Raw genomic sequence first — 55,633 nt, 5'->3', positions numbered from 1 at the left:
GCGAAAACCCTGTCGCCGGTGGAAGCCGCCGACGCCTGCCTGGCCCGGATTCACGCCCTGAACCCGGCGGTCCACGCCTATTGCCAGATCAACGACGAGATCACCCGGGCCGAGGCCCGGGCGGCGGAAAAGCGCTATCAGGACGGCACCGCTCACGGGCTGGTCGACGGCGTGCCGGTGGCGGTCAAGGACATCTTCATGGCCGAGGGCTGGCCCAATCTCAAGGGCTCCAAGCTGATCGACCGGCACCGCCCGGCCGACCAGGACGCCCCCGCCGTAGCTGCCCTGCGCCGTCACGGCATGGTGACCAGCGGCCGGACCACCACGCCCGAATTCGGCTGGAAGGGGGTCACCGACTGCCCGATGGAGGGCCCCACCGGCAATCCCTGGGCACCGGATCAGACCGCGGGCGGCTCGTCCGGCGGCAGCGCGGCGGCGGCGGTGCTGGGCATGTCGCCGCTCACACTGGGCACCGATGCCGGCGGCTCCATCCGCATGCCGGCCGGCTTTTCCGGCTGTTTCGGCCACAAGCCCACCCACGGGCTGTGCCCGATGTGGCCACCCAGCGCCTTCTATCCGCTGGCCCATGTCGGCCCCATGACCTGGACCGTGGACGACGCCGCCCTGCTGATGAATGTGCTGGCCGAGCCCGATCCGCGTGACCCCACGCTTCCGGCCAATCGCGTCGACTTTCGTGACGGCCTCGATAACGGGGTCAGGGGCCTGCGCATCGCGTTTTCAGCTGACTTCGGGTACGCGAACGTGGACCCGGAAATTGCCGAGGCGGTGGCCCGCACCGTCGCCCTGCTGGAGCGGGAAGGGGCGGCAGTGGAATCCGCCGATCCCGGCTTCGAGGATCCCATCGACGCGTTCAACCTGCTGTTCTACGGCGGCGCGGCCAACGCCATGCGCGATATCGACGCCGAGGCCCGCAAGCAGATGGACCCCGGGCTGGTGGAAGTGGCCGAATGGGCCGCGCAGTTCTCGCTGCTGGATTACATGGGTGCCGCCAATGTGCGCGCCAGCCTGGTGGAACAGACCAGCCTGTTCCACCAGCGTTTCGACCTGCTGGTATCGCCGGTGTTGCCGATTCCGGCCTTCCCCAAGGGCCAGGAAGTGCCCGACGGCTGGCATTCGCCGCGCTGGCCCTCCTGGACCCCGTTCACCTACCCCTTCAATCTGACCGGCCAGCCGGCGGCCTCCGTGCCCTGCGGCTTCAACCGCGACGGCCTGCCGATCGGCTTGCAGATCGTGGGTGCCCGGCATCAGGATGCAGTAGTGCTGCGCGCCGCGAAAACCCTGGAGAACCTTGCACCCTGGACCGGCCGCCGGCCGGACTGGCGACAGACCGAGACAACATCATGATCGACTCCCCCATGCTCAAGCACCTGTCCGGTTACATCGGCGGTCAGTGGTGCGACGCGGACAACGGCGAGACCTTTGCCGTGCTCAACCCCGCCAACGGCAAGGAACTGGCCCGGGTGCCCGCCATGGGCGAGGCGGAAACAGAGCGCGCCATCGCCGCCGCCCGCGGCGCGGTGTCGATGGACTACGACCTGGATCAGCGCCGCGAATGGCTCACCGATATCCGTGACGCGCTCAATGACGAGGCCGAGGAGATCGGCCGCATCCTGTGTCTGGAACACGGCAAGCCCTGGAAGGAAGCCCAGGGCGAGGTCGCCTACGCGGCGGGGTTCTTCGACTACTGCGCGCAGCATCTGGACGAGCTGGCGCCGCGCAAGCTCAGCCAACGGCCCAAGGACTGCGACTGGACCGTGCATTTCCGCCCGATCGGGGTGGCCGGACTGATCACCCCCTGGAACTTCCCCATCGGCATGATCGCCAAGAAGCTGTCCGCGGCCCTGGCCGCCGGCTGCCCCACGGTGATCAAGCCCGCCAGCGAAACCCCGCTGACCATGATCGCGCTGTTCACCCTGCTGCATAAGCGCCTGGACCTGCCCGACGGCATGGTCAATCTGGTGATGGGGTCGGCCCGGGCGATCGGCGACACCCTGTGCCGTCACCCGGACGTGCCCATGATCAGCTTCACCGGCTCCACCGGCGTGGGCCAGCATCTGATCAGCGCCACCGCCGATCAGGTCAAGAAGCTGGCGCTGGAACTCGGTGGCAATGCCCCGTTCATCGTGTTCGACGATGCGAATCTGGACGACGCGGTCACGCAGCTGATCGGCAACAAGTTCCGCGGCGGCGGCCAGACCTGCGTATGCGCCAACCGCGTGCTGGTCGAGCGCGGCGTGGCCGATGCCTTCACCGAGAAGCTGGTGGACAAGGTGCGGGCCCTGCGGGTGGGCGACGGCATGGATGACGACATCGACATCGGCCCGCTGATCAACGTCGCCGGCTTCGACAAGGTGCATCGCCATCTGAAGAACGCCATCGACAAGGGGGCGGAACAGGTGGCCGGCAAGGCCCCCGACGAGCTGGACAGCGGCAAGGGCCTGTTCTTCCCGCCGGCGGTGGTACGCGGTGTCACCCGCGACATGGACTGCTGCCGGGAGGAAACCTTCGGGCCGCTGGTGCCGCTGGTGGAGTTCGACGGCGACGACCAGGCGATTGCCATCGGTAACGACACCGAATTCGGCCTGGCCGCCTACGTGTTCACCGCCGACGCCGACCGCGCCGCCCACGTGATCGCGCAACTGCGTTTCGGCCACGTGGGCCACAACACCGGCACCGGCCCCACGCCGGAGGCCCCGTTCGGGGGCATGAAGCTCTCCGGCTTCGGCCGCGAGGGCGGTGAAGAGGGTCTGTTCGAGTACGTCGAGCCACAGACGGTACCGCGCGGCGCCTGATCGCGGATCATCGACCGCCGCGCAGCGCCGCGGCGGCCAGCGCGGTCGTGACCACGAGATAGACCAGCATGGTGGCGGTTATCGGGGGCCAGCCTGACCCCTGGTCGAGCAACGCCCCGATCAGAGCGGGGCCATGGCCGTCGCCAGCACCATCGCCGCCTGGGCCACGGCGCGGATGGCGCCGAGGTGGCGCACCCCGTACAGCCGCGGCCAGATCGCGCCGAACAGGGTCGCGGCACCGCGCCGACCGTCAGACCCGCCAGACCCAGATAGACGGGGGCCAGCCAGCCGCCCTCGAACACGCTCAGCAATCCCACGGCCAGCGCCATGGGCCCCAGCATGACCGGCAACAGCAGCGCCGAGCGGAACCGATCCACCAGCGGGCCCGCCGCAATCAGCGCAAGCACGTGGCCGCCGGCATAGAACACGAAGCTCTGCGCCAGATGGCTCAGGGTCCATCCCTTGGCGGCCGCCAGGGACGCCTGATGGATGAACAGGCCGGTGACGATGAACGGCGGGGCCAGCAAAGCGGCCAGAACGGCATAGAAACGGGGATCTCGCAGTACCTCCCGCCGGTGCCAGGACACTGCCGGATCGCGTGCCTGGTCCGACGGTGGCGAGACGGCGCCGGACCCGGCTGACGCCGGTCGGCGGATCAGCGCTAGCAGCAACGGGAGTGACGCGAGCAGGACGGCCGCGATCGTCAGCCAGGTCATGCGCCAGCCCAGCAGCGTAATGCCGGCTACAACCAGCAGCGGGAAAACCGCCTCCCCCAGCGGCAGACCCAGCGCCGCCAGACCCAGCGCCTTGCCGCGGCCGGCCTCGAAGTACCGCGCCATGCTGGTCTGGGCCAGATGGGTCATCAGGCCCTGGCCGCATAACCGCAGAAGGAACAGGGCCAGCCCCGCCACCCACCAGACCGGGCTGGCAGCCAGCAGTAACGCCCCGACGGCGGCACCGCCGATCACCAGCGTGGTGAACCTGGCCAGAGGCATGCGGTCGATCAGCGCCCCGGCCCAGAGCAGCAGCAACCCGCTGGCCAGCGTCGCCGTGGAGTAGAGACCGCCGAAGGCGGCATTGCCTAGGTCGAACTCGGCCCGCAGCGCCGGGCCGAACAGGGCGACCAGATAGGTCTGGCCGCTGCCGGACAATCCGCACAGCAGCACCCCGAACGTCAGCAGACGCCGGTTGTCGTACAGGAACCGGGCATAGCCCGTCATGCCGGCACCCCTACCGGTCCGTGTAGAATGCCGCGATCAACTGGTTCCATCCGCTTTGTCATGACTCGCAACACGCTCATCGCCGCCGTCGGCGTCCTCCTGGTGGTCATTCTGATGCAGGCCATCGCCCTTTGGATGACCCCGACCGGTCTGCCCGACGCCGCCGGTGACGGCGCCGCCACCGCCGAGCGCGCCGAACCCGAAGTGGTACGCGAAAAGCTGACCGCACTGGGCGAGGTCGGCGAGCTGGCATTCGAGGACGATGCGGGACTCTACCGTGCGCATATCGGCAGCCAGATTCTCTACGTCACCCCGGACGGCCGGTTCGCCATCAACGGCGATCTCTACGATCTGGAATCCCGCACCAACGTCACCGAGCAGGCCCGTAGCGATTCCCGCGCCAGCGCGATGGCCGAGCTGGATGCGGATGACGCCATCGTGTTCAGCCCCGAGGGCGAAACCAAGCACGTGGTGTGGATATTCACCGACCCCGAATGCCCCTACTGCCAGCGGCTGCACAACCACATGGCGGCAATCAACGAGCGCGGCATCGAGGTACGCTACCTGGCCTTCCCGCGCGGCGGCCCCGGTTCCGCCAACTGGCGGCTTACCGAAGCCGTCTGGTGCGCCGATGATCCGCGCGCCGCGATCACGGCGGTCAAGAACAACGACTCGCTGGATACGTCCGGCGAGGCCTGTGCCGACTCGCCGGTGAACGCGCAGTACCAGCTCGGACGCGAGGTCGGCCTGACCGGCACGCCCATGATCATCGACGAGACCGGCAAGGTGCTGGGCGGTTACCTCAAGCCCGAGGCGCTGGCCACCCGCTTGGCCGGCAACAGCCGGGGCTGATCGGCAGGACTGCGCCCGCCGGCCGGCAGAACCGGCGCGACGGGCGCAACCGTCTCAGGCAGTCTCGTCCAGGGCTTCGGTGAAGATGTCCACCGCCTGGTCGATCTGTTCACGATTGACGATCAGCGGCGGCAGCCAGCGCACGATGTTCTTGTGCGCCCCGCAGCGAAGCATCAGCAGTCCGCGTGATTCGCAGGCGGTGAGCAGGCGACCGGTGCGGTCGCCGTCCGGCTGGCACTGGTCGTCGAACATCTCCACGCCCAGCATCAGCCCCTTGCCACGCACGTCGCCCATCGCCGGGTAGCGCGTCTGCAGGTCATTCAGCCGCTGGCGCAGGTGGTCACCCATGTCGCGGGCGTTGTCCACCAGGTTCTCCTGCTCGATCACGTCCAGGGTGGCCAGGGCGGCGGCACAGGCCACCGCGTTGCCACCGTAGGTGCCGCCCTGGGAACCGGGCCAGCCCTTCTCCATCAGGTGATGCGGCGCGGCGAAGGCGGACAGCGGAAAGCCGCTGGCCAGGCCCTTCGCGGTCATGATAATGTCGGGCTGCACGTCGAAATGCGCGTGCGACCAGAACTTGCCGGTACGCCCGTAGCCGGCCTGAACTTCGTCCATGGCCAGGATCATGCCGTGGTGATCACAGCGCTCGCGCAGCCCCTGCAGGAACCGCGCATTGGCCGGCACATAGCCGCCCTCGCCCTGCACCGGCTCGATCATCATCGCCGCGGTCTCGGCCGGGGCGCTGTAGGTGGCCAGGATGTAGTCGAGTTCACGCAGGCAGAAGTCGGTGGCGGTGTCCTCGTCCCAGCCGTAGCGGAAGGCGTGCGGGAACGGTGCCACCACCACGCCGCCCATCATCGGCTGCAGGCCGGCTCGCAGGCCGACGCTGGAGGTGGTCATCGACAGCGACCCCATGGTGCGGCCGTGGAAGCCACCGTGAAAGACGATGACGTTGGGGCGGCCGGTGGCCTGGCGCGCCAGACGCAACGCGCCTTCGGCGACCTCGGTGCCGGCGCTGGCGAAGAAGATCGCGTCGATATCACCGGGCATGCGCTCGCCCAGACGCTCCGAGAGCTTGAGCAACGGCTCGTGCATGATCGTCGTGTACTGCCCGTGGATCAGCTTGCCCACCTGTTCCTGGGCGGCCTGCACCACATGCGGATGGCAGTGACCGGTGCCGGTCACGCCGATGCCGGAGGTGAAATCCAGATAGCGGCGGTCCGCATCATCGATCAGATAGCAGCCTTCCCCACGCACCGCGCGCACGCGCGTCGCCTGTTGCAGCAGCGGCGAGAGATGGCCGGGGTGGTTATGGGTCATCGTGGCGGACTCCTGTCGTGATGAGGTAGGCAGACCCGGCGAGGGTACTGCGCCGATGCGGCGGGTTCAATCGAAGCCGGCGCCGTCTGCGAGTCGATACGACGCCGGCTGTCAGGCGCCGGCTGGTTCGTCTCGTAGCCGCGCCAGCACCGCCTCGCCCACCGCCGTGGTGCCCCGGTCGTCACCGCCGTGCGCGGCCAGATCGGCCGATACCACGGTACGCAGGCGACCGGCGGCGCGGCGGGCGGCCGGGTCCTCCTCGCCCATCCAGTCCAGCATCATGGCGGCGGTCAACAGCATGGCGGTAGGGCCGGCGATATCCTGCCCGGCGATGTCGGGCGCACTACCGTGTGTGGGCTCGAACATCGGCGGGCAATGACGATCGGCAGGATTGAGGTTGCAGGACGGGGCCACGCCCATGCCGCCGTTCAGCACCGCAGCCAGATCGGTGAGGATGTCGCCGTGGAGGTTGGAGGCCACCACCACGTCGAAATCCCAGGGCCGGGTGACGAACTTCATGCAGGCGGCATCCACCAGTTCGTGATGGGTAGCCACATCCGGGTAATCGGCGCTTACCTCGGCGAAGACCTCGGTATACATCTCGCCCCAGAATTTCAGCGCGTTGCGCTTGGTGACCAGGCATACCTGCGATTCACAGCCATCGAAATGGCGCGCCCGCGAGTCGCGTCGGCGCTGTTCGGCCCGCAGCCGGGCCTGTTCGAAGGCGTGCCGGATGATGCGCGCCGTACCGCGGCGGGTGAACACGCCCGTCTGGGTGACGATCTCCCGCTCGGTGCCGGGCGCCAGCCGTCCGCCCTGCCCGACGTACTCACCCTCGCTGTTCTCGCGGATGACCAGCATGTCGATATCCGCGGCACGCGCATCGGCCAGATAGCACGGCGCGCCCGGCAGCGGCCGGCATGGCCGCTCGCAGGCCCACTGATCGAAATGCTTGCGAATGTCTAGCAAGGGCGCCAGGGAGTCGGCGTCGGACAGCAGATAGCGGTCCGGGTTGCTGGTCGGTCCCGGGTCGCCCAGGGCGCCGAGCAGGATGGCGTCGAAGCCGGCCAGCGTCTGCAGGTAATCCGCGGGGGCGATCTCGCCGTGCTGCTGATGCCAGGCGTGGGACGGCCAGCCGAAGCGGGTCGCAGTCAGGTCCAGGCCTTCGCGGTCTGCCAGGGCCGACAGCACCCGTTCGGTCTGCGCCATCACCTCGGGGCCGATGCCGTCACCCGGCAACACGGCCACTCGCCATTGCTGTCTCGCCTGCATGGGATTCTCCCGAGCGGACGGCGGCACGCAACCGCCGCCCGTCCCGATCCTTCGCTAGAGGGCGTACCCGAAGGCGTCCTGGAACCTGGCAGCGAACTCGTCCGGGGTGAAATGGTGATTCTGGGTGCCGGTATGGGCGATCTTGATCGACCCCATCAGCGAGGCGATACGCCCGCTGGTTTCCCAGTCCATGTTCTTGGCCAGGCCATACAACAGGCCCGCCCGGTAGGCGTCGCCGCAGCCGGTGGGGTCCTTGATCGCCGCCGGTTTGACCGAGGGAATCTCGAGCTTCTTGCCATCGGTGTAGATGTGCGAGCCCTCGCCACCACGGGTGACGATCACCGCCCGCACGCGCTCGGCCATTTCCTCCATGGTCCAGCCGGTGCGATCCATCATCAGCTGCGACTCGTAGTCGTTGACCGCCACGTAGCCGGCCTGCTCGATGAAGCGCTTGAGATCGTCGCCGTCGAACATCGGCAGACCCTGGCCGGGATCGAAGATGAACGGAATGCCGCGCTCGGCGAACTGCTCGGCGTGCTGGATCATGCCGTCGCGGCCATCCGGCGAGATCAGGCCGACGCTGATGTCGAGATCGTCCGGCAGCGCCTGGCTGTGAGCCTCGTTCATGGCGCCGGGATGAAAGGCGGTGATCTGGTTGTCGTCCAGATCGGTGGTGATGTAGGCCTGCGCCGTGAACGACTCGGGGATGTCCCTGAGGTACTTGCGCGAGATACCCAGCCGGTCCATGCGCTCGGCATAGGGCTTGAAGTCAGCGCCCACGGTGCCCATGGCGTAGCCATCCCCGCCCAGCAGATGCAGGTTGTAGGCGATGTTGCCGGCAGTGCCGCCGAATTCACGGCGCAGTTCCGGCACCAGGAAGGCCACATTCAGCATGTGCACCTTGTCCGGCAGGATGTGGTTCGAGAACCGATCCGGAAACACCATGATGTTGTCGTAGGCAAAGGATCCGCAGATGAGCGCAGACATTGGTCTCCCTTCTTAATTCAAACCGATCAGGCCCCACACGACGGGTACCTGGATAAGCGACAGGTGGACCGCAGCCGAAGCCACGTCCTTGGCCGCACCGGACAGTTGATGGTGTTCGGTGCCGATACGGTCAATGGCCGCCTCGATGCCGGTGTTGAGCAGTTCGGTGATCATCACCAGGAACAGCGACATGACACAGACGGCCTGTTCGAGCCCGTTGTCACCCCACCAATAGGCGGCCGGCAACAGCGCCACGAACAGCACGGCCTCGATGCGAAACGCCTCTTCGTTGCGCCACGCCCAGCCGAGCCCCCGGTAGGATACGCGTGTTGCGCGCCATAACCGAGGCCAGCCGGACAGGCCGCGACTCATGTCAGCCGGTCCTCAGCCTGCCGCGGCTTCCGCGGGCGCCTGCCATTTGAGGTCGAGTTCCTTGGCCGCCCGGACCTCGTCCAGCCGCCGAACCGGGCAGGTGTACGGGGCCTGATGGAGAATATCCGCGTCGGACTTCGCTTCCTCGCGGATGGCGATCATGGCGTCCACGAAGGCATCCAGGGTTTCCTTTGACTCGGTCTCCGTGGGCTCGATCAGCAGGCATTCGGGTACCAGCTGCGGAAAATAGACCGTGGGCGCATGGAAACCGTAGTCGAGCAGGCGCTTGGCGAAGTCGCCGGCGCCGACGCCGTATTCCTGCTTTTCGCGCTTGAGGGTAATGGTGAACTCGTGGCAGGCCCGCCGCGCCGGATAACTCAGCTCGAACCCGGCATCGGCCAGCCGCCTGGCCAGGTAATTGGCGTTGAGGGTGGCGAACTCGGCCACCCGGGTCATCCCCTCGCGCCCGAGCATGCGGGCATAGACGTACGCACGCAGGATCACGCCGGCGTTGCCCATGAAGGCGGACAGCCGGCCGATGCTGTGGGGCCGGTCGCTGTCCTCGACCCAGCAGTACTGGTCGCCGTCGTGCATCACGTAGGGCACCGGGGCGTAGCGACGCAGCCGCTTGCTCACGCCGATGGCGCCCGACCCCGGACCGCCGCCGCCGTGCGGGGTGGAAAAGGTCTTGTGCAGGTTCATGTGAATGACGTCGAAGCCCATGTCGCCGGGCCGGATCTTGCCCAGGATGGCGTTGAGATTGGCGCCGTCGTAGTACAGCAACCCGCCGGCATCGTGGACGGTTTCCGCCATCTCCAGAATGTCGCGCTCGAACACCCCCAGGGTGGACGGGTTGGTAAGCATGATGCCCACGGTTTTCGGCCCCACCGCTTCCTTGAGCGCGGCCAGGTTCACGTCGCCGTCGGCGTCGGTGGGAATCTCGCGCACGGTGCAGCCGCACATGGTGGCGGTGGCCGGATTGGTGCCGTGGGCGGCGTCCGGCACCAGCACTTCGGTGCGCTCGGTGTCGCCGTTGGCGTCATGATAGGCCTTCATCATGGCCACGCCGGCGAATTCACCCTGGGCCCCGGCCATCGGCGCCAGCGACACCACGTCCATGCCCGTCACCTCACCCAGCATCACCTGTAGTTCGTAAGCGATGCTCAGGAAGCCCTGGCTGTATTCCATCGGCGCCAGCGGATGGCGGCCGGTGAACCCGGGCAGCATGGCCAGCGAATTACAGGCCCGCGGGTTGTACTTCATGGTGCACGAACCCAACGGATAGAAGTGGGTGTCGATGGAGAAGTTCATCTGCGACAGCCGGGTGAAGTGGCGCACAGTGTCCAGCTCCGAGACCTCCGGCAACCCGAGGGCGGATTCCCGCCGGTGGGCACCGGGGATCAGGTCCGGGTCAATTCCGGCAACCGGCGCCTGGCCGGCCGCACGGCGCCCGGAACGGCTGTGCTCGAAAATCAGCTTTTCGGTCATGACTTCACCATTGCAGGTAGAACTTGCGTCGCCGGGCCTCAGCCCAGCGCCTTGATCGCGGCCTCGTAATCGGGTTCCTGGCCGATCTCGGGCACCAGCTCGCTGTGGATGACCTGGTCGTTTTCGTCGACCACCACGACCGCGCGGGCGGACAGCCCCGCCAGCGGGCCCTCGGTAATCAGCGTGCCGTAGTCCTGCGCGAAGGACTTGTCGCGCAGCATCGACAGCGAGGTGACGTTGTCCAGCCCGTTACTGCTGCAGAAACGACCCTGGGCGAACGGCAGATCGGCCGAGATCTGCAGCATCGCCACACCCGGGTGCGAACCAGCGCGTTCGTTGAATTCGCGCACCGACTTGGCACACACGTCGGTGTCCACACTGGGGAAGATATTGAGCACCTTCTTCTTGCCGGCGAAGTCGGCCAGCGACTTGTCGGACATGTCGCCCGCGGTCAACCGGAAGTCGGGCGCCCTGGCGCCGGCGGCCGGCAGGTCCCCGGCGGTGTTGATCGGATTACCCTGAAACGTGACTTGTGCCATCGAAGAAACTCCTTGGTATTGAACGACTGCGGCCGCGGCGGATCGTTCTTTCCGCCGCGGTCCACGGGCTTGCCCAGTGTACGTGAGCCGACCCTGCGCCCTGCGCGCTCCGGATCGGGCGGGATGCCGGCCGCCACGGATCGGCACACATGGGCTCAGGCCACCGCCGATTTCTTGCCGTAGCCCTGGAGGATATCGGCCAGCGCATTGGCGTAGGCGTCGAGGTCAGCCTCGGTCTTGGTCTCGGTGACGCAGACCAGCAGGCAATCCGACAGCTCGGGAAAGTCACGCCCCAGCGCATACCCGCCGAGGATGCCGCGCGCGGTCAGCGCCTCCAGCACCTTGTTCACCGGCTGATCCACCCGCAGCACGGCCTCGTGGAACCCGGGCGCCGTGAAGGCCTCTTCCACGTCCGGCAGCGCGGTCAACCGCTCCACCAGCCCGCGGGTATTGGCCACGCAGGCGCCGGCCGCGCGCTGCAGACCGGTGGGGCCGAGCAGGCTCATGTGGATGGTCGCCGCGGTGACCAGCAGCCCCTGGTTGGTGCAGATATTGGAGGTCGCCTTGGACCGCCGGATATGCTGCTCGCGCGGCTGCAGGGTCAGCGTGTAGCCCTCGCGGCCTTCAAGGTCCCGGGTTCGGCCGACGATGCGACCGGGCATCTGCCGCGCCAGCTTCTGGCGGCAGCACATCAGGCCGAAATACGGCCCGCCCGAGGACAGCGGCGCGCCCAGGGGCTGGCCCTCGCCGCAGACGATGTCGGCACCCTGCTCGCCCCACTCGCCCGGCGGCCGGATCAGCGCCAGGGCCAGCGGGTTGACCACCGCGATCACCAGCGCACCCTGTTCATGGGCCCAGTCGGTGATGGCGTCGACGTCCTCGAGCTTGCCGAAGAAGTTCGGCTGCGGAATCACCACCGCGGTCACGTTCGGGCCGTCGTACTGGCGCAGCGCATTCATGTTCGTGGTGCCGGTCTTGCGGTCGTACGGCAATTCCTCGAAGCGCACATCCTGATTGCCGCAGATAGCGCGGGCGGTCTTCAGATAGGCCGGATGCACCGTGGCCGGCACCAGTATCCGTGCCGACTTCGTCTTGCGGCTGGCCCGCACCGACATCAGCGCGGCCTCGGCCATGGCCGAGGCGCCGTCGTAGAGCGAGGCGTTGGCCACGTCCATGCCCGTCAGGCCCGCCATCATGGTCTGGTATTCGTAGATCAGCTGCAGCGTGCCCTGGCTGGCCTCGGCCTGATACGGCGTATAGGCGCTGTAGTACTCGCCGCGGGTGGTGATCTCCCACACCGCGGCCGGTACGTGATGCTCGTAGGCCCCGGCGCCGATGAAGCACAGCGCACCGGCGTCACGCGCCGCGCGTTCATTCATCAGCCGGGAGATCGCCATCTCGGTCATGCCTTCCGGCACGCTGTCGATATGGTCACCCCGCAGTTCGCGCGGGATCTCGTCGAACAGGTCCTCGATGCTGTCGGCACCGATGGTGTCGAGCATGGACCGGATGTCGTCGTCGGTGTGCGGGATGAACGGCATGGATCACGCCTCCGCCATTGTCACTGAGAAATTGCCACTGAAAACCGGTTCAACCTTCCTCGTCGGCCACAACCTGTTCGTAGGCGTCCGGGTCGAGCAGATCGTCCAGTCCGGATTCGTCGGCGATGGACATCTTCAGCAGCCAGCCCTCGCCATAGGGGTCGTCGTTGATCAGTTCCGGGGCATCCGCCAGCTGCGGATTGACCTCGATCACCTCGCCGGACAGCGGCGCATAGACGTCCGACGCGGCCTTCACCGATTCCACCACCGCCACGGTGTCGCCCGCGGTCAGTGTTTCGCCGGCTTCCGGCAGCTCCACGAACACCAGGTCGCCCAGCGCCCCCTGGGCGTAGTCGCTGATGCCGACCGTGGCCCGGCCATCCTCGTCCAGCCGGACCCATTCATGCGACTTGGCATACTTCAGGTCAGCGGGTATTTCACTCATCGCACTTCTCCCTTCCCTTTCAGATATGAATGCGCGCCTCGCCGTTGCGCACGAATGGATATTTCACGATGCGGGCGCCACACCAGCGTCCGCGCCGCTCGACTTCGATGCTGTCGCCCTCGGCCCAATCATGCGGCACACGGGCGAGGCCGATGGAGCACTTCAGAGTGGGCGAGTAGGTGCCACTGGTGAGCAGGCCTTCGCCCCCCGCATCGCCATGACGCACGGTCTGGCCGTGGCGGAGTACGCCCCGGTCGGTCAGCAGCACGCCCACCAGCCTGAACTGCGGGTCGGTGGCCAGGCCGGTCAGCGCGGCGCGGCCGACGAAATCGCGATCGGCCGGCTCCCACGCCACGGCCCAGCCCAGCCCCGATTCCAGCGGATGGGTGTCTTCGTCCATGTCCTGGCCGTACAGATTCAGGCCCGCTTCCAGGCGCAGCGTGTCGCGTGCGCCCAGGCCGCAGGGTTCCACCCCGGCCGCCGCCAGCGCCTCCCAGAACGGCGGCAGATCGGCGGCTGGCAGGATGCACTCGAAGCCGTCCTCGCCGGTGTAGCCGGTGCGGCCCACCAGCCGGTCGTCGGCGAAGGCGGCGAAGAAGGGCTTGAGGGACGCGGCGGCCTCGCGCAGATCGGAGGGCAGGCAGTCCAGGGCCAGCTCGCGCGCCTGCGGGCCCTGCACCGCGACGATGCCCAGATCCGGCCGGCGCTCGACCGTGACATCGAAGCCGCCGGTCCGGGCCTGCATCCAGGCCATATCCTTGTCGGCAGTGCCGGCGTTGACCACGGTGCGATAGTGACCGTCGGCGACGTGATAGACGATCAGGTCATCGACCACCCCGCCCTGCTCGTTGAGCATGCAGGTGTAAAGGGCCTTGCCGGGGGTATCGGCCCGGGCCACGTCATTGGCCCACAGATGCCGCAGGTACGCGCGAGCATCGACGCCGCGGACGTCGACCGCGGCCATGTGAGAGACGTCGAACATGCCGGCGCGGGCGCGCACGGCCAGGTGTTCGTCGATCTGGGAGCCGTAGTTGACGGGCATGTCCCAGCCGGCGAAGTCGACCATCTTGGCGCCGGCGGCAATGTGCGCGTCAAACAGGGGCGTACGCTTTCCCATGAATATCCCTTTCTCGAGTGGCTCGACCGGGCCGCCTTCCGCGACCCTGCCGCCCCTCTGTCCGGGAACCTGAGAGATTAGCCGTTGCCGGCCTCGCCCCGTCGGTGACCCGCCGCGGCGGGTACTCTCCAGAGTCGATCGGAAGCCGAATCGGCTTCGCGTCGCGTGGTCCATGGGCCTGAGCGTTTCCGGGCGGATTTGCGCCTTCGGCGTCTCCGGCCGGTTCGTGCCGGGGCGGAGACTCTCCCACGCGTTTATCAATCGAATCATAGATTGTACCAATGCATCCCGCCCGATCCAAGCCGGGTGCGATAATCTCCGCCCCTGCCGACCACACGGGACCACTGCTTGTACTCGCTCCGACAACGTCTTGCCGACTGGGTTCTGCGCCACCGAAAGGCTGCCCTGGTGGCGTTCGCGCTGATCACGATCGGCTTCGCCGCCGGCCTGCCGCGGGTGCAGATCGAGACGGTGTTTTCGGACCTGCTGCCCACCGATGACCCGTTCGTTCAGGTATTCAAGGACCACCCCAACTTCGGCAATCCGCTGACCATGGTGATCATGGTCCAGCGCAAGGACGCTACGCTCTATCACGCGGACACCCTGCAGAAGGTCTGGGACCTGACCCGCGACATCGACCTGGCCCCGGCGGTGGACCACGATCAGGTGCTGTCGATCACCACGACCAAGGCCCGCTACGCCGAAGCCACGCCCTACGGCATCGACATGCAGCCGCTGATGGGAGACGCCCCGCCGGTCAGCCCGAAGGCCATCGCCGATTTCCGCAACCGGGTGGATCGCGCCCCCAACATCCGCAATTTCCTGGTCTCGGAGGATGATTCGGCCACCCTGATCATGGCCACCTTCATCGAGCACCGGATCGATTACGGCGAAACCTTCGAGTACGTCCAGGGGCTGGTCGAGAACGCACGCGACGCCAACCACAATGTCTATCTGACCGGCCAGCCGGCGCTGATCGGCTGGGTCTATCGCTACGAATGGCAGATGGCCGGCATCTTTGCGCTGACCCTGCTGGCGCTATTCGGGGCGCTGGTGTTCTACATGCGCAACCTGGTGGGCGTGGTCACGCCGCTGATCACCAGCGCGACCGCCGCCATCTGGGCCTTCGGTTTCGTGGGCTGGCTGAACATCTCGGTGGAGCCGCTCCTGATGGTGGTGCCGCTGCTGCTCACGGCTCGCTCGTTCTCCCACAGCGTGCAGTTCACCGAGCGCTTCCACGAGATCCACGCCGAAGTGGGCGACCGGCTGGAAGCCGCACGGCGCACCATGCGGGTGATGGCCGCCCCCTCGGTGCTGAGCATTCTTACCGACGTCCTGGGCATCGCGGTGGTGATTGCCGCGCCGATTCCGGCGATGGTCAAGCACGCCATCTTCTGCGGCATGTGGGCGGTATGGCTGATTCCCACCGGCGTGGTACTGATCTCCCTGTTGCTGGCCACCCTGCCCGCGCCGCGGCGCCCGGCGCCCGCAACCGGTGACCGGACCGACCACACCGGCCAAAGCAGCCTGGTCCGCCTGTTGAGCGGTATTGCCGGCCTGACCACCGGCCGGCGCGCGGCGATCACTGCAGCGATGGTCATCGTCGGCGGCGGCGCGGCGGTCTTTACCGCACTACAGATCCGCATCGGCAACCCGGTGGAGGGAAGCCACCTGTTCTGGCACGACTCCGAGTTCAATACCGCGGTGCGCCAGATCAACGATCATTTCCCCGGCACCAACACGCTGGAAATCGTGCTGGAGGCGAAGGATCCGAAGGACCCGAGCTGGACCGCCCAGCAGCTGGACACCGTCCGCACCATGCTGCAATTGCAGGATTATCTGGAGACCAGCGACTTCCCGCCGGCCGCCACCCTGTCATTCGCCGATTACCTGCGCGAGGGCAACCGTCTGTACAACGGCGGCGATCCGCGCTGGATGCCGCTGGACGAACGCCAGCGGGCGGTCAGTGCCGCGGCCACCGCCGCCATGCTCGGCTCCAGCGCCAAGGCCTTCAATCACGTGATTTCCTTCGATGCCCAGCATTCGACCGTGTCGCTGTGGTACCCGGACAACAAGCAGGAAACGGTGGACCGGGCCCTGGCCTCGGCGCGCGCCGCGGTGGAACACGTCGGCGTGGACCACGAGGGCTTCACCGTGCGCCTGGGCACCGGCATCATCGCCCTGCAGGAGGCCATCAACCGGGTGGTCGAACGCTACCACCACCTGATTGTTCTGCTGCTCAACCTGTTCATCTTCCTGATGTTCTCGCTGGCCTACCGCTCGGCGGTGGCCGGCGTGCTGCTGCTGATTCCGGTCAACCTGTCGCATTTCACCATGGTGGCGGCCATGCACCTGCTGGGCGTGGGGCTGGACGTGAATTCCATGATCGTGGCCGCCATCGGTCTGGGCGTGGGCATCGACTACGGCATCTATCTGCTGTCGCGCATCTGCGAGGAATTCCAGCGACTTGAGGGCGAGTGGGAAGCAGCCATCCGCGCCGCGCTGGTAACCACCGGCAAGGCCATCCTGTTCACCGCCACCATCATGGCGGTGGGCATTTTGCCGCTCTATCTGCTGTCCGGACTGAAATTCGTGGCCGACATGGGCCTGCTGATCATGGTGATCATGGGTATCAACATGGCCATGTCGCTGATCGTGCTGCCGCTGCTGGTGAACCTGTTGCGCCCCCGCTTCGTGCGCCGTCCGCAGCCACTCTTGGGCGAGCGGATCGACTGGAATCAGGAGCCTGTCCGGTAGGCTATCTGAGCAAGGGTGGCAGATCGCCGCCCAGACCCACGGCCTGGCGCATCATCAGCTGCTTGAGCGGGGCCAGGTCCTGGACCGCCGCAATGCCGCGGTCACGCAGGCGGGACAGCGCCGGGTCCTCGATCCCGAACACTCGCTTGATGCCGTCGGTAACCGCCATCATGGCCAGGTTGTCCACCTTGCGGCGCCGCTGGTAACGGCGCAGGCGGCGCTCATAGCCCGGATCGCGGCCGGCCGCGCGGGCCTGTTCGAGCACCTCGACCAGGGCAGCCACATCCATGAAGCCGAGATTGGCGCCCTGCCCCGCCATCGGATGCAGCACGTGCGCGGCATCGCCGGCCAGCACGATCCGGGGCCGGACGTAATCGGTCGCATGCATCAGGCGCAGCGGAAAGGCCGCCCGGCTGTCGATGCGGGTGACGCGGCCGAGCACGCCGCCCGAGGCCGCGGTCAGCCGCTCGGCAAAGGCGGCATCGTCTAGCTCGCGCAGTTCATCGGCCAGCCGATCGTCGGCATGCCAGGCCAGCGAACAGCGGCCATCCGCCATCGGCAGAAACGCCACCGGTCCGGTGGGGGTATAGCGCTGCCAGGCGATGGACCGGTGCGGTCGTTCGGTGGCTACCGTGCCCACCGTGCAGCGCTGGCGATAGGGCCAACCCACCGTGTCGATGCCGGCGAACTGCCGGACCGGCGAGCCAGCGCCTTCCGCGCCCACCACCAGCCGGGCCTGCAGCTCACGGCCATCGGCCAGGGTGAGGGTGGCCGCATCCGCCGCCACGGAAAGGTCTTTCAGCTCGGCCGGGCAGAAGCGGGTGACGTCGCGCAGTGCCTGCCATGCCGCATCGACGATCAGCCGATTCTCGATGATGTGGCCCAGCTCCGGCAGCCCCAGCGCGGTGTGTTCGAATTCCAGCTGTGCGCGCCCGCCGCCTTCCCATACCCGCATGCCGTGATAGACGGCGACCCGGTCGTGAGCGAGGTCCGGCCAGAGATCGAGGTTTTCCAGCAGCCGGCGCGAGGCCGGGGAAACCGCCGACACCCGCAGGTCGTAATCGTCGTCCGGCCCCAGCGGCACCGGCTCGCGCGCCTCGATCAGCGCGACCCGGAACCCGGCCCGTTCCAGCGCCACGGCCAGCACCGCCCCGACCATGCCGCCGCCGACCACGGCGATGTCGAACACGTCAGCCATCGGCGGCGAACGCCAGGCCCATGCTGCGCCGGGCCATGTCGTGCTTGATGCCGGGCAGCAGCTCCAGTCCGGTCAGGCCCAGCCCGCGCGCCAGCCCCAGCCCCGGTAGCCGGTTGGAAAACAGCCGCACGATGCCGTCGGTGAAGCCGCTCACCCGCTGCTGATCCGCCCGACGCGCCTCGCGCCAGGTTTCCAGCAGGGCGGCATCGCCGGGATCGTCGGCCAATTGCATCAGGCCGGCCAGCACCGTGACGTCACGCAGCGCCAGGTTGAAGCCCTGGGCAGCGGCCGGGTGCAGATGATGCCCGGCGCTACCCACCAGCAACGCCCGCTCGGCGATCGGCCGCGGGCAGATCACCCGCTTCAGGGGATAGGCGCCGCGCGGCCCCAGCTGGTCGAAATGCCCCAGACGCTGGCCGAATGCAGCCTGCAGGGCGGCCAGAAAGGCTTCCTCATCGTCGGCGCAGCGCTGCGCCGCCTCGTCCGTGGGCAGGGTCCAGACCAGCGCCGCCGTTTCCGGTGACCGCGGCAGAATCGCGATCGGCCCGGCCGGCGTGAACCGCTCGTAGGCCGTATCACCCGGCGGGCGGCTGGCGCGGATCGAGGCCACCACCGCCTGCTGGCCGTAGTCCCGGATATCCGCCCCGATGCCCAGCGCCGAGCGCACCGCCGAGCCGGCCCCATCGGCCCCCACCACCAGCCGGGTGGTCAGGGTTCTCGGGCGGCCATCCTCGCTGATGGTGAGCGTGACCTGCTCCTCACCCGGTTCCAGATGCTCGAAACGGGCCGGGGCGATTACCGACACCGCCTCGTCCTCGCCCAGACGCTGATACAGCGCACCGGCAAGCGCGTGGTTGGGTAGCACGTAGCCCAGGGCCTCGACCCCGTAGTCGGCGTGATCGACCCGGGTTACCCCGAAGCGGCCCTGTTGCGACACGTGCAGATGCCGGATCGGCGCCGCCTCCCCGGCGATGGCCGACCACAGGCCCCAGCGCTCGAACAGCGCCCGGCTGCCCCAGGCCAGCGCCGTAGTGCGCTCGACCTCACCCGGCGACGGTTCGGTGCTCGGCAGTAACGCTTCCACCAGCCCGATACGGCGGCCGGACCCGGCCATGGCGCAGGCGAAACTGGCCCCGACCAGTCCCCCGCCGATGACCAGGACGTCGAAATGGTCAGCCATCGGCCATCAGGGCCTCGATCTCGTCGGCCCGCTTGGGCACGCCGGCCGTCAGAACCTCCGGCGCGCCGTCGGTCACCCGCACGTCATCCTCGATGCGGATGCCGGTGTTCCAGAACCGTTCGTCCACGCCCTCGCTGCCGGCGGGCACGTACAGACCCGGCTCCACCGTGACCACCATGTCCGGTTCCAGAAGACGCCACTTTCCCTCGACCTTGTAATCGCCCACGTCGTGCACGTCCATGCCCAGCCAGTGGCCGGTGCCGTGCATGTAGAAGCGCTTGTAGTCCTGCTGTTCGATCACCGTCTCCAGGTCACCCGAGAGCAGCCCCAGATCGAGCATGCCCCGGCAGAGTTCGCGCACCGCGGCGCGGTTGAAGGCGTCGTAATCATTGCCGGCCCGCACGGCATCGACCGCGGCTTCCTGGGCAGCCAGCACCACCGCGTAGAGGTCGCGCTGCGGGCCGGAGAAGCGTCCGCTGACCGGAAACGTGCGGGTGATGTCCGCGGCGTAGCCCGCGTTTTCGGCGCCGGCATCAATCAGCACCAGGTCACCATCGGCCAGCGTCGCGCTGTTCTCGATGTAGTGCAGGATGCAGGCATTCGCGCCCCCGCCGACGATCGAGGGATAGGCCCAGTGCATGCCGGCAGCCTCGAACTCGTGATGCAGTTCGGCCGCCAGCGCGTATTCCGCCATGCCCGGCCGGCAGACCCGCATGGCCCGGCAGTGGGCGGCGGCCGAGACCGCCGCGGCGTGGCGCATGCGGTCGAGTTCGGCGGGCTCCTTGCGCAGGCGCATGTCGTGCAGCACCGCCGGCAGCAGGCCGATCTGGGTGGGCGTCTGCCAGCCCCGGCGCCCCATCGCGCGGATCCGGTCGAGCGCGGCGGTCAGCTGACGATCGGCCCAGTCGTCGGCGCCCAGGCTGTGGTGGATAGTGTCCCGGTCGGCGAGCAGTTCCGGCAGACGCTGAGCCAGTTCCTGGATGGGGAAGGCCTGATCGGCGCCGAAATCCCGGCATGCGCCCTCGGGCCCGGCACGACGGCCGTCCCAGACCTCCCGTTCGGGATCCCGGTCGCGGCAGAACAGGATGAATTCACCGTCGGGCCGGCCGGGCACCAGCACCGCCACCGCTTCCGGTTCGGTGAAACCGGTCAGGTAGCGCATGTCGCTGTCGGCCCGGTAGGGATAGTGCACGTCGCGGTTGCGAATGCGCTCCGGGGTGGCGGCCAGCATTGCAACCGCCCGGTCGCCGATGCGCTCGGCCAGGCGCGCCCGGCGTCGGGCGTGATCAATGGGCTGGGTCATGAGTCGATTCGTGGTCTAGTGAAGCCGCGCGTCGGGCTCGTCCTGCCGCTCGGCGGTGCGCATCTCCAGGAAGATCAACTGGACGCCGACACGGACGTACTCCACCAGTTCGGCGTAGTCGGCCTCGCCCTGCTCTTCTCCAGACTCCTCATCGGTGAGGCTTGCCCGGGACAGCTCGGTGAGATCACGAACCACTTCCTGCACCTCGTCCGTGCAATGGGTGAGCTCGAATTCGCCGTGGCTGGCAATGCCGAAAACGAACCCGCTGCACCAGTTCGCCAGGGCCTTGACCCGCCGTGGCAGCGGCGCCTGATCGTCCGGCAGCAGCGGCTGGAAGCCCGAGTCCGAGTCGTACAACCCTTCCAGGCTGAATTCCCGCAACGCCTGCAGCAGCGGCTGCAGCGCCTCGCCGTCGGCGCCCTCGACCAGATCCACGGTCGGCAGCTGGTCGTGCAGACACAGGGCCCCGCACAGCGACCCGTGCACTTCTGCCGGATCCTGGGTGGCGCCGGCCTCGTTCAGGCGCCGGGCGAGTCCGTCATAGCGGCTTTCGGATGTCTCGTTCATGCGTCAAGGCTAACAAAACTGCGCCTCTGCCATGCGTCAGGCCGGCAGCAACAGGACAAAAAAGCAGGCGTTGTAGAACCCGTGCAGCAGCATCGGCGCCGCCAGCCCGCCGGTGGCATCGCGGAAATAGCCGAACACCAGCGACGGCAGGAACACCGCCAGCGCCCAGCCGGGCGGGTGAAACAGCAGGTGCAGCGCGGTGAACAGCGCGCTGGTGACCAGATTGGCGGCACTCAGCGGCCCGAGAGCCCAGGCCAGTTTCCGGGCGATCCAGGGCTGCAACTCGCCGCGGAACAGCCATTCCTCGACTACCGGGTAGACCAGAATCACTATGATCAGCGACACCGGTGCGATGGTGGCGCCGACCGACCATCGGGCGAATCCCGCCCCGGCCAGCCCCAGACAGGCCAGCGGCCCCGCCGCCAGCGCCAGCCACAGCCGCGGGTCGCGAAGGATACTCAGACGGCCGACCGCCTCAGACGCCAAGCCGCCGCCAGCAACAGCAATAGCCAGATCGGGTCGGGGGCGCCGCGGCCGAGGCTGCAGCCGCCTCCGCCCTCATCGCCGTCGCCTCCGCTCATGAAATCACCGGCATCCGTATTGCCACTGCCATCCGCCGAGCCACCCGGCGCCGGAATACCGGCACCGTTGTCGTCGGGGCAGCCCACGCCGCCGTTCAGCGTCCAGCCGACATCCGCCAGCACGCAGGCAGCCAGGCCGATGCCGTTGCGGACATCGACATCGCCGCGGGCATCCACGAACGGCTCCATCAGGGCATTCGGAGTCAGGGCATCGTCCCAGTGCGAGATCGAGGAACCGGGCTCCACCGGGCTGGGAGCATACAGCTGGAGATCGCTGCCGACCCTGCCGCCGCTGAACCGGTTGCTGATCTGCGGGGTGATGCTGGGTCCGTCCCAGATCACATTGCCGTCATTGGCCGCCGACGCGGCCCGCTGATTGCTGTTCAGATTCGGCCAGGTAGTGCCAAAGCTGAGATCGCGGATGAAGACCTCGTAAATGCTGGGCAGATTCATGAAGAACTCGCCACTCTGCAGATCCACGAAGCTGGAGAATCCCAGCCCGTGGATCAGCTCATGCGTGGCGGTGCTCACGAAGTTGAGATCGTCGCCCGGCGGATTGTTGTCCAGCCCGTAATACCAGTCGGCCCCGCCGAGGCAATTGTCCTGGGCGTCGAGCGCGGCATTGAACTCGGCGCTGATATCCGGTGCCGACTCGATACGCCCACCGCTGATGGCGTTGGCCAGCGCCAGCGCATAGAAGACGCCGGGCCGGGACCCGGGGAAATCCGACACCAGGCGATCCGGCCCCGCCGCCGCCAGATCCGCATTGGTACTGCGGCAACGCAGATTGCTGAAAGTCACCTCGACCACAATCGGCACGTCGCTGACGATGCGGCTGCCTAGCAGATCGGCGACATAACCGATTGCATTCAGCCGCTGCGCGCCGACGGTCTCTCCCGGATTGCCGGATACCGGCGCACGCGGGGTGGGATCGTTCAGGCCTTCACCCGAGTTGTCGCCGTTGATGATGACGATATCCGCGGCCTGCACCGCACCCGCGGTCAGGACGAGACACGCCGCCACGCAGCCCCGCCGCAGGGAATCAGTGATCATCACCCACCCCGTGACCGACATGAATCTCGCCATCGGCGTCTCGCCTTGCCTGCAGCCGGGAATGGCGCAATTTCGGCACCGTAACGATGGTCATGCCGTCCCGCACGGTGACTTCGGGCGTTTCCGCCGCCGGGGGGCTGGCCCGCTGCGCCGCGAACACCTGCGGTTCGGCCGGACCGATGAAGGCGCGGCGGGCGGCCGGCTCCGTCGTGTCCGAGTCGACCGGCTGCCCAGGCAGAAACGCCAGCATCGCCAGCGGCAGCCAGGCCAGGAATCGTGTGATTGCAGTCATGAAGGGGCGGGCTCCTCGATTGTCCGGCAACGCTAGCGCGCCAACCGTTAAACTGTCCATCGCGCGGGCATTACCCGTGCTCAACCGGCAACCGGAGTCGCCCCGACATGGCTGGACGCATCCCCGATTTTTCCGAGCTGCTGGCTTCGCTGGTCGGCACACCCTCGATCAGCTGCGCCGACCCGGCCATCGACATGGGCAACCGGGCCGCCGCCGAGTGCCTGGCCGGCTGGCTGGAAGACCTCGGCTTCGACTGCCGCTGCCTGCCAGTGGGCGAGCGCGACGACAAGGTCAACCTGATTGCGACGCTGGGCGACCCGGAGGCCGGCGACGGACTGGCCCTGGCCGGGCATCTGGATACCGTGCCCTACGACGATAACGGCTGGGACAGCGACCCCTTTACCCTGGACATACGCGACGGCCGCTACTATGGACTCGGCACGTCCGACATGAAGGGCTTTCTCGCCCTGGCCGCGGATGTGGCCCGGGACTATCGCGCGGGTCAGCTCGCGCGGCCGCTGGTGATTCTGGCCAGCGCCGACGAGGAATGCGGCATGGACGGCGCCCGGGCGCTGCGCGATGCCGGGCATCGGCCGGCCCGGCACGCGGTGATCGGCGAACCCACCGGCCTGGTGCCGATCCGCCGGCACAAGGGCATTCTGATGGAGGCCATCCGGGTGACCGGGCATGCCGGCCATTCCAGCAACCCCGCCTTCGGCATCAATGCCATCGACGGCATGCGCCGGGTGCTGACCGCGGTCTGCCGGTTTCGCGATGACCTGGTCACTCGCGCCCCGGCGCCGGGTTTTCCGGTGGACCACGCCACCCTCAACCCGGGCGTGATCCGCGGCGGCGACAGCCCCAATCGTATTCCCGCGCGCTGTGAACTGCAGGTGGACCTGCGCTTTCCGCCGGGCTTCGACATCGCCCCGCTGCGCGATGAACTGCGGGCGGTCGCGCGGGATGCTCTGACCGGCAGCGACTGCGGCATCGAGTTCGAGGAGCTGTTCACCGGCACCCCGGCGATGGAAACCGCGGCCGAGGCCGAGATCGTGCGCGCGGCCGAACAACTCACCGGCCAGGCGGCGGCAGCGGTGGACTTCGGCACCGAAGGCTCGTTCTACAATGCGCTGGGCATGGAGACGGTGATTCTGGGCCCCGGCGATATCGACCAGGCCCATCAGCCCAACGAGTTTCTGGGCATGGATCGCATCGACCCGATGCGAGACATCCTGCACGGGCTGATCCGTCAGTTCTGTCTTCGGTAACGTCAACGGGCCCTGATCTGGTCTAATACACGGTTTCGCGGCGGGCAGCGGCATGAATCCGGACAACGACACAACCCAATCAGGCCAGGAGATGGTGACGGCGCTGCGGGCCAGCGCCCCCTATATCCATGCGCATCACGGCCGCACGTTCGTGATCATGTTCGGGGGTGAAGCCGCCGCCGACCCCGGCTTCGCCGACCTGATCTACGACATTGCCCTGCTCAAGAGCCTGGGCGTGCGCGTCGTGCTGGTGCACGGCGCCCGGCCGCAGATCGACGCCGCCCTGGCGGCCGCCGGGGTGGAAAGCGTGCTGTCTGGCGGCGTGCGGGTGACCGACTCGCCGGCCCTGGCCTGCGTCAAGCAGGCGGTGGGCACCTTGCGCATGGACATCGAGGCGCTGCTGTCCACCGGCCTGGCCAGCACCCCGATGGGCGGCGCGCGCCTGCGGGTGGCCGGTGGCAATCTGGTGACCGCCAAGCCCCTGGGTGTGGTCAACGGGGTGGATCACCGCCACACCGGCGAGGTGCGGCGGGTGGATGTGGACGCCATCCGGGCCCATCTCGACCGCGACCACATCGTGCTGCTCTCCCCCATCGGCTATTCCCCCACCGGGGAAACCTTCAACCTGTGGGCGGAGGAAGTGGCCACCGCCACCGCCGCGGCGTTGCAGGCCGACAAGCTGATCATGCTGCATGCCGGCCCGGAAATGCATGAGCACGCGGCGCACCCGCCGGCCCAGCTTTCACCTACCGAGGCCCAGACGCTGCTGGAGTCCGGTGATGGCCTGAACGACGAGGAGAAGGCCCGCCTGCAGTGTGCCGTGCAGGCCTGCCGCCAGGGGGTGACGCGGGCCCATCTGGTGCGCTTCGAGGCCGACGGGGCGCTGCTGCGTGAGCTCTACAGCCGCGACGGCGCGGGCACGCTGGTGGCCGCGGACACCTACGACATCATCCGCCAGGCCACGGTGGAGGACGCGGGCGGCCTGCTGAACCTGATCGCCCCGCTGGAGGCAGCGGGCATTCTCGTGCCCCGCTCGCGGGAACAGCTCGAGCTGGAAATCGACAGCTACAGCGTGATGGTGCGCGACGGGCTGATCACCGCCTGCTGCGCGCTGATTGCCTACCCCGAGGAACGGATCGGCGAGCTGGCCTCGGTGGCGGTCCACGCGGACTACCGCAAGCAGGGCCGCGCCGAGCGCCTGCTGCAGGCGGTGGAACGGCGCGCCCGCACGATGGAGCTGTCGCGGCTGTTTGTGCTGACCACCCGCACGCCGCACTGGTTCGTGGAGCGCGGTTTCCGCACGGCCGATATTGCCGACCTGCCGCTGACCCGGCAGCAGCTCTATAACTACCAACGCAACTCCACCGTCCTGATCAAGACGCTGTAACCCGATTCCGACGGTGACCGACGCCCGCCGCAAGCACGTCCCCCGGCTCCATGTGGACCGGACGCTGACCATTGGTGACACCGTGGCCCTGGGCGCCGAACAGGCGCATCACCTGGGCGCGGTCCTGCGCCTGCGCAGCGGCGCCGATCTGGTGCTTTTCAACGGGCACGGTGGCGAGTACCCGGCGCGGCTGTCGACACTGAACCGCAAGTCCGCGCAGGCCCTGGTCCTGGAACACCGTCAGCCGCGGCGCGAATCGCCGCTGGCGGTGACGCTGGCCCAGGCGGTGGCGCGCGGCGACCGCATGGATTTTGCCGTGGCCAAGGCGGTGGAACTGGGCGTAGCCGCCATCCAGCCGCTGTTCACCGAGCGTGGCCAGATAAAGTTGACCGGCGAACGTCTCGACCGCAAGCAGCGCCACTGGCAGGCGGTGGCGCGCTCGGCCGCGGAGCAGTCCGGACGGGAAATACTGCCGGTGGTGCATGCCCCCTGCCGGCTGGATGACTGGCTGGCCGACGCCGCCGGCGAACGACGCCTGATGCTCGACCCCCGCGCACCGGGCGGGCCGGTCGAGGGTGCCACCACCCCGACCTCGGTCAGCCTCCTGATCGGTCCGGAATCCGGGTTTTCCGATCAGGAACTGGTGGCGGCCAGGGCCAGCGGCTTTGAAGGGGTGCGTCTGGGACCGCGCATTCTGCGCACGGAGACCGCCGGGCCGGCGGCACTGGCGGCGTTGCAGACCCGCTGGGGGGACTTCGGCTAGACCCCGCCCGGCTGCCAGTCGGTAGCGGCAAGCTGCTGATCCTCGACCCCGGCCACCGCTTCGGCCAGCCGCCGTTCGATCGCCTCCAGATCGGGAATCACCGCGTCGGTGTTGGCCAGCCGCGTGCGCGCAAGAATCACCTCGCTGTCATCCTCACGCGCCGGCGCCGGCCGCAGCGCCACGGGATTGAGCAACGTCAACTGCGGCTTGCCCTGCAACACGATCATGAACAACCCGGCATCCAGATGCGTGCCCAGGCTGTTGATCACCGCCACCCGCGTCCGGCGGGTACGCGTGGGCATCGGCTCGCCCCACAGGGCTTCCAGGGACAGGACCGGCAGCCGCTGATCCCGCCACTCGCCGAAGCCGAGCAGCCAGGCCGGCCCCTCGGTTTCCAGCGCCACCGATTCCATGCCCAGCACCTCCGCCAGCCCAGCCTTGGGCAGCAACAGCCATCCCGATGCCAGCGGCATCAGCTGGCCGTAGAGCACGCGATCGGACTCAGCCATGGTCGTCCGCCTCGACCTCCCGGCCCAGCACGGAGCGAATCTCGGCCAACAGCTGCTCCTCCTGGTAGGGCTTGGTGAGGAACCGGTCCACGCCGATCTGCTCGGCCCGGCGCCGGTGCTTGTCGCCACTGCGCGAGGTGATCATCACGATCGGCGTATGCCGGAGCGTCTGACTGTTGCGCATGTAGGTGGCCAGTTCGAAGCCGTCGATGCGGGGCATCTCGATATCCAGCAGCACGGCATCGGGGGGATTCGCCTGCAACTGCGCCAGTGCGTCCATGCCGTCCTTGGCCAGCCCCACGCGAAAGCCCTGCCGGGTGAGGAAACGCTCGGATACCCGGCGGATGGTGATGGAGTCGTCCACCACCAGCACCAGCGGCCGAACATCGGCAGCGGCCGTCGCCACCGTCGGCGGGCGCGGCACGGCTCGTGTCTGGGTCTGGACCAGCGCGGCCAGGTCCAGGATCACCATCACGGCGCCATCGGCAAGCACGGTGGCCCCGGCAATGCCCGGCACCGTGGCCACCTGGGGTCCCACCGGTTTGACCACGATTTCGCGGCTGCCAATCATGCTGTGCGCCACGAAGGCGGCGCGCTGCTCCCCCGCCCGGGCCAGTATCACCGGCAGGTTGACCGGGGCGTCCTCGCCCGGCGCCGAGTCGGGTACGCCCAGCACCTCGGCCAGTTCCACCAGCCGATAGCGCTGTCCGGCATACTCGAGGGTGGGCTCGCCCTCGGCTTGCGCGGCCGTCCTGAGTTCGTCGCGCGACAATCGGGTCACGCCCTCGATGCTGCCCATGGGTACCGCGTAACGCTCCTCGCCGACACCCACGAACAGCGCCTGGCTGATCGCCAGACTCAGGGGCAGGCGAATGGCGAACCGGGTGCCGGCCGATGCTCCCGCCGCCACCGTCAGGCCGCCACCAAGCTCGCGGATTTCGGCTGCCACCACGTCCAGTCCCACGCCGCGGCCGGCGGACTGGGTGAGCGTATCGGCGGTGGAAACCCCCGGCTGGAAGATCAGCCGTGCGGCCGCGTCCTCGGGCACGTCGGCATCCTCGGCCACCAGGCCGAGACTGCGGGCCCGGGTCACGATGGTATCCAGATCCAGGCCACCCCCGTCGTCACCGACCTCGATCACCAGCTGGGTGCCCTCGCGAAACAGGGTGATCTCGATGCGCCCGGCCGCCGGCTTGCCCGCCGACCGGCGCTGGTCCGCCGGTTCGATGCCATGCACCACGGCGTTGCGCAGCAGATGTTCGATGGGGGCGGTCATGCGCTCGAGCACGCTGCGGTCGAGTTCCTCGTCACCGCCCCGGATGAACAATTCCACCGGCCGCTCGGTCTCGCCGGACACCTGACGCACCAGCCGCTGCAGACGCTGTTCCTGGCGCGCGAACGGCACCATCAGCGTGCGCATCAGGCCCTGCTGCAGGCTGGTGTTCACCCGCGCCTGCTGCCCCAGCAGAACCTCGTCCTGCTCCACCAGGTCGGTCAGCGACCCATGCAGGCTCATCAGGTCGGCCGCGCTCTCGGACAGGCTCCGGGAGTATTCGTGCAGGGCCGAGTATCGATCCATTTCCAGCGGATCGAACTCGGCGTCGTAGCGGTCGCCGTCCTCGGCATGACGCGCCACGATCTGGGATTCGGTTTCCAGGTCGAGTTTGCGCAGTTGATCCCGCAACCGGCGGGTGGTCTGGGCCATTTCCCGCAACTGGGCCTGGAGTTCGGTATTGCGCTGCTCGAGGCGCGCGCGATAGATGCTGATCTCGCCGGCCTGGTTGAGCATGCCGTCGAGATCGACCACCGGAATGCGCGCGGTGTCCGGCAGGCTGCTGTCTTCGGCCGGCGCCGTTTCAGGCGCCCAGAACAGCCGGTCCTCGAAGTCGGTGGCGGGTACCGGCACTGCCGATTCGGCCGACTTGATCGGCGCCGGGTCCGGGGTCGCCTCGGAGTCGCCGGTCTCGCGCAGCCGTGCCAGCACGGGCTCGGCATCCGGCACCGACTCGCCGCGCCGGACGCTGTCCAGTATCTGTCGCAGCGATTCCAGCGCGGTCTGCAGCGGCGGGATGGCCGATGGCGCCTGGCGAGTACGACCCAGCCGGTCTTCCAGCTCGTGGCTGATATCACCAACCGCGGTGACATGCGCCATCCGGGCACTGCCCTTGAGGGTGTGCAGCAGGCGCATGATCTCCGCCGGCGCACGATGGCTGTCCGGCTGTACCTGCCAGCGGTCGATCTGATAGGCCAGCCCCTCCAGCAGTTCATCGGCTTCGCCCAGGAAGATGCCCGTCAGCTCAGATTCGGACAACTGTTCCAGCGGTTCCGGCTCGGCCGGCTCCACCACCGGGGTTTCGTCCGGTGCCGCCGGGTCTTCCCCGGCCGGCCCGCTGTCGGCCAGGGCCGCGAGAACCCGCTCGGGTGCCTGTTCGGTTCGGTCGTCTTCGCCGCTGGCGCCAGTCGAATCCGGATGCGGTGTGTCGGACTCGAATCCGGCCGGCGCAGCCATGTGCTCGGCATCATCGGTACTCGCGGCGTCAGTCGCGCTTCCGGATTCAGGCACCAGTGAGGCCAGGACCTCCAGCAGGGGTTGCGGATCGGCGGAACGATCCCCGTGGCGGAAGCGGTCCAGCATGGCGTAGAGCCCGTCGGCCACGCTGTCGAGCACATCCAGCGCCGGGGCGTCCGGCGCCGGCAGCTCGCCGCGTGCATATCGCCGCATGAGCTGCTCGAATTCCTGGGCCACCTGCCCCATGCTCCCGGCATCGGCGGTCCGCGCACTGCCCTTCAGGGTATGGGCGCGCCCGCGCAGACTCCTCGGGTAATGCAGATCGCCCGGGGACTCGCGCCAGTCGCGGAGGTCGGCCTCGATGGCATCGACCAGATCGCAGGCCTCGTCGGTGAACACGATCATCAGCTCGCGCCAATCCGAGGCGTCCACCGCCTCGACCGGCAACGCCCGGCGTTGCTCACCGAGCCGCGCCAGCCAGCCATCGATATCGGTGTCGGCGATCTCGTCCCGATCACCGGCCACGAGTGATTCGATCAGTGTTACCGCATCACCCAGCACGGCCAGCGCCGATGCATCCAGCGGCGACTCAGCGGCGCGGGCGGCATCCGCGAACTGCTCCAGTGGCGCCGCGATGCGTACGATCGCACTCTCGCCGACGGCCTCGGCGCTGCCCTTGAGCGTGTGCAGGGACCGGACCAGTTCATCGGGTACCCGCACCGGCGGTACGGTCGCGGCGATCCCGCTCAGAGTCTGCAGATGCCGCTTCGCATCGGCCCGGAAGATGCGCAACAGTTCGGATTCGCCGCTGGCCTCGCCGTCCGGCGCGTTGCCATCGCCGGTAATGGCCTGTGCCGCGCCGATGATCGGTGCCGCCGCGGTCGGCGGGCGGCCCGCCTTGAAATCCTCGATCAGGGCGGGCAGCGCGGCCACCGCATCGTCCACCACCCGGCGCACCCGGGCGTCCACCGGCACCGCACCCTCCAGGCAACGATTCAGCAGATGTTCGACCGCCCAGCCGAATTCGCCGATCTCGTCGGCCTGCACCATGCGACCGCTGCCCTTGAGGGTATGAAACGCTCGCCGGATTTCCGCCAGCCGTTCGCTGTCGCCGAGATCGCCCGCCCACACCGGCACATCCCGCTGCAGGTTCGCCAGCACTTCGCCGGCCTCTTCCAGAAAGATATCGCGGATTTCCGGGTCGACGACATCCGGCTCGGCGGGTTCGGCCTGCTCGAAACCGGACGTATCGCTGACCAGGGCCTCGGCCTGGTCGGGCGGGACGGTCAACTGCGACAGATAGCCCCGCGCCTGCTCGTAGAGCTGCGGCAGGCGCCCGGGCTGTCCGGCGAGGCCTTCCAGATAGTATTCGAGCGCCACGATGGCATCGGCCAGCGAGCGCACCCGGGCCGGATCGTCGCGCACGCCAAGCATGGCCTGGCTGCCCATGAAGGCGTTCAGGCGGCCGGCCAGGTCGACCCCGTCTTCCTCCGACAGGATGTGCAGACCGGCCTCGATTTCCCGCAGCAGCCGCGCCGCCTCGGCGGCCAGTTCGATATCTCCGCTTTCCACGAACACCGGGACCAGGTCGCGGATGCGGGCAATGTTGACCCGGGCTTCCCGATGAATCGCGGACATGCCGCGGCTGACATCCTGCTGCGGTGCCGGCTGGGCGGCCGGTGACGGTTCCTGGCCGCGGTAGAGGTGCTGGAACAGCGCGCTGTCCAGGCTCTGCTCGACATTGAGCAGCGCCAGGGCCACGTCCATCCAGGCTGCGTGCTCCCGTTCGCCGCGCTCGTGCAGGTCGGTGACCGCATCCGCCTGGTTGCGGACCACGCGCATGAGCATGTCCAGGCCAAGCATGGCCAGGGTGTCGGCAACCCGCCGGATGGTGGCGACGGTGGCCTGCATGTCCACGTTGGCCCGATCACCGGCGCGCAGCACCAGGTCAATGGCATTCTTGACGCTGTCGATGTCCTCGCGGATTTCCGCCGCCAGCTTGTTGACCAGCCCGGTATTCGGGCCCCGCAAGCGGGCCCGCATGCGGGACAGACGCTCGGGGTCCGGCAGCAGGGTTTCCAGCCCGTAGGCCTCGCGCAGCGCCTGCACCCTCGGGCCGTCGGTACGGGCGCGGCCGGCAAAATAGACAATGCCGTAGAGCAGCGCGTCCGGGGCATCGCCCAGCGCGCGGTCGCCGTTCACCGCGGCGGCCTTTAGCTGCTGGCCCACCCGGCCGAGCAGCCGCTTGATTTCCAGTTCGCAGGCCAGCCCATCGGCGGCGATGGCCTCGATCACCGCCGCGGCGGCCTCGAACAGCCGCTGGCCACGCCGGTCGGCCACGGTCTGCGCCATGTCGGCGGCGACCTGTTCCAGGCGCCCGAGCGTCTCCGCGGTCGCATCATCCCGCAGCAGGCCCAGCAACGCCGCCTGGAACGGCGCCAGATGCTGACGGGCCCGGGGCTGGCCGGCATTGTCGGAACGCCCTTCGATCGGGCCCGACCGGGTGTCGAGCGGCTCGCAGAGCTGGGCGTAATGGGCGAACAGCGCGCTTTCGGCAATCACCCCGGCACCGCGGGCGACCCGCAGTTCGTTGATCAGCGGCAGAAAGACCAGCGCGTTGTCGGTTTCACCGTTATGCAGAGCATCCAGGTAGTCGGTGAGCTGGACCGTGGCGCCCAGCAGCGCCTCGAAGGCCCGCTCCGGCGCTGCCTCCAGATCGCCGAGCAGATCGTGCACGGCCACCCGCATTTCCTCGGCGAACACAGCGCCGCCTTCGCACAGGATCATGCGCAGCGTGCCGCGAATCTGATGCAGTTCGACCAGCGCCCGCTGCAGCGGCAGCGGGTTGTCCGGGGTGTCGAGGAAGGTTTCGACGAACGAGCGCACGCGTTCGAGGCTGTGCTCGAGTTCGGCGTGGACCCAGTGGAGCCCCCCGGCAGTGATTTGTTTGACCTGCGCCAAGAGTGACGCTCGCTATTCCGCCCGACCGGGAAGCGTAAAGCCGCTTACCGACGCCCGCAACTTGGCGCCGAGCTCGGCCAGCCGGGCGATGGCCCGGCCGGTTGCCTGGGTGCCGGAGGCGGTCTGTTCGGTGATCTCGCGGATCGAGGTCATGGTCTCGGACACCTCGGCGGCCTCCTGCGTCTGGCGCTCGGTCTGGCTGGTAATACCGCGCACCAGCTCGTTGGTCTGACGCGACACGCGTTCGATTTCTTCCAGCGCCCCGCCCGCGTTCTCGGCCAGCTGGGCCCCGCTGACCACGCCGGAGGTGGATTTCTCCATCGAGATCACCGCCTCGTTGGTATCCGCCTGAATGGTGCGCACCAGCGCCTCGATCTGGCGGGTGGCGCCGGCCGAACGCTCGGCCAGGCGCTGAACCTCGTCGGCCACCACCGCGAACCCGCGCCCGGCTTCGCCGGCCATCGCCGCCTGGATCGACGCGTTCAGGGCCAGGGTATTGGTCTGTTCGGCAATGTCGTTGATCAGTTCCACGATGTCGCCGATCTCCTGCGACGACTCGCCCAGCCGCTTGATCCGCTTGGCGGTCTCCTGGATCTGATCGCGAATGCTGCCCATGCCGTCGATGGTGCGGCGCACCGCCTCGCCCCCGTTGTGGGCCACCGTCACCGACCGCTCGGTCACGTCGGCGGCGCTGCGGGCGTCGCGCGACACCGTCTGGATCGAGGTCACCATCTTCTGGATGGTTTCGGTGGCGGACAGGATCTGACGGGTCTGGGTCTGGCTGGCGCTGGTCAGGTGCTTGGCCGTGGCCAGGGAGTCCTCCGAGGCGTCGGCCATCTGCTCGGCGGTGTCGTTGATGGTGCTGACCAGTTCGCGCAGCGCCTCGATGGTGTAGTTCACCGAGTCGGCAATCGCGCCGGTGACGTCCTCGGTCACGGTAGCTTCCAGGGTGAGGTCGCCCTCGGCCAGCGCGCTCATTTCATCCAGCAGGCGGAGAATGGCTTCCTGATCGCGCTTGTAGCGCTGCTCGCGCTGGGCGCTGTCCTCGGCGTCGTGGGTCTCCCCGGCCGACAGCCCCAGCCCCACGCCGATCAGGGCCAGCAGGGCCAGGCCGCCGATCAGCCACACCAGGCCGGTGGACAGGATCAACCCCGGCAGCGGCTCCGGCCGCCCGGCAACCACCGCCTGCTGGTTAAGCAGCGCCAGCGTCAGCCCGGCCACGCAGAAGGCGGCAACCCCCACACATATCCACAGCAGGGTGCGGCCCTGGCGGCTGGCGAACAATGCATTCAGATTCGGCACCCGTATTCCCCCAAGTTGTTTGTTGATCCGGCCACCGGTTTTTTCACATGCCCGCGTCGCGAAACGACGGGTCGGCAGCCACCGCCCGCAGCGACAGCACCAGCCAGGCCATGCCTTCGCGCACGAAGGCGCCGAGCAGGAACGGCCGGGCATCCTGATCACGGGCGTGGTCGGCCAGTTCATGGCGCTGATCGGCGGGGGCGAAGCGGCGGAAGCCCGCCACCGACTCCACCATAAATCCGGCGGTCAGTTGTTCGTCGTTTAGCAATATCATCCGGTTGGTCGGCCGACGCGGCGTCTGGCCCCGACCCAGCAACGCCCCCAGATCAACCACCGGCACCAGATCACCGCACACGTTGGCCAGCCCCAGCAGCCAGGTCCGGGCGCCGGGCACCCGGGCCAGCAGCGGCACGTCCAGCACCTCGCGGACGTCGGCCTGCGGGGCCAGGAAGCGGTCGCCGTCCAGCGTGAAGCCGAGCCCGGTCCATTCGGCCTGGGCCGCCGTCAGCCCGTGCCGTTCGCCGCCGGCCTCGATGCGATCCTCGAGTGCGGCCAGCAGCTCGAAGGGTTGATCCCGCAGGTGGGCCAGCGATGCGGTCATGGTGTTCAGGCGCCGGAGGCGGAGGTACCCAGCAGGCCGGCCACCACGCGGTTGAGCTGCGCGGCATGCACCGGCTTGACCAGATATTCGGACGCGCCCTGACGCAGGCCCCAGATGCGGTCGGTTTCCTGATCCTTGCCGCTGATGATCACGATCGGAATATGCGAGGTGGCGGGGTCACGGGCCAGTTTGCGCGTTCCCTGGAACCCGCTCATGCCCTGGAACACCACATCCATGAGAATCACGTCGGGCTGCGTCTCGCGCGCCACGTCCAGGCTGTCGCTGGCGGAGTCGGACACCGACACCTCGTGGCCCTCCTCCTCCAGCGCCGACCGCATCGCGTGGATGTCGGTGGGCGAGTCGTCAACAATCAGTACATGCGCCATACGGCGGGCTCCCTCGGTGCCATGGGATTCAGATCAAGGCCTCGATGGCCTCGAAGAGTTCGTCGCGGGTGAAGGGTTTGGTGAGGTAGCGGTCGGAGCCGACGATGCGGCCGCGTGCCCGATCAAACAAGCCGTCCTTGCTGGTCAGCATCACCACGGGGGTGTCGCGAAAGCGCGGATTGTTCTTGATCAGGGCGCAGGCCTGGTAGCCGTCCAGCCGCGGCATCATCACGTCGACGAAGATCACCTGCGGCTGATGGTCCGCAATCTTGGCCAGGGCCTCGAAGCCATCCACCGCGGTAATCACCTCGCATCCGCGCCGGGACAGCAGCGTCTCGGCGGTGCGGCGGATGGTCTTGCTGTCGTCGATGACCATGACCTTGATGCCGGCCATGTCCCTGGTTGCCCCCTGCACTGCTACCACCGGTCGCTACCTCGTATGGACACCGGACTTCCAGGCACCGTCACGCGACACCCGAACATGCGTGAATTAGTAGCACATTCGCGGACCGGGGGCCTAGCAACCGGGCCCGGCCGCTGCCGGCCCCGTGGCGCTCGGGGTGGTTGCGCTACCATGACGGCCGATAACCGGAACTGCCGTTATCGATGGCGATAATGGCCGGCGCGAGGGACAGGACAATGACGTTGCGACTGGGTGTGGTGATGGACCCGATCGACTCGATCACCCCGTACAAGGACACCACACTGGCGCTGCTGCTGGAGGCGCAGTCCCGCGGCTGGCCGATCCACTACATGACGCTGGCGGACCTGTTCATTCAGGAGGGCGTGGCCTACGGCCACGGGCACGCCCTGACCGTGCGTGATGACAATCACGACTGGCACCATCTGGGCGAGGCAACCACCCTGCCGCTGGGCGAGCTCGACGCCATCCTGATGCGCAAGGACCCGCCCTTCGACACCGAATACATCTACGCCACCTACATTCTCGAGCGGGCGCAGGCCGCCGGCTGCCTGATCGTGAACCGGCCCTCGGCCCTGCGCGATGTCAACGAGAAGATGGCGATCACCGCCTTCCCGGAGCTATGCGCGCCGACCATCGTCACGCGATCGGCCGCCGCCGTGCGCCAGTTCCTGGAGGCGCAGGGGGAGATCGTGCTCAAACCGCTTGACGGCATGGGCGGTTCGCGCATCTTCCGGGTCGGGCGCGGCGACCCCAATCTGAGCGTGATTCTCGAGGTACTCACCGAACACGGCACCCGCTTCGCCATGGCCCAGGCCTACCTGCCGGCGATCAGCGCCGGCGACAAGCGCATTCTGGTGATTGACGGCGAGCCGGTCCCCTACAGCCTGGCCCGCATACCTGCCGCCGGGGAATCCCGCGGCAACCTCGCCGCCGGCGGGCGCGGTGAAGGCATGCCTCTGACCGACGGCGAACGCGCGATCTGTGCCGCGGTGGCGCCGATGCTGCGCGAGCGGGGCCTGCTGTTCGCCGGTCTCGACGTAATCGGCGACCGGCTCACCGAGATCAACGTCACCAGCCCCACCTGCATGCGTGAACTGCAGGGCCTCTACAAAATCAATATTGCCGGGCAACTGCTGGATGCGGTGGCCGACCGCATCACCTGACGCCTCCGCCCGCGCGCGCCCGGGCCTGCTGCCGGCGCTGGGCCTGGCCGTGGTGGTACACGGGCTGATCCTGTTCGCGGTCGGCCTGCCGGAACCGGATCGGCGCACCCGGACGCTGACGGTAACCCTGAGCGTTGCTCCCACCACCGCGGCATTACCCGCCGACACCCGCGCCGAAACCGACCAGCGCGGGCGTGATCGGCAATCCCGCCAGCCCGCAGCGCAGTCGGCCGGTCATGACCGGGGCGACCGCGAGGGGGCGGACCGCACGGCCGGCCGCGAACGGGAACGCGCCACCCCGGTGCTGACCCGATCCGCAACCGGCGCCGGCAGCGCGGCGACCGCCGGCGAGCTGCAGCAGGGCAGCGCCGCCCGGGCCGGCCGGAACGAACCGAGCCGATCGCCGGACTCGCAGGTGCGTACCGCCCGAGCGGACGCCCGCGCCAGCTACCTGGCCACATGGAAACAGCGCATCGAGGCCCGCGGCAGCGCCCGTTTTCCGCCGGAGGCACGTCGCCGCCGGGACGCCGCGCTTACCATGGAGGTCTGGCTGGCGCCGGACGGGGCGCTGCGCGATGCCCGCATCCGGCAGAGCTCCGGGGATTCGGCCCTGGACGCCGCGGCACTGCAGATACTCGAGGCCGCCGCCCCGTTCGAACCACCCCCGGCCGCCACTGCCGGCCAGCGTGAGGAGGGCCTGCGCTTTGCCTACGTCTGGCGGTTTCTTGCCCCGGCGGACGCCGAATGACTGCCCGCGCTGTTGCGGTGAAGCTCGTCGGTTACCGATAATGCCGGCATGAGCAGCAGCTACCTCAACAGTCAGTTCCTGGTGGCCATGCCGAACGTGGTCGGGGGCGACTTCGATCACACCGTGACCTTCCTGTGCGAACACAACGACGACGGCGCCATGGGGCTGGTCATCAACCGCCCCACCGATCTGGACCTGGGCGACATGCTCGGCCACATGGGCATCGATCACGAGGGCCTGACCGACCCCGGACCGGTCTTCTGGGGCGGCCCGGTCCAGCCGGAACGGGGGTTCGTGCTGCACCCGCCGGGCGGCGACTGGGAAGCAACGCTCACCATCGACAACGTGATTTCCGTGACCACCTCCAAGGACATCCTGGAGGCCATCGGCCAGGGCCGGGGTCCGGATGAATACCTGGTGACGGTGGGCTATGCCGGCTGGGGCGGCGGCCAGCTGGAGCAGGAAATCCTGCACAACAGCTGGCTCAACACGCCGGCCGATACCGCCATCATCTTCGGCACCCCGGCCACCGACCGCTGGTCGGCCGCCGCGCGCCTGCTCGGGGTGGACCCGGCGCTGTTGTCGGGTCATTCCGGGCATGCCTGAGGGTAGCGGCGATGTGGTCCTCGGCTTCGATTTCGGCACCCGTCGCATCGGCGTGGCCGTGGGTAGTTCGTTTTCCGGTCAGGCCCAGGCACTGACCACCCTGCACCATCAGGACGGTCCGGACTGGCAGGCCATCACGCGGCTGGTGGCCGAATGGCGGCCGAACGCACTGGTGGTGGGCCTGCCGCTGATGGAAGACGGCCGCGAACAACCGATTACCGGTCACGCCCGCGATTTCATGGCGTCGCTGGGCAAGCATTTCGACCTGCCGGTTCACGCCACCGACGAACGTTTTTCCTCCACCGAGGCCGAGGCCCGGCTGCGTACCGCCCGGTCCACCGGCGCCCGCCGCAGGCGGCTGCGCAAGGGGGATTCCGACGCCATGGCGGCACAGGTGATTCTGGAAACCTGGCTGGCCGAGAACACTGCATGAGCCCCGCCGACCCCCAGGTCGCCGAGGGCATCGACCGGCTATGCCGGGCGATCTCGGCGGACCTGTCCACACCGCCGGTGCTGGTGGGCATTCACACCGGCGGGGTCTGGCTGGCGCAGGCCCTGCGTGACCGGCTGTGGCCGCAGGCGCCGTTGTCGCAGCTCAATATCAGCTTTCACCGCGATGACTTCGCGCGTATCGGCCTGCACCCACAGGTCGGCGCCTCGGATATGCAAGAGGATGTCGAGGGACGCACCCTGCTGCTGGTGGATGACGTGCTGCACACCGGCCGCACCGTGCGCGCGGCGATGAACGAACTGTTCGACTTCGGCCGGCCCGCCGCGATCCGGCTGGCGGTGCTGGTCGACCGCAGCGGCCGCGAACTGCCGGTGGCGGCCGATTACGTCGGGCTGGAACGCGACGTCCCCGCCGAGCAACAGATCAAGCTGGAAGGGCCGGATCCGCTGACCCTGGTACTGCGATGAACACCCCGTCGGTACCCCAGGTGGATGCGCAGGGCAGCTTGCGGCACCTGCTGACGGTGGACGGCCTGCCCGCGGACCTGATCCGGGAGATTCTCGACCGCACCGCCACCTTCCTGCCCGATCCCGGCGCACCACCCCGCAAGGTGCCGCTGCTGCGCGGCGCTACCGTGGTCAACCTGTTCTTCGAACCCTCCACGCGCACCCGCACCACGTTCGAACTGGCAGCAAAGCGGCTGTCGGCGGACGTGCTCACCCTGCAGATGGAACATTCATCCAAGACCAAGGGCGAACACGACCTGGACACCCTGTTCACGATGCAGGCCATGGGCGCCAACATTTTCGTGATCCGCCACCCGGACAATGGCGCCGCCGCCTATTTCGCCGACAATGCCGCGCCCGATGTCGCCGTGCTCAACGCCGGGGACGGCAGTCATGCCCATCCCACCCAGGCGCTGCTGGACATGTTCACCATCCGCCGCCACAAACCGGATTTCACCGGGCTGCGGGTGGCCATCGTCGGCGACATCCGCCACTCGCGCGTGGCGCACTCCGACATTGCCGCCCTGCGCACCCTGGGAGTCACCGATATCCGCGTGGTGGCCCCGGCACCACTGCTGCCCGATAACGCCGCCACGCTCGGCGTACACCCCTGCGCCACACTGGCCGACGGGCTCGACGATGCCGACGTGGTCATCGCACTGCGCATTCAGCACGAACGCATGCAGCAGGCGCTCGATATTTCCCCAGCTGATTACCGGCGCGACTTCGGCCTGACCGCGGATAACCTGGTCAGCCTGAAGCCCGATGCCCTGATCCTGCACCCGGGCCCGATCAATCGCGGGGTGGAGATCGACCCGGACATCGCCTACGGGCCGCAGTCGGTGGTCCTGGAGCAGGTGCGCAACGGCATTGCCGTACGCATGGCGGTGATGGCGATGATTGCCGGGGCCCGTTCAGGCGCCTGAGCCGCTCCGACGGTCGCCTCTTTCGCCGCATGCCGCAGTCAAGGCAATATGAATGCGGGCCGGAGACGGAGAACGCCATGAAACCGCTTCTGATTTCCCTGGCCGGCATCGCGATAGCCGGTACCACCACGCTTGCCGCGGCGAAGGATCCGATCTTTCAGGAAGCCGAGGACCGCCGGTCATCCGGCGCGGATGCCGAACGCACTGATCGCGACCGACGATCCGACGGCGTTGTCGGCGAACAGACGCAGCGCCAGGAACGCCGGGTCAACGACCGACTCAACCGCGAGACCGACGAGGCCGTGGACGGCCTGCTCGACGGTCTCTTCGATTAAGCGGGCCACGGCCCTACCTACCCTGGGAGGCACCATGCCCCGATTCAGCGCCCTGGTTCTGCTCGCCTTCTCCACGGCCGCGGCCGCAGGCGGCACGGCAACGGTCGAAGTCACCGGCGACAACGCCGCCGGTGGCAACATGACAATGCGCTGGCAGGACGCGGACAACGTCCGCATCGATCCGCCGAACCAGCCGGCCTACATGCTGCTGCGCGGCGGCAAGGCCTACACCGTGATGTCCACCGGCGGCCGGACCATCGTGATGGACCTGGCGTCGATTTCGAACATGCCGGGCGGCGGCCCCGGCGGCATGGGCAGCCCCGACATGGGTGGTACCTCGGCCATCAGCCGTGCCACCGCGGTCAGCGACATCGATGCCACCGGCAAGCGCGAGACCATTGCCGGCATCGAAGGCGAAACTTACACCGTCACCTGGACCGACGCCGACGGCACCAGCCACAGCGGCGATGCCGTGCTCAGTGACAATGGCACGGTGGTGGAAATGAGCCAGGCCTTCGGCGGCTTCATCGAGGCCATGGCCGCAATCGGCAACAACAAGCCGGCCGGCGATGCCATCAGCGAGAAGCTCGCCGCGGAGGGCCTGGGTGTCCTGCGTTTCGAGAACCAGTTCCGTCTGGCGGAGATTTCCGATGAAACGCCATCCGCCGACACGTTCGAACTGCCCGCCAAGCCCATGAACCTGCAGGACATGATGAAGGGCATGCAGCCCTCGCAGTGATCGCCCCTCACGGCCCGGAGCGCCACCGACGCGGGCTGGCGTCGGCGCTGTTGCTGGGCCAGCTGTTGCTCGTGGGCTGGGCGCCACCGTCCCCGGCAGACAGCCTGGACACGCAGCGGGCAGAACCCGTCGCCGCGGCAAGCCCGACGCCCTGGTGGCAACACCCGGCCTGGTCGGCGAAAGTCGGCCTCGAGGCCCGCTATTTCCCGGATGAACCGGCCGACGACCGTCAGTTCGACGGGGTCAACCTGTCAGCTTCGCTCAACCCGTCGATGGTGCTCGACTGGGACGAGCGCGATCAGCGCATCAGCGTGGAACTGTTCGGACGGGTCGACCAGCATGACGCGGCCCGCACCCACGCCGATGTCCGCGAAGCCCTGTACCGCTATAACGCACGCAGCCACGAGTGGCGGATCGGCTGGGGCCGGGTGTTCTGGGGCGCGACGGAATCAGCCAACATCGTCGATATCGTCAATCAGCGGGACTTCGTGGAGGATCCGGGCGGTACCGCACGCCTGGGCCAGCCGATGGTCAACCTGAGCCTGTTCCTCGGCGCCGGGACACTCGATTTCTACCTGTTGCCGGGATTTCGCGAGCGCACGTTTCCGGACACCGACGGCCGCCCGCGACCGCTGCTGCCGGTCGACGACGATGCCGCCCGCTTCGAGAGTGACGCCGGCGACGATCACGTGGACCTGGCGCTGCGCTACCGGCGCAATCTCCGTGGCTGGGACGTCGGCGTCTCCTATTTCCGCGGCACCGCGCGCGATCCCCGTTTCGACATCGGCTTCGATGACTGCACCGCCGACGTCGCGTTGCTGCCGATCACGGGTGGCCTGCTGCCACCGCTGACGGTGGATTGCGCGCAGGCCGACATTCCGGCCCCGCCGGCCGATGATCTGCTCCTCGGCGACGTGGCGGTCACCGTGGACAACCCGGTGTTCGTGCCGGTCTACGATCAGATCGACCGCGTCGGGCTGGATATCCAGGGCCAGCGCGGCCGCACGCTGTGGAAACTGGAAGCCATCCATGAGTGGTCGCGGGCCGGGGATTTTCACGCCCTGGTCGGGGGATTCGAGTACAGCTTCTACGACCTCGGCGGTTCCGGCATGGACCTGGGCGTGATCGCCGAGTACTTGTACGACAGTCGCGGCCGGATCGACCCCGATCTGGCCCGGGCCGCCGCGGCGCTGGGCCGGCGCGAACGTCTGGCATTCGCGGATATCGATCAGGCCCAGGCGTTTCGCGATTCCCTCGGGACCCAGCGAGCGGCTCCCTTCAACAACGACATCTTCGTCGGCACCCGTCTGTCGGTGAACGACCTGCCATCCACCACCCTGCTGGCCGGCGCGATCGTGGATGCGGAAACCGGGGCCACACTGGGCAGTCTGGAGGCCAGCCGGCGACTGGGCAGCCGGATGCGGCTGTCGGCCACCATCCGGGTGTTCGCCAACCTGCCGGTCACCGATCCAGCCTTCGGGTTCCGGCGGGATGATTATCTTCAGGTTCGGTTGACGCGGTTCTTTTAAGCCCCTGATACCGATGATGGCGCGGCGCCTTGAAAGGCGCCCTACGGGTCTATCCGGGCGGACATCTAGACGATCGGCGGCTCATCCGCATCGCCGGCCGTTTCGGCGTCGGGGTCATGAGCGCTCTGGAAGGCCTCGACCCGATCGGCCACGGCGCGGGCGCCCTGCACCCGGGCAACGTGGTAGAGCGCATCGCCGGCATGGGCCAGCGGCAGATTGGAGCGGCCGATGACGATGCCGGCGTGGTCGGCTTCTACCTCGACTTCCTGTTCGCCGAACGGATCGGCGACCAACGCCAGGGGCTGGCCCTTGGTGACCCGGGCGCCCAGATCCACCAGCGACCGCAGAATCCCGGACTCCGGCGCCCGCACCCAGTTCGAGTCGAGCGCAATAACCGGCGGCGCCGGCGGCTTGCGGCGGCCCCGGCGGGCGAGCATGCCCAGTTGCCGGAGCACGCCGGTAATCCCGCGCACGCCGGCGCGGATGCAGAACTCGTCGAAACGCAGCGCCTCGCCCGCCTCGTAGAGCAGCATCGGCACGCCCTGGCTGGCGGCATATTCACGCAGTGAACCTTCGCGCAGTCCGGCATTGACCATCAGTGGACAGCCGAATGCCTCCGACAGCAGCCGGGTCTGGTCATCGTCGAGATTGGCGCGGATCTGTGGAAGATTGGGGCGATGCACCGCGCCGGTGTGCAGGTCGATGGCGTAATCGGCCTGGGCCAGAATCTCGGTGACGAACACATGCGCCAGCCGGGCGGCCACCGAGCCGTGTTCGGAACCGGGAAAGCAGCGGTTGAGATCGCGCCGGTCCGGCAGATAGCGGGAATGCCTCAGGAAGCCGTGCACATTGACGATGGGCACGGCGATCAGCGTGCCGGCCAGATTGCGCATCGCGGGCAATCGCAGCAGCCGGCGGATGATTTCCACACCGTTGAGTTCGTCGCCGTGAATCGCCGCGGAGATGCACACCGTGGGCCCGGCCCGGCGGCCGCGGATCACGTGCACCGGCATGGTCAGAGTGGCGTGGGTGTAGAGATCCGCCACCGGCAGATCGATGGTGGTGCGGGAGGCTGGCGGTACGCGGGTGCCGCCGATCAACACATCGGCGTCATTTCGAGCTGGTGTATTAGCCATTCAGGTTCGAGTTCTCAGATTCGAGTTTCTAGTGGACGAGTCGGCGGTCTCCTTCCTGAAACTCGACACTTGAAACGTCGCCGGCCAAAGCGCCGCACTAGCCTCCACCACGCGTCCGCGTCTTGCCCAGGCGCGCATTCTTCTCGATGAAGCTGATGATCTGGCCGGCGACGTCCTTGCCGGTGGCGGCCTCGATGCCTTCCAGCCCGGGGGAGGAATTCACTTCCATCACGACGGGACCGTGGTTGGAGCGAAGGAGATCCACACCCGACACATTCAGGCCCATGATGCGCGCCGCCCGCACGGCGGTGGAGCGCTCTTCCGGCGTGATGCGAATGGGCGTGGCCACGCCGCCACGGTGGATATTGGAGCGGAACTCGCCGTCCTTGGCCTGGCGCTTCATGGCCGCCACGACCTTGTCGCCGATCACGAAACAGCGGATATCGGCGCCCCTGGCTTCCTTGATGAATTCCTGCAGCAGAAAGTGGGCGTCCAGGCCGCGAAAGGCGTCAATCACCGATTCCGCCGCCTTGCGGGTCTCGGCCAGCACCACACCCTTGCCCTGGGTGCCCTCGGTGAGCTTGATCACGAACGGCGGCCGGCCGACCAGATCGAGCAGATCGTCGGTATCGTCCGGCGAGTGGGCAAAGCCGGTCACCGGCACGCCGATGCCCTTGCGCGATAGCAGCTGCATCGAGCGCAGCTTGTCGCGGGAGCGGGAGATCGCCACCGACTCGTTGAGCGGGTAGACACCGACCATCTCGAACTGGCGCAGAACCGCCGTGCCATAGAAGGTCACCGACGCGCCGATACGCGGGATGATGGCGTCGCCACCCTCCAGCTTGCGCCCCTTGTAATGGATTTCCGGGGCATGCGGAACGATGTTCATGTAGCAACGCAGCGGGTCGATCACGAACACCTCGTGATCGCGCGCTTCACAGGCCTCCACCAGCCGCCGGGTGGAATAGAGCCGACGATTTCGCGACAGAATCGTGATTTGCATGCCGATTACCGGTTACCAGTCAGAAACGAGGCGTTGGGATCAACGGTCAGGTGCCGCATCGCGGTGCGCCCCAACAGCATACGAAAAAGCATCGTGTCACGCGCAGTGAGCGTCAGTTCGATCGGCCAGGTCCGTTCCGCGACCGCGATCGGCGTGACGATGACCAGCCGCCATTCGCGATGCCCTCCGGAGTCGGCCACCCGCCGCTCGTCCACCACTTCCGCGTCGCACCAGGTTTCCGTGCGGTCATCGCGTTGCAGCGGGTGAACACCGAAACGAACTCGCCGCCCACCCCGATCAGGATAGGGCTCAACCGAAAACGCATGCAGGGCGGACGTACGCGCACCGGTATCGACCTTCGCCTTGATCGCCTCGATACCCAGTTCCGGCAACGCGACCCACTCGCGCCAACCGACGACACAACGCTCGGGCGCGCGAATGGGTGACTCCGTCATGATCCAAAGGCGCGAGAGGCTAACACAGGCACGCAACCCGCCGGTTCAACCGGCATCGAAGGCAATCCGGTTCTCCAGGTTGTCGCGGGAATCGGCATGGTCCAGCGCCACCTCCCGATCGATGCGGCCGCTCTGGTACAGCTCGAACAGCGAATCATCGAAGGTCCGCATGCCCTTACCCTGGGCGGTATCGGTCATGGCCTCGCGCACCGCGTCGATGCGGCCCTTGAGGATCAGGTCCGCCACGTAGGGGGTGTTGACCAGAATCTCCATCGCCGCGATCCGCTTTCCATCCCGCCCGCGCACCAGGCGCTGCGACACGATGGCCCGCAGGTTCAGCGACAGGTCCATGAACAGCTGCTCGCGCTGCTCCTCGGCAAACAGGCTGATCAGGCGCTGCAGAGTCTGATAGGCGTTGTTGGCATGCAGCGTGGACAGCGCCAGGTGACCGGTGCCGGCCAGCTGGATGCAGGCTTCGACGGTATCGCGGTCGCGCACCTCGCCGATCAGCACCACGTCCGGCGCCTCGCGCATGGCCGAGCGCAGGGCATTGGCGTAGGAGCGGGTATCCGGCCCGATCTCGCGCTGATTGACGATCGCCTTGCGGTGCGGATGGTGGAATTCCACCGGATCCTCGATCGTGAGGATATGCCCCGACTGGTTGGCGTTGCGATGGTTGATCATGGCCGCCAGCGTGGTCGACTTGCCCGAGCCGGTTGCGCCCACGCAAAGCACCAGGCCGCGGCGCATCATCGCCAGATCGGCCAGGATGGGGGGCATGTCGAGATCGGCCAGTTCCGGCACCTTGCCCACGTTTCGCAACACCATGGCCACCGACCCACGCTGGCGGAACACGTTGACCCGGAAGCGCCCGACGTTGCGATAGCGGATGGCGAAATCCACCTCCCGCAGGGACCGGAACAACGCCTGCTGCTCGGGGGTCATGATGGCGTTGGCAAACGCCTCGATGCGCTCCGGGACCAGTGCCTGTCCGGCACCGCCGGTGACCGGATGCGTCTGCCCCTCGATGCGCAACATGATCGGCGCATTGCTGGTGAAGTAGATGTCCGAGGCCCCGCGATCAATGGCCAGGGCCAGATACGGGGCGATATCGTCGGTCGGACGACCGGCATCGGTCTGCGATTCCGAAGTCATGTCTGCCTCTAGCGCCGGAACAGCCCGGTCTGCTCGGGTTCGTCGTCGGCCACGCTCATCTTGTTGACGGTTTCATCCGCGGACAGATCCTCGCGGCCGCGGGTGCTGTTGAGCTTGATGTTCAGGCGCAGTTCGTTCTGGGAATCGGCGTTGCGCAGCGCCTCGGCATAACTGATCACACCGCCCTCGAACAGGTCGAACAGGAACTGATCGAACGTGATCATGCCCTGCTCGGTGGACCGATGCATGATCTCCTTGATTTCGTTGACTTCGCCCTTGAAGATCAGATCGGCGATCAGCGGCGTGTTGAGCATGATCTCCATCGCCGCGACCCGGCCGCCGGTCTCGCGCCGGACCAGCCGCTGCGACACGATCGCCCGCAGATTCAGCGACAGATCCATGAGCACCTGCTCACGCTTTTCCTCCGGGAAGAAGTTGATGATGCGGTCGAGCGCCTGATTGGCACTGTTGGCGTGCAGGGTCGACAGCACCAGATGCCCGGTCTCGGCGAACTGGATGGCGTATTCCATGGTCTCGCGGGTACGGATTTCGCCGATCAGGATCACGTCCGGCGCCTGGCGCAGGGTGTTCTTCAGCGCGTTGTCCCAGTTGTCGGTATCCACGCCCACTTCGCGCTGGGTGACCAGGCAGCGGCCGTGCGGGTGCACGTACTCGATCGGGTCCTCGATGCTGATTATGTGACCGGCGCTGTTGGCGTTGCGGTGGCCGATCATCGCCGCCAGCGACGTGGACTTGCCCGAGCCGGTAGCGCCGACGAACAGCGCCAGGCCCCGCTTGGACATCACCACATCCTTGAGCGTCGCCGGCAGGTCGAGTTCCTCGAAGGTGGGAATCTCGGTGTTGATGGTGCGCAGTACCGCGCCGACCCGGCCCTGTTGCACGAAGGCCGAGACACGGAAGCGCCCCACCTTGGGGCTGATGGCGAACTGGCATTCCTTGGTGGCGTCGAATTCCTTGGCCTGACGATCATTCATGATCGCCCGCACCACCAGCGCCGCATTCTCGTGCGACAGCGGCTTGTCCATCACCGGCGTAAGTTCGCCATCCACCTTGATCGCCGGCGGAAACCCCGTCGTAAGAAACAGATCGGAGCCGCCGCGACTGATCAGCAGCCGCAGCAATTCCATGACCATCTTGAGTGCCTGTTCGCGATCCATTATCAGGACCTCCTACCTAGAACTGGTCCTTGTTCTGGGCTCGCCGACGCGCCTCTTCGCGCGTCACCTCACCCTTGCGCACCAGATCCAGCAGGCACTGATCCAGCGTCTGCATGCCCTGCCCCTGCCCGGTCTGGATCGACGAATACATCTGCGCCACCTTGTTTTCCCGGATCAGGTTCCGGATGGCCGGCGTACCAAGCATGATCTCGTGGGCGGCCACCCGTCCACCGCCGCGCTTCTTGAGCAGGCTCTGGGAAATCACCGCCCGCAGGGATTCGGACAGCATGGCCCGGATCATGTCCTTTTCCGCCGCGGGAAACACATCGATGATGCGGTCCACGGTCTTGGCCGCCGAACTGGTGTGCAGGGTGCCGAGCACCAGATGACCGGTCTCGGCCGCAGTCAGGGCCAGGCGGATGGTTTCCAGGTCCCGGAGCTCGCCCACCAGGATGCAGTCCGGATCCTCGCGCAGGGCGGACCGCAGCGCTTCATTGAACCCCAGGGTGTCGCGGTGCACTTCGCGCTGGTTGATCAGGCACTTCTTGGACTCGTGCACGAACTCGATCGGGTCTTCCACGGTGAGAATATGCGCCAGCTCGTTCTCGTTCTTGTGGTTGACCATGGCCGCCAGGGTGGTCGACTTGCCCGAGCCGGTGGGCCCGGTCACCAGCACGATGCCGCGCGGGAAGTCGGCAATGTCCTGGAATATCTTGGGCGCCCGCAGATCCTCAAGCGTGAGCACCTCCGAGGGGATGGTGCGGAATACCGCGCCGGCACCGCGGTTCTGGTTGAATGCGTTGACACGGAAGCGCGCCAGACCCGGAATCTCGAACGAGAAGTCGGTTTCCAGGAACTCCTCGAACGCCTTGCGCTGCTTGTCGTTCATAATGTCGTAGACGAGATCGAACACTTCCTTGTGTTCCATCGCCGGCAGATTGATCCGGCGCATGTCGCCGTCGACACGAATCATCGGCGGCAGACCCGCCGACAGGTGCAGGTCCGACGCGTTCTGCTTGACCGAAAACGCCAGTAGCTGGGAAATATCCATACGGATTGTCGCTAAACCCTTATAATTCCGTGGCTTTTGATCGCTAACCTAGCCGGTAAACTCCGACGCGGCAATATGAAGGAACTGATACAACGCCTCGGCGCCGTCCGGGCCGCCATCGATGACGCCGCCCGGCGTGCGCAGCGCGACCCCGCGGCCATTCGTCTGGTGGCGGTCAGCAAGACCCGCACCGCCGACGAGATTGCCGCGGCGGCCGACGCCGGCCAGCGGGACTTCGGCGAGAACTACCTGCAGGAAGCCCTGCCCAAGATCGAGGCACTGCGTGACCGCCACCTCGTCTGGCACTTTATCGGCCCGATCCAGTCGAACAAGACCCGTGACATTGCCACCCATTTCGACTGGGTGCATTCGGTGTCGCGGCTGAAGATCGCACGGCGGCTGTCCGCCCAGCGGCCCGACGACGCGCCGCCGCTCAACGTCTGCCTACAGGTGAACATCGACGGTGAGGACAGCAAGGCGGGGGTTGCACCGGCAGAAACCCTCGAGCTGGCCCGCGAGATCGCCGCCCTGCCCCGCCTGACCCTGCGCGGCCTGATGGCGATTCCGGCCCCCAGCGACCAGGCCGCCCGACAGGCGGCACCGTTCGCCGCCCTGCGCCGGCTGGCCGAGGACTGCCGCGATCAAGGCCTCGCGGTGGATACGCTGTCGATGGGGATGTCCGGCGATCTGGACGCCGCGGTGACCGAAGGCAGTACCATGGTGCGCGTGGGCACCGCGATCTTCGGACCGCGACCGGTCAAGACAGGGGAAACGCACTGATGAATCAGGACGCACTCAAACGACAGGCGGCGGAAACCGCTTACCAGCACGTTCGCGAGGGCGAATGGCTGGGCGTGGGCACCGGTTCCACCGTCAACCACTTCATCGATGTCCTGGCCGAACGCCAGCCGTCGCTCCAGGGTTGCGTATCCAGTTCGGATGCCACCACCCAGCGGCTGGAAGCCGCCGGCTTCGACGTAGTCGAACTCAATACTGCGGGTGATCTGCCCCTGTATGTCGACGGCGCCGACGAAGCCAACGCGCATCTGGAACTAATCAAGGGCGGTGGCGGCGCCCTGACGCGGGAAAAGATCATTGCCGGCGCCAGCCGTCACTTCGTCTGCATGGTGGACGAGTCCAAACAGGTGGAACTGCTGGGGCACTTCCCGCTGCCGGTGGAGGTCATCCCGATGGCCCGCAGCTTCGTGGCCCGCCAACTGGTGAAGATGGGCGGCGAGCCGGAGCTGCGCGAGAATTTCACCACCGACAACGGCAACCCGATTCTGGACGTTCACAACCTCGAGATTCTCAACCCGATCGAGATGGAGGACCGCATCAACGCCATCCCCGGCGTTGTGACCGCAGGACTGTTCGCGAGGCGCCCGGCGGATACCCTGATCGTGGCCGCCGCCGGCGGCGTGGAGACGCGAACCCGATGAACAACATGCCTGATCCGGAAATTAAACTGCCGCCCGAACAGGACCGGGGTGAAGTCGTGCTGGCCGCCGGCTGCTTCTGGTGCGTCGAAGCCGTGTTCCAGGCCCTGGCCGGGGTCGAGGACGTCACCTCCGGCTATGCCGGGGGCGACGCCGATACCGCCAACTACCAGGCTGTCTGTACCGGCCGCACCGGCCATGCCGAAGTCATCCGCGTGCGCTACGACCCGGCAGTGGTCAGTTTCGGCACCCTGCTGAAGGTGTTCTTCGCCGTGGCCCACGATCCCACTCAGCTGAACCGTCAGGGCAACGACCTCGGCCCGCAGTACCGCTCTGCCGTATTCGTCGCCGATGACGAGCAGAGGCGGGTGGCGCAGGCCTACATCGAACAACTGGACCGGAGCGGCGTGTTCGGCGCCCCCATCGCCACCAAGCTGGAGCCACTCAAGGCTTTCCACGAGGCCGAGGCCTACCACCAGGATTTCGCGATCAATAATCCCAGCCAGCCCTATGTCTGCATGGTGGCCCAGCCCAAGCTGGACAAGCTGGCGCGCCAGTTTCCGGGGCACCTCGCCGGGGATTGATCAGCCCGCGGCGGGCAGGCGCAGCCGGGCCGACAAGCCGCCCGTTGACGAGGACCCGAGCGCCAGTGATCCGCCGTACAGGTCGGTCAGCTCCAGCACGATCGACAACCCCAGGCCCGAGCCCGGCACGGACTCGTCCAGCCGCCGGCCGCGGTGCAGAACGTTGTCCCGCGCCTCGGACGCCAATCCGGGCCCGTCATCCTCGATCACGATTTCCAGTTGCTCGCCCTGGCCGAGGGCGGTCACGGTCACCTGCCGCGATGCCCATTTGCAGGCGTTTTCCATCAGATTCCCCAGCATCTGCTCCAGATCCTGAGACTCGCCCCGGAATGCCAGGTCCGGCCTCGACGATACGTCGATTCGCTGCTCGCGAAACAGCCGGGACAGGGTTCGTTGCAGACCTGTGAGTACCGGCGACAGCAAGGTCCGGGCGTCGGGACGGTTGACGGCAGCAATGCGAGCGTGGGCCAGATGCCAGTCGATGTCGCGCTGCATCTCGTCGGCGACCTGCTGCAGGCGCTCGGCCAGCGCCGTCTTGCCATGACCGCGCTGTTGATGAGCCTCGTTGCTCAGCACCGACAACGGTGTCTTCAGCGCATGCGCCAGATTGCCGGCACGACTGCGGGCCCGTTCGATCAGGGTCTGGTTGTCGCGCAGTACCGCGTTCATGTCGGTCACGAGGGGCGCGACCTCGCTGGGATAGTCGCCGGCCAGGGTACTGGCGCTCCCCCGCCGTATGGCGATCAGTTCGTCGCGAAGCCGACGCAGCGGCCGAAGCCCCAGACGGACCTGCAGCACCGCTGCCAGCACCAGGCCGAGCGCCAGCACCGCGAATCCCGCGGTCAGGACCAGGCCGAAACGCTGCATGGCGGCCTCGACATCATCCAGATCGCTGGCAACAGTCAGGCGCACGGTGCCCTCGAGCCGCGGCAGGGTCACCTGCCGCGTCAGAGCCAGCAACGACTGGCCGCGGGGACCGGAAAGATAGCCCGGCCGGGCGTGGGCACCGACCGACGCGTCTGACGGCAGTGCCTGATCCCATAAGGATCGGGACCGGACCACCACGGCGTCATCGCGCGCCACCTGCCAGTAGTGGCCGGAAAACACCCGCTGGTAAAGCGGGTCGCTGAGCTCCCGCTCGATCGCGAGGCGCCCGTCGGGCCGCGCTGCCGACACCGCAAGCAGCTGGTCGAGATCGGCACTCAATCGCTGACGCAGCTGGGCTTCCATCTGACCGCGGGCGGTATAGAGCAACAGCAGCTCGGTCAGCACCAGCGCCATCAGCCCCCAGATTGCAGCCCCCAGAAGAAGCCTGCCCTGCAGCGATCGGGGCGTCAGGCGCACGGCTCGCCGATGCGATAACCGAAACCACGTTCGGTGGCGATGACATTATCGCCGAGCTTGGCCCGCAGTCGGCGGATAAACACTTCCACCGTATTGGAGTCGCGATCGTAATCCTGCGCGTAGATGTGCTCGATCAGCTCGCTACGCGAAACCACCGCGCCCGCGTGATGCATCAGGTAGGACAGCACACGGTACTCATGACCGGTGAGTTTGATCGGGACCCCGTCAAGGCTGACACGTGCGGTTCGCGTGTCCAGGCTTACGCCGGCAATCTCGAGTACCGCGCTGGCAGCTCCGCCGGCGCGGCGCAGCAGGGCCCGCAGCCGCGCCAGCAGTTCCTCCATTCGAAACGGCTTGGCCAGGTAATCATCAGCGCCGGCATCCATCCCCTCAACCTTTTCATGCCAGGCATCGCGGGCGGTGAGGATAAGCACCGGCATGGCAAACCCATCGGCCCGCCAGCGCCGCAACACGCTCAGGCCGTCCAGCTGCGGCAGCCCGAGGTCGAGCACCACGGCGTCGCAGGCTTCGGTACTGCCGATGAAATGCGCCTGCTCACCATCAGCCGCGGTATCCACGGCGTAACCGGCTTGCTCCAGAGCGGCTCGCAACTGGTCGCGCAGGCGCGCCTCATCCTCGACTACCAGAATCCTCATGGAACCTAGTCCGGCGTGCCGGGCGGAACGCATTCCAGTGCCGCCAGGCCCCGTCCCTCGGCTTCCAGCAATGCCAGGCTGCTGGCGTCGTATTCCAGCTCGGCGACGTCACCATGCGGCCCTACCAGCGTGATCTCGTAGGACCAGCGTTCGTCATCCTCGTCCAGCTCCACTTCCAGCATGTCACCGCGGCAATCCGTCTCCACGCGCGCCAGAAGCTCGGCGAGGGGACGAATCTTGCCCGCTTCGAGTGCCGCGCGGGCTTCCCGCTGGTCGTCGGCAACCGCCGGCATGCCGGCAAGCAGTACGCACGTCAATACAAGGACCAATCGCATCATGGGCGCTTTATAGCACTCCGAAGGATTAACAGCGGATTAACAACGGGTTCATGGGCGGTTCAATCGCGCGGCGTCAGCATGCCCGCTCTTTCCACCGATTGAGGTAACGACGATGCGACTGATCGATACGCTTTCCGCCGCCAGCCTGCTCGCCACCGCCGGGATGGCAATGGCCCAGACCAGTGACCCCGGCAACGACAAGAGCATGATCGAAGTGCTCCAGAGCCTGGAAGCCGAGGGTTATAGCGCGTTCGAGGACATCGACCGCGAGCACAACCACTACGACGTGACCGCGACCGATGCCAACGGCGTCCGGGTTGAACTGGAAGTCGGTCTGCAGAACGCCGAAGTGCTGCGCAGCGAACGCGAGGATTGATCTCGTAATCCACGCCGACTCAACGCAGGGTGCCGGGGCAACTCAGTCGGAGTTGTCCCGTTTTTTTATACATTTCCATGCTTTAACGAACCGCGGCGACAAACAGGTCGGCGCAAGCTGGCCCTGCGCATGAAAACGAAAACCCGCCTTGTCGGCGGGTCTTTTGTTTGGCTGGGGGAGAGGGATTGTCGCACCTGCGGCGCGACCCTTCGGGCTCGTTACACTCGCGTCCCGATCGCCTTACGGCGATCGTGATCGAACCAATTTTCTATTTGTGGGGGTTCGAATGAGTCACCTATCCAAACCAAAGAACCCGCCACGAGGGCGGGTTCTTTGGTTTGGCTGGGGGAGAGGGATTCGAACCCCCACTGGCGGAGTCAGAGTCCGCAGTCCTACCGTTAGACGATCCCCCAGTTGATCGTCGCCGCTCTTAGCGCTTGCTGTACTGCGGCGCCTTGCGGGCCTTGCGCAGGCCGACCTTCTTGCGCTCGACCTTGCGGGCATCGCGCGTGACGTAGCCGGCGCTGCGCAGAACACCGCGCATGCCTTCGTCGTACTGGATCAGCGCGCGGGCAAGGCCGTGACGAATCGCGCCGGCCTGGCCATTCGGCCCACCGCCTTCGACGGTGACATAGATATCGAAGCGCTCGGTGGAATCAGTCACTTCAAGCGCCTGCCGCACGATCATGCGAGAGGTCGGCCGCCCGAAGTAGTCGTCCAGCGACTTCTTGTTGACAGTGATCTCGCCCTTGCCGGGCCGGAGGAAAACACGGGCGGTCGCGGTCTTGCGCCGGCCGGTGCCGTAGCTCTGTTCGGTTGCCATCGATTAAATCTCCAACGCCTTGGGCTGCTGCGCGGTATGGGGGTGTTCACCACCCGGGTAGACCCGCAGCTTTCGGTACATGGCACGGCCCAGCGGGTTCTTGGGCAGCATGCCCTTCACGGCCAGTTCGATCACACGCTCGGGATGACGCTCGAGCTGCTCTTCCAGCGTCGTCTCCTTGAGGTGGCCGGGGTGGCCGCTGTGGCGGTAGTAGCGCTTCTGCTCGCGCTTCTTGCCGGTCACGTGCACCTTTTCGGCGTTGATCACCACGATGTGATCGCCGGTGTCCACGTGGGGCGTGTATTCAGGCTTGTGCTTGCCGCGCAGACGCGTGGCAATTTCGGTGGCCAGCCGGCCCAGCGTCTTGCCATCGGCATCAACCAGATACCAGTCGGCAGCAACCTCGCCGGGTTTCGCGGAATACGTCTTCATGTCGGTGTCTCGCAGATAGCGGAATGCGCCGGGGCCTGCCACCCCGAAAGGCGCGCGATATTACCCGAGGCGGTGGGACATTGCAATGAACGCCGCGGGATTCAGGGCTTGCGGCTGAGCAGTTCGTCGACCGGACGTCGCCGCATTTTCGGGGCCTCGTCCGGATAGCCGTACCAGAGTAACGCAATCACTTCCTCGACCGTGGGATCGATTTCCAGCAGGGCATGAAATTCAGGGTCCCGGGTGACCTCGCCGGTGGTCCATTTGCTGGCCACGCCCTCGCACCAGAGCGACAACGTGAGGTTGTGCACAGCGCAGGCGCAGGCGGCATAGTCCTCGCGGGCGCGCAGCGCATCCGGGTCCAGCACCTGGGTCACCGCCAGCCAGCCGGGGATCGCGCCCCAGCGCTGGCGCTTGACCTCGCCCGCGGCCTCACCGCGGGCCGCCGCCACTCGGCGGGCGTTGAGATCGACGATCTTCGTCGCCGTCTCGCGCCCGAGCAGGTGAAAGCGCCACGGCTGGGTGAGTTTGTGGTTGGGTACCCAGCGGGCGGCCTCGAGGGCCCGCATGACGACCTCGTCGGCCGGCCGTACCGGCAGAAAGCGGGCGATGGTGCGCCGTCCGCGCACGAGTGCCGCCAGTTGCGACTGCTCAATCGGGGGCGGCTCGGGGCCGATGCGGTCGTCGTCGCTCATGGCGCCAGCGCAGTCTCGACCCGCAGCAGGATCAGGTCCGCCAGTTCGGCATGCATCGCCGCCCGCAGGTCCCGGCTCTCGGCATCCGCCGCCAGCCGCCGGCTGTCGTCGAAGCCCACGTCGCGCTGGGTGCTGACCTGCTGATCGCGCAGCAGGGTTTCCCCGTCCCGGATCAGGTCGAAGCTGGCCTCGCTGATCAGCTCGAAGGCATTGGCGCGACCATCCTGCGGGCTCACGGACAGCACCCGCCGGGTGTCATCGATACTGCGGATCACCAGTCGTGCCGATGCCGGGCCGTCACCGTCGCCGGTTCGCTCGCGCAGCACGTCGATCAGCGGCGGCGGCAGCACGCTGTATGGCTGCTGGTACTCGATCTGCAGGTTCGCCAGTCCGGGGCCGGCAACGCTGCCGGCCATGTGGAAGCCGCAGGCCGGCAGCCACAGGCTGAGCAGAAGGAGTGCGGCGGCGCGCACTAGACCACCAGATTGAGCAGCTTGCCGGGCACGACGATGCGCTTGCGCACCGCCTGGTCGGCCAGATGACGGGCGACATTGGGCTCTTCGCGAGCCGCGGCCTCGATCGCATCGTCGTCCAGATCCGCGGCCACGCGGATGCGGCCGCGCACCTTGCCGTTGATCTGCACCACCAGCTCCACTTCGTCCCGCGCCAGGGCCGCCGGATCATGGATCGGCCACTCGGCGTCCAGCAGATCATCACGGTGGCCAAGGCCCTGCCAGAGAACCTCGGCCACGTGCGGCACAATCGGGGTCAACATGCGCACGACGGCATCCAGGGCTTCCTGGCGCACGGCCCGGCCACCGGGCGAGTCATCGTCGAACCTCGCCAGGGCGTTGCACAGTTCCATCACCGCGGCGATGGCGGTATTGAAGGTGTAACGCCGGCCGATGTCATCGCCCACCTTGGCGATGGTTTCGTGCAGCTTGCGCCGCATCGCCATCTG

At 67.4% G+C, this 55,633-nt stretch carries 56 protein-coding genes, 1 tRNA gene, 1 pseudogene and 2 riboswitches (2 of these 60 cut by a window edge); of the genes and pseudogenes, 20 read left to right on the top strand and 38 right to left on the bottom strand.

Annotated elements, in window-relative coordinates; translation table 11 throughout:
* Positions 1-1,365, top strand: the 3' portion of a protein-coding gene (locus tag RM531_RS04290; protein WP_311657562.1) for an amidase. 51 nt of this gene lie to the left of the window's left edge; the window shows 1,365 of its 1,416 coding nt (coding positions 52-1,416); the start codon falls outside the window, past its left edge; it ends in the stop codon at positions 1,363-1,365.
* On the top strand, positions 1,362-2,813 hold the full coding sequence (locus tag RM531_RS04285) for an aldehyde dehydrogenase family protein (protein WP_311657561.1): 1,452 nt from the start codon (positions 1,362-1,364) through the stop codon (positions 2,811-2,813). Before RM531_RS04290 ends, RM531_RS04285 begins: the two co-directional genes overlap by 4 nt.
* A gap of 305 nt (positions 2,814-3,118) precedes the next feature.
* Here the strand turns inward: RM531_RS04285 and RM531_RS04280 are convergent.
* Positions 3,119-4,033 (bottom strand): annotated as a pseudogene (locus tag RM531_RS04280) (MFS transporter); the annotation flags it as partial.
* 60 nt (positions 4,034-4,093) lie between these two features.
* Here RM531_RS04280 and RM531_RS04275 point away from each other — a divergent pair.
* A complete protein-coding gene (locus RM531_RS04275; RefSeq protein ID WP_311657560.1) occupies positions 4,094-4,885 on the top strand; it encodes a DsbC family protein in 792 nt (263 codons plus the stop codon).
* Between the two features lie 54 nt (positions 4,886-4,939).
* On the opposite strand, the gene RM531_RS04270 is transcribed toward RM531_RS04275, so the two are convergent.
* From RM531_RS04270 to gcvT, 9 genes are all read right to left on the bottom strand, one after another.
* Positions 4,940-6,205 carry an aspartate aminotransferase family protein gene (locus RM531_RS04270; RefSeq protein WP_311657559.1) on the bottom strand — a complete coding sequence of 422 codons (1,266 nt, stop codon included), beginning with the start codon at positions 6,203-6,205 and terminating at the stop codon, positions 4,940-4,942.
* Positions 6,206-6,316: 111 nt separating this feature from the next.
* On the bottom strand, positions 6,317-7,477 hold the full coding sequence (locus RM531_RS04265; protein WP_311657557.1) for an isocitrate/isopropylmalate dehydrogenase family protein: 1,161 nt from the start codon (positions 7,475-7,477) through the stop codon (positions 6,317-6,319).
* A 54-nt stretch (positions 7,478-7,531) separates the two neighbouring features.
* Positions 7,532-8,464, bottom strand: coding sequence for a carbohydrate kinase family protein (locus RM531_RS04260; protein WP_311657555.1), 933 nt, complete (start codon positions 8,462-8,464; stop codon positions 7,532-7,534).
* Between the two features lie 12 nt (positions 8,465-8,476).
* Positions 8,477-8,836 (bottom strand): diacylglycerol kinase, encoded by a 360-nt coding sequence (locus RM531_RS04255; RefSeq protein WP_311657553.1) that lies wholly within the window; start codon positions 8,834-8,836, stop codon positions 8,477-8,479.
* A 12-nt stretch (positions 8,837-8,848) separates the two neighbouring features.
* On the bottom strand, positions 8,849-10,324 hold the full coding sequence (gcvPB, locus tag RM531_RS04250) for an aminomethyl-transferring glycine dehydrogenase subunit GcvPB (RefSeq protein ID WP_311657552.1): 1,476 nt from the start codon (positions 10,322-10,324) through the stop codon (positions 8,849-8,851).
* Positions 10,325-10,362: 38 nt separating this feature from the next.
* Positions 10,363-10,863, bottom strand: a complete 501-nt coding sequence (gene tpx / locus RM531_RS04245) for a thiol peroxidase (RefSeq protein ID WP_311657551.1) — start codon at positions 10,861-10,863, stop codon at positions 10,363-10,365.
* A 155-nt stretch (positions 10,864-11,018) separates the two neighbouring features.
* The gene (gene gcvPA, locus RM531_RS04240) at positions 11,019-12,404 is read right to left on the bottom strand and encodes an aminomethyl-transferring glycine dehydrogenase subunit GcvPA (RefSeq protein WP_311657550.1); all 1,386 of its coding nucleotides are present in this window, start codon (positions 12,402-12,404) and stop codon (positions 11,019-11,021) included.
* A gap of 49 nt (positions 12,405-12,453) precedes the next feature.
* On the bottom strand, positions 12,454-12,849 hold the full coding sequence (gene gcvH / locus RM531_RS04235; protein ID WP_311657548.1) for a glycine cleavage system protein GcvH: 396 nt from the start codon (positions 12,847-12,849) through the stop codon (positions 12,454-12,456).
* A 19-nt stretch (positions 12,850-12,868) separates the two neighbouring features.
* Positions 12,869-13,966, bottom strand: coding sequence for a glycine cleavage system aminomethyltransferase GcvT (gene gcvT, locus RM531_RS04230; RefSeq protein ID WP_311657546.1), 1,098 nt, complete (start codon positions 13,964-13,966; stop codon positions 12,869-12,871).
* A 47-nt stretch (positions 13,967-14,013) separates the two neighbouring features.
* Positions 14,014-14,108: riboswitch (glycine riboswitch) on the bottom strand.
* A gap of 14 nt (positions 14,109-14,122) precedes the next feature.
* Positions 14,123-14,225, bottom strand: a riboswitch (glycine riboswitch).
* 89 nt (positions 14,226-14,314) lie between these two features.
* Between gcvT and RM531_RS04225 the strand changes: the two genes are divergently transcribed.
* Positions 14,315-16,723: an efflux RND transporter permease subunit gene (locus RM531_RS04225; protein WP_311657544.1), complete on the top strand. Its 2,409-nt coding sequence runs from the start codon at positions 14,315-14,317 to the stop codon at positions 16,721-16,723.
* Between the two features lies 1 nt (position 16,724).
* Here the strand turns inward: RM531_RS04225 and RM531_RS04220 are convergent, their stop codons facing one another.
* The 7 genes from RM531_RS04220 to RM531_RS04190 are packed head-to-tail and all read right to left on the bottom strand — an operon-like array spanning position 16,725 to position 22,897.
* A complete protein-coding gene (locus tag RM531_RS04220; protein ID WP_311657543.1) occupies positions 16,725-17,921 on the bottom strand; it encodes a UbiH/UbiF/VisC/COQ6 family ubiquinone biosynthesis hydroxylase in 1,197 nt (398 codons plus the stop codon).
* Positions 17,914-19,101 carry a 2-octaprenyl-6-methoxyphenyl hydroxylase gene (ubiH, locus tag RM531_RS04215; protein WP_311657542.1) on the bottom strand — a complete coding sequence of 396 codons (1,188 nt, stop codon included), beginning with the start codon at positions 19,099-19,101 and terminating at the stop codon, positions 17,914-17,916. Before ubiH ends, RM531_RS04220 begins: the two co-directional genes overlap by 8 nt.
* Complete coding sequence (locus RM531_RS04210; protein ID WP_311657540.1) at positions 19,094-20,404, bottom strand: aminopeptidase P N-terminal domain-containing protein; 1,311 nt, start codon at positions 20,402-20,404, stop codon at positions 19,094-19,096. The genes ubiH and RM531_RS04210 overlap by 8 nt, the downstream gene beginning before the upstream one ends.
* A 15-nt stretch (positions 20,405-20,419) precedes the next feature.
* Entirely contained in the window at positions 20,420-20,971 is a 552-nt protein-coding gene (locus RM531_RS04205) for a UPF0149 family protein (RefSeq protein WP_311657539.1), read from the bottom strand.
* Between the two features lie 36 nt (positions 20,972-21,007).
* On the bottom strand, positions 21,008-21,457 hold the full coding sequence (gene mrtJ / locus RM531_RS04200; protein ID WP_311657538.1) for a JDVT-CTERM system glutamic-type intramembrane protease MrtJ: 450 nt from the start codon (positions 21,455-21,457) through the stop codon (positions 21,008-21,010).
* Positions 21,430-22,605, bottom strand: a complete 1,176-nt coding sequence (locus RM531_RS04195; protein ID WP_311657536.1) for a JDVT-CTERM domain-containing protein — start codon at positions 22,603-22,605, stop codon at positions 21,430-21,432. Before RM531_RS04195 ends, mrtJ begins: the two co-directional genes overlap by 28 nt.
* Positions 22,595-22,897 carry a hypothetical protein gene (locus RM531_RS04190; RefSeq protein ID WP_311657534.1) on the bottom strand — a complete coding sequence of 101 codons (303 nt, stop codon included), beginning with the start codon at positions 22,895-22,897 and terminating at the stop codon, positions 22,595-22,597. Before RM531_RS04190 ends, RM531_RS04195 begins: the two co-directional genes overlap by 11 nt.
* Before the next feature lie 107 nt (positions 22,898-23,004).
* On the opposite strand from RM531_RS04190, the gene argE reads away from it, so the two are divergent.
* The 3 genes from argE to RM531_RS04175 are packed head-to-tail and all read left to right on the top strand — an operon-like array spanning position 23,005 to position 26,315.
* The gene (argE, locus tag RM531_RS04185) at positions 23,005-24,165 is read left to right on the top strand and encodes an acetylornithine deacetylase (protein ID WP_311657532.1); all 1,161 of its coding nucleotides are present in this window, start codon (positions 23,005-23,007) and stop codon (positions 24,163-24,165) included.
* Between the two features lie 52 nt (positions 24,166-24,217).
* Positions 24,218-25,552 (top strand): amino-acid N-acetyltransferase, encoded by a 1,335-nt coding sequence (gene argA / locus RM531_RS04180; RefSeq protein WP_311657530.1) that lies wholly within the window; start codon positions 24,218-24,220, stop codon positions 25,550-25,552.
* Between the two features lie 13 nt (positions 25,553-25,565).
* Entirely contained in the window at positions 25,566-26,315 is a 750-nt protein-coding gene (locus RM531_RS04175) for a 16S rRNA (uracil(1498)-N(3))-methyltransferase (RefSeq protein ID WP_311657528.1), read from the top strand.
* Here RM531_RS04175 and RM531_RS04170 read toward each other — a convergent pair.
* From RM531_RS04170 to pilG, 6 genes are read right to left on the bottom strand one after another with little or no spacing between them, the layout of a single operon-like run.
* The gene (locus RM531_RS04170) at positions 26,312-26,824 is read right to left on the bottom strand and encodes a chemotaxis protein CheW (protein WP_311657526.1); all 513 of its coding nucleotides are present in this window, start codon (positions 26,822-26,824) and stop codon (positions 26,312-26,314) included. The two genes, RM531_RS04175 and RM531_RS04170, sit on opposite strands and share 4 nt — an antisense overlap.
* Positions 26,817-32,294, bottom strand: a complete 5,478-nt coding sequence (locus RM531_RS04165; RefSeq protein WP_311657524.1) for a hybrid sensor histidine kinase/response regulator — start codon at positions 32,292-32,294, stop codon at positions 26,817-26,819. Before RM531_RS04165 ends, RM531_RS04170 begins: the two co-directional genes overlap by 8 nt.
* Positions 32,295-32,306: 12 nt before the next feature.
* Complete coding sequence (locus tag RM531_RS04160; RefSeq protein WP_311657522.1) at positions 32,307-33,596, bottom strand: methyl-accepting chemotaxis protein; 1,290 nt, start codon at positions 33,594-33,596, stop codon at positions 32,307-32,309.
* 43 nt (positions 33,597-33,639) lie between these two features.
* Complete coding sequence (locus RM531_RS04155) at positions 33,640-34,197, bottom strand: chemotaxis protein CheW (RefSeq protein WP_311657521.1); 558 nt, start codon at positions 34,195-34,197, stop codon at positions 33,640-33,642.
* A 5-nt stretch (positions 34,198-34,202) separates the two neighbouring features.
* A complete protein-coding gene (locus RM531_RS04150) occupies positions 34,203-34,583 on the bottom strand; it encodes a response regulator (RefSeq protein WP_311657519.1) in 381 nt (126 codons plus the stop codon).
* 28 nt (positions 34,584-34,611) lie between these two features.
* On the bottom strand, positions 34,612-34,977 hold the full coding sequence (gene pilG / locus RM531_RS04145; RefSeq protein ID WP_311657825.1) for a twitching motility response regulator PilG: 366 nt from the start codon (positions 34,975-34,977) through the stop codon (positions 34,612-34,614).
* A 245-nt stretch (positions 34,978-35,222) separates the two neighbouring features.
* Here pilG and gshB point away from each other — a divergent pair, with 245 nt between their 5' ends.
* The 9 genes from gshB to RM531_RS04100 all read left to right on the top strand — a co-directional run bounded on the left by gshB (position 35,223) and on the right by RM531_RS04100 (position 42,010).
* Positions 35,223-36,170 carry a glutathione synthase gene (gshB, locus tag RM531_RS04140; RefSeq protein ID WP_311657518.1) on the top strand — a complete coding sequence of 316 codons (948 nt, stop codon included), beginning with the start codon at positions 35,223-35,225 and terminating at the stop codon, positions 36,168-36,170.
* On the top strand, positions 36,145-36,918 hold the full coding sequence (locus tag RM531_RS04135) for a TonB family protein (protein ID WP_311657516.1): 774 nt from the start codon (positions 36,145-36,147) through the stop codon (positions 36,916-36,918). The genes gshB and RM531_RS04135 overlap by 26 nt, the downstream gene beginning before the upstream one ends.
* 48 nt (positions 36,919-36,966) lie before the next feature.
* Positions 36,967-37,524: a YqgE/AlgH family protein gene (locus RM531_RS04130; protein ID WP_311657515.1), complete on the top strand. Its 558-nt coding sequence runs from the start codon at positions 36,967-36,969 to the stop codon at positions 37,522-37,524.
* Positions 37,517-37,957 carry a Holliday junction resolvase RuvX gene (gene ruvX / locus RM531_RS04125; protein ID WP_311657514.1) on the top strand — a complete coding sequence of 147 codons (441 nt, stop codon included), beginning with the start codon at positions 37,517-37,519 and terminating at the stop codon, positions 37,955-37,957. The genes RM531_RS04130 and ruvX overlap by 8 nt, the downstream gene beginning before the upstream one ends.
* On the top strand, positions 37,954-38,442 hold the full coding sequence (gene pyrR / locus RM531_RS04120) for a bifunctional pyr operon transcriptional regulator/uracil phosphoribosyltransferase PyrR (RefSeq protein ID WP_311657513.1): 489 nt from the start codon (positions 37,954-37,956) through the stop codon (positions 38,440-38,442). Before ruvX ends, pyrR begins: the two co-directional genes overlap by 4 nt.
* Positions 38,439-39,407, top strand: coding sequence for an aspartate carbamoyltransferase catalytic subunit (locus tag RM531_RS04115; RefSeq protein WP_311657512.1), 969 nt, complete (start codon positions 38,439-38,441; stop codon positions 39,405-39,407). Before pyrR ends, RM531_RS04115 begins: the two co-directional genes overlap by 4 nt.
* 77 nt (positions 39,408-39,484) lie before the next feature.
* Positions 39,485-39,742, top strand: coding sequence for a hypothetical protein (locus RM531_RS04110; RefSeq protein ID WP_311657511.1), 258 nt, complete (start codon positions 39,485-39,487; stop codon positions 39,740-39,742).
* A 34-nt stretch (positions 39,743-39,776) separates the two neighbouring features.
* The gene (locus tag RM531_RS04105; RefSeq protein ID WP_311657510.1) at positions 39,777-40,481 is read left to right on the top strand and encodes a hypothetical protein; all 705 of its coding nucleotides are present in this window, start codon (positions 39,777-39,779) and stop codon (positions 40,479-40,481) included.
* Positions 40,478-42,010: a hypothetical protein gene (locus RM531_RS04100; RefSeq protein WP_311657509.1), complete on the top strand. Its 1,533-nt coding sequence runs from the start codon at positions 40,478-40,480 to the stop codon at positions 42,008-42,010. The genes RM531_RS04105 and RM531_RS04100 overlap by 4 nt, the downstream gene beginning before the upstream one ends.
* Positions 42,011-42,075: 65 nt before the next feature.
* Here RM531_RS04100 and RM531_RS04095 read toward each other — a convergent pair whose 3' ends face one another.
* The 6 genes from RM531_RS04095 to RM531_RS04070 form a co-directional block, all read right to left on the bottom strand.
* A complete protein-coding gene (locus RM531_RS04095; RefSeq protein ID WP_311657508.1) occupies positions 42,076-43,146 on the bottom strand; it encodes a succinylglutamate desuccinylase/aspartoacylase family protein in 1,071 nt (356 codons plus the stop codon).
* Between the two features lie 97 nt (positions 43,147-43,243).
* A complete protein-coding gene (rimK, locus tag RM531_RS04090) occupies positions 43,244-44,149 on the bottom strand; it encodes a 30S ribosomal protein S6--L-glutamate ligase (RefSeq protein WP_311657507.1) in 906 nt (301 codons plus the stop codon).
* Positions 44,150-44,154: 5 nt separating this feature from the next.
* On the bottom strand, positions 44,155-44,604 hold the full coding sequence (locus tag RM531_RS04085; protein ID WP_311657506.1) for an ATP-dependent zinc protease family protein: 450 nt from the start codon (positions 44,602-44,604) through the stop codon (positions 44,155-44,157).
* Between the two features lie 45 nt (positions 44,605-44,649).
* Positions 44,650-45,759 carry a PilT/PilU family type 4a pilus ATPase gene (locus RM531_RS04080; protein WP_311657505.1) on the bottom strand — a complete coding sequence of 370 codons (1,110 nt, stop codon included), beginning with the start codon at positions 45,757-45,759 and terminating at the stop codon, positions 44,650-44,652.
* A gap of 8 nt (positions 45,760-45,767) precedes the next feature.
* The gene (locus RM531_RS04075) at positions 45,768-46,937 is read right to left on the bottom strand and encodes a PilT/PilU family type 4a pilus ATPase (RefSeq protein ID WP_311657504.1); all 1,170 of its coding nucleotides are present in this window, start codon (positions 46,935-46,937) and stop codon (positions 45,768-45,770) included.
* Positions 46,938-46,953: 16 nt separating this feature from the next.
* Positions 46,954-47,994 (bottom strand): type IV pilus twitching motility protein PilT, encoded by a 1,041-nt coding sequence (locus RM531_RS04070; RefSeq protein WP_489753838.1) that lies wholly within the window; start codon positions 47,992-47,994, stop codon positions 46,954-46,956.
* A gap of 69 nt (positions 47,995-48,063) precedes the next feature.
* On the opposite strand from RM531_RS04070, the gene RM531_RS04065 reads away from it, so the two are divergent.
* The 3 genes from RM531_RS04065 to msrA are packed head-to-tail and all read left to right on the top strand — an operon-like array spanning position 48,064 to position 50,008.
* The gene (locus RM531_RS04065) at positions 48,064-48,768 is read left to right on the top strand and encodes a YggS family pyridoxal phosphate-dependent enzyme (RefSeq protein ID WP_311657502.1); all 705 of its coding nucleotides are present in this window, start codon (positions 48,064-48,066) and stop codon (positions 48,766-48,768) included.
* On the top strand, positions 48,768-49,427 hold the full coding sequence (rpiA, locus tag RM531_RS04060; RefSeq protein WP_311657500.1) for a ribose-5-phosphate isomerase RpiA: 660 nt from the start codon (positions 48,768-48,770) through the stop codon (positions 49,425-49,427). The genes RM531_RS04065 and rpiA overlap by 1 nt, the downstream gene beginning before the upstream one ends.
* On the top strand, positions 49,424-50,008 hold the full coding sequence (gene msrA, locus RM531_RS04055) for a peptide-methionine (S)-S-oxide reductase MsrA (protein WP_311657499.1): 585 nt from the start codon (positions 49,424-49,426) through the stop codon (positions 50,006-50,008). Before rpiA ends, msrA begins: the two co-directional genes overlap by 4 nt.
* On the opposite strand, the gene RM531_RS04050 is transcribed toward msrA, so the two are convergent.
* Genes RM531_RS04050 through RM531_RS04040 form a run of 3 tightly spaced genes read right to left on the bottom strand, consistent with a single transcriptional unit; the run spans position 50,009 to position 52,346 of the window.
* Positions 50,009-51,352, bottom strand: coding sequence for a sensor histidine kinase (locus tag RM531_RS04050; RefSeq protein WP_311657498.1), 1,344 nt, complete (start codon positions 51,350-51,352; stop codon positions 50,009-50,011).
* Positions 51,343-52,008: a response regulator transcription factor gene (locus tag RM531_RS04045; RefSeq protein ID WP_311657497.1), complete on the bottom strand. Its 666-nt coding sequence runs from the start codon at positions 52,006-52,008 to the stop codon at positions 51,343-51,345. The genes RM531_RS04050 and RM531_RS04045 overlap by 10 nt, the downstream gene beginning before the upstream one ends.
* 5 nt (positions 52,009-52,013) lie before the next feature.
* Entirely contained in the window at positions 52,014-52,346 is a 333-nt protein-coding gene (locus RM531_RS04040; RefSeq protein ID WP_311657496.1) for a PepSY domain-containing protein, read from the bottom strand.
* Positions 52,347-52,458: 112 nt separating this feature from the next.
* Between RM531_RS04040 and RM531_RS04035 the strand changes: the two genes are divergently transcribed.
* Entirely contained in the window at positions 52,459-52,722 is a 264-nt protein-coding gene (locus RM531_RS04035; RefSeq protein ID WP_311657495.1) for a PepSY domain-containing protein, read from the top strand.
* A gap of 339 nt (positions 52,723-53,061) precedes the next feature.
* Here the strand turns inward: RM531_RS04035 and RM531_RS04030 are convergent.
* From RM531_RS04030 to leuS, 6 genes are all read right to left on the bottom strand, one after another.
* A tRNA-Gln gene (locus RM531_RS04030) sits at positions 53,062-53,135 on the bottom strand.
* A gap of 17 nt (positions 53,136-53,152) precedes the next feature.
* Positions 53,153-53,545: a 30S ribosomal protein S9 gene (gene rpsI, locus RM531_RS04025; RefSeq protein WP_311657494.1), complete on the bottom strand. Its 393-nt coding sequence runs from the start codon at positions 53,543-53,545 to the stop codon at positions 53,153-53,155.
* 3 nt (positions 53,546-53,548) lie between these two features.
* Complete coding sequence (rplM, locus tag RM531_RS04020; RefSeq protein ID WP_311657493.1) at positions 53,549-53,977, bottom strand: 50S ribosomal protein L13; 429 nt, start codon at positions 53,975-53,977, stop codon at positions 53,549-53,551.
* Between the two features lie 101 nt (positions 53,978-54,078).
* Positions 54,079-54,672 carry a nitroreductase family protein gene (locus RM531_RS04015; protein ID WP_311657492.1) on the bottom strand — a complete coding sequence of 198 codons (594 nt, stop codon included), beginning with the start codon at positions 54,670-54,672 and terminating at the stop codon, positions 54,079-54,081.
* Positions 54,669-55,145 (bottom strand): LPS-assembly lipoprotein LptE, encoded by a 477-nt coding sequence (locus RM531_RS04010; RefSeq protein ID WP_311657491.1) that lies wholly within the window; start codon positions 55,143-55,145, stop codon positions 54,669-54,671. The genes RM531_RS04015 and RM531_RS04010 overlap by 4 nt, the downstream gene beginning before the upstream one ends.
* Positions 55,145-55,633, bottom strand: partial view of a leucine--tRNA ligase gene (gene leuS / locus RM531_RS04005; RefSeq protein ID WP_311657490.1) — the end only. It continues 1,962 nt past the right edge of the window; the window shows 489 of its 2,451 coding nt (coding positions 1,963-2,451); the start codon falls outside the window, past its right edge; the stop codon is at positions 55,145-55,147. Before leuS ends, RM531_RS04010 begins: the two co-directional genes overlap by 1 nt.

The organism is Spectribacter acetivorans, assembly GCF_031846305.1.
GTDB classification, from domain to species: Bacteria; Pseudomonadota; Gammaproteobacteria; order Nevskiales; family Salinisphaeraceae; genus Spectribacter; species Spectribacter acetivorans.
The sequence above is the reverse complement of the archived record's forward strand: the minus strand, read 5'-3'. Positions and strand labels throughout refer to the sequence as shown.

What these genes read in the sequence shown, in the direction of transcription:
- gcvH (WP_311657548.1), bottom strand. Translation starts at nt 12,849, where the DNA reads ATGAGTGAAATACCCGCTGACCTGAAGTATGCCAAGTCGCATGAATGG.
- RM531_RS04065 (WP_311657502.1), top strand. Translation starts at nt 48,064, where the DNA reads ATGAAGGAACTGATACAACGCCTCGGCGCCGTCCGGGCCGCCATCGAT.
- argE (WP_311657532.1), top strand. Translation starts at nt 23,005, where the DNA reads ATGGCTGGACGCATCCCCGATTTTTCCGAGCTGCTGGCTTCGCTGGTC.
- rpiA (WP_311657500.1), top strand. Translation starts at nt 48,768, where the DNA reads ATGAATCAGGACGCACTCAAACGACAGGCGGCGGAAACCGCTTACCAG.
- RM531_RS04190 (WP_311657534.1), bottom strand. Translation starts at nt 22,897, where the DNA reads ATGACTGCAATCACACGATTCCTGGCCTGGCTGCCGCTGGCGATGCTG.
- RM531_RS04105 (WP_311657510.1), top strand. Translation starts at nt 39,777, where the DNA reads ATGCCCCGATTCAGCGCCCTGGTTCTGCTCGCCTTCTCCACGGCCGCG.
- rimK (WP_311657507.1), bottom strand. Translation starts at nt 44,149, where the DNA reads ATGCAAATCACGATTCTGTCGCGAAATCGTCGGCTCTATTCCACCCGG.
- RM531_RS04255 (WP_311657553.1), bottom strand. Translation starts at nt 8,836, where the DNA reads ATGAGTCGCGGCCTGTCCGGCTGGCCTCGGTTATGGCGCGCAACACGC.
- rpsI (WP_311657494.1), bottom strand. Translation starts at nt 53,545, where the DNA reads ATGGCAACCGAACAGAGCTACGGCACCGGCCGGCGCAAGACCGCGACC.
- pyrR (WP_311657513.1), top strand. Translation starts at nt 37,954, where the DNA reads ATGAGCCCCGCCGACCCCCAGGTCGCCGAGGGCATCGACCGGCTATGC.
- RM531_RS04270 (WP_311657559.1), bottom strand. Translation starts at nt 6,205, where the DNA reads ATGACCCATAACCACCCCGGCCATCTCTCGCCGCTGCTGCAACAGGCG.
- RM531_RS04110 (WP_311657511.1), top strand. Translation starts at nt 39,485, where the DNA reads ATGAAACCGCTTCTGATTTCCCTGGCCGGCATCGCGATAGCCGGTACC.
- msrA (WP_311657499.1), top strand. Translation starts at nt 49,424, where the DNA reads ATGAACAACATGCCTGATCCGGAAATTAAACTGCCGCCCGAACAGGAC.
- RM531_RS04275 (WP_311657560.1), top strand. Translation starts at nt 4,094, where the DNA reads ATGACTCGCAACACGCTCATCGCCGCCGTCGGCGTCCTCCTGGTGGTC.
- RM531_RS04195 (WP_311657536.1), bottom strand. Translation starts at nt 22,605, where the DNA reads ATGATCACTGATTCCCTGCGGCGGGGCTGCGTGGCGGCGTGTCTCGTC.
- RM531_RS04155 (WP_311657521.1), bottom strand. Translation starts at nt 34,197, where the DNA reads ATGACCGCATCGCTGGCCCACCTGCGGGATCAACCCTTCGAGCTGCTG.
- RM531_RS04075 (WP_311657504.1), bottom strand. Translation starts at nt 46,937, where the DNA reads ATGGATCGCGAACAGGCACTCAAGATGGTCATGGAATTGCTGCGGCTG.
- RM531_RS04085 (WP_311657506.1), bottom strand. Translation starts at nt 44,604, where the DNA reads ATGACGGAGTCACCCATTCGCGCGCCCGAGCGTTGTGTCGTCGGTTGG.
- gcvT (WP_311657546.1), bottom strand. Translation starts at nt 13,966, where the DNA reads ATGGGAAAGCGTACGCCCCTGTTTGACGCGCACATTGCCGCCGGCGCC.
- RM531_RS04265 (WP_311657557.1), bottom strand. Translation starts at nt 7,477, where the DNA reads ATGCAGGCGAGACAGCAATGGCGAGTGGCCGTGTTGCCGGGTGACGGC.
- RM531_RS04095 (WP_311657508.1), bottom strand. Translation starts at nt 43,146, where the DNA reads ATGGCTAATACACCAGCTCGAAATGACGCCGATGTGTTGATCGGCGGC.
- tpx (WP_311657551.1), bottom strand. Translation starts at nt 10,863, where the DNA reads ATGGCACAAGTCACGTTTCAGGGTAATCCGATCAACACCGCCGGGGAC.
- ubiH (WP_311657542.1), bottom strand. Translation starts at nt 19,101, where the DNA reads ATGGCTGACCATTTCGACGTCCTGGTCATCGGCGGGGGACTGGTCGGG.
- rplM (WP_311657493.1), bottom strand. Translation starts at nt 53,977, where the DNA reads ATGAAGACGTATTCCGCGAAACCCGGCGAGGTTGCTGCCGACTGGTAT.
- gshB (WP_311657518.1), top strand. Translation starts at nt 35,223, where the DNA reads ATGACGTTGCGACTGGGTGTGGTGATGGACCCGATCGACTCGATCACC.
- RM531_RS04015 (WP_311657492.1), bottom strand. Translation starts at nt 54,672, where the DNA reads ATGAGCGACGACGACCGCATCGGCCCCGAGCCGCCCCCGATTGAGCAG.
- RM531_RS04285 (WP_311657561.1), top strand. Translation starts at nt 1,362, where the DNA reads ATGATCGACTCCCCCATGCTCAAGCACCTGTCCGGTTACATCGGCGGT.
- RM531_RS04220 (WP_311657543.1), bottom strand. Translation starts at nt 17,921, where the DNA reads ATGGCTGACGTGTTCGACATCGCCGTGGTCGGCGGCGGCATGGTCGGG.
- RM531_RS04045 (WP_311657497.1), bottom strand. Translation starts at nt 52,008, where the DNA reads ATGAGGATTCTGGTAGTCGAGGATGAGGCGCGCCTGCGCGACCAGTTG.
- RM531_RS04040 (WP_311657496.1), bottom strand. Translation starts at nt 52,346, where the DNA reads ATGATGCGATTGGTCCTTGTATTGACGTGCGTACTGCTTGCCGGCATG.
- argA (WP_311657530.1), top strand. Translation starts at nt 24,218, where the DNA reads ATGAATCCGGACAACGACACAACCCAATCAGGCCAGGAGATGGTGACG.
- gcvPB (WP_311657552.1), bottom strand. Translation starts at nt 10,324, where the DNA reads ATGACCGAAAAGCTGATTTTCGAGCACAGCCGTTCCGGGCGCCGTGCG.
- RM531_RS04035 (WP_311657495.1), top strand. Translation starts at nt 52,459, where the DNA reads ATGCGACTGATCGATACGCTTTCCGCCGCCAGCCTGCTCGCCACCGCC.
- RM531_RS04205 (WP_311657539.1), bottom strand. Translation starts at nt 20,971, where the DNA reads ATGAACGAGACATCCGAAAGCCGCTATGACGGACTCGCCCGGCGCCTG.
- RM531_RS04260 (WP_311657555.1), bottom strand. Translation starts at nt 8,464, where the DNA reads ATGTCTGCGCTCATCTGCGGATCCTTTGCCTACGACAACATCATGGTG.
- pilG (WP_311657825.1), bottom strand. Translation starts at nt 34,977, where the DNA reads ATGGCCGGCATCAAGGTCATGGTCATCGACGACAGCAAGACCATCCGC.
- ruvX (WP_311657514.1), top strand. Translation starts at nt 37,517, where the DNA reads ATGCCTGAGGGTAGCGGCGATGTGGTCCTCGGCTTCGATTTCGGCACC.
- RM531_RS04135 (WP_311657516.1), top strand. Translation starts at nt 36,145, where the DNA reads ATGCGGTGGCCGACCGCATCACCTGACGCCTCCGCCCGCGCGCGCCCG.
- RM531_RS04115 (WP_311657512.1), top strand. Translation starts at nt 38,439, where the DNA reads ATGAACACCCCGTCGGTACCCCAGGTGGATGCGCAGGGCAGCTTGCGG.
- RM531_RS04170 (WP_311657526.1), bottom strand. Translation starts at nt 26,824, where the DNA reads ATGGCTGAGTCCGATCGCGTGCTCTACGGCCAGCTGATGCCGCTGGCA.
- RM531_RS04210 (WP_311657540.1), bottom strand. Translation starts at nt 20,404, where the DNA reads ATGACCCAGCCCATTGATCACGCCCGACGCCGGGCGCGCCTGGCCGAG.
- gcvPA (WP_311657550.1), bottom strand. Translation starts at nt 12,404, where the DNA reads ATGCCGTTCATCCCGCACACCGACGACGACATCCGGTCCATGCTCGAC.
- RM531_RS04150 (WP_311657519.1), bottom strand. Translation starts at nt 34,583, where the DNA reads ATGGCGCATGTACTGATTGTTGACGACTCGCCCACCGACATCCACGCG.
- RM531_RS04130 (WP_311657515.1), top strand. Translation starts at nt 36,967, where the DNA reads ATGAGCAGCAGCTACCTCAACAGTCAGTTCCTGGTGGCCATGCCGAAC.
- RM531_RS04080 (WP_311657505.1), bottom strand. Translation starts at nt 45,759, where the DNA reads ATGACTTCGGAATCGCAGACCGATGCCGGTCGTCCGACCGACGATATC.